The sequence below is a fragment of the Campylobacter sp. MG1 genome, from assembly GCF_026616895.1.
Taxonomy (GTDB): Bacteria; Campylobacterota; Campylobacteria; order Campylobacterales; family Campylobacteraceae; genus Campylobacter_E.
Map to the genome: position 1 here is coordinate 115,343 of NZ_JANYME010000002.1, position 57,671 is coordinate 173,013.

Below are 57,671 nucleotides of genomic sequence, written 5' to 3' on the forward strand. Positions count from 1 at the left end.
GAATAATTTAAGAGATTTTTTAAATGGTAAATAAGATTTACTTAGGGCTAATTTTAGCCCTATTCTTTAGCTCTTGTGCTAAGCAAATTCCAACTACAACTATAAATCTAACTATTAAAAGCGATATTATTAAGTTTAAAGGACAAGGTTTTTTAAAAGATAATAAAGGTGATTTAAGTCTTGATTTATATACACTTGGAAAATACATAAATACTTTTAAAATCAATGAAAAAATATGTTTTAACAACGAATGCTATACCAAAAAAAGCTTTAATGAAAAATTCTTTGGCAAATGGTATTATGATGATTTGTTAAAAGATATAATTTTATGTAAAAATATATTTTCTAAGAAAAATTACTCAAAAACTCAAAATGGTTTTACTCAAAAAATAAATAATATAAATTATGAGATAAATGATAATATATGTAATTTTTCATTAAATAATATGCAAATTAAAATTACTAAATAAGGATAAAAATGCAAATATTTGGACTAGATTATATAAACAACCTTTTTAATTCATATAAATTTACTTTTACAAATGAACCTGATAAAATTAATTGTCTTAAATTTTCAAAAGAAAATTTAATAAAAACAAATATAAAAAAAGCTATTTTTTGTGAGAATTTAAATGAAGTTTTATTATGCAATGCAGCATTGGTTGAATATATAATTCCTAATAAAAATATACTAACAAATTCTACCGAACTAGCACAAAAATATTTATTTGATAGTAAAATCTTGTGCTTTATTGAAAATACAAATAATCTTTATTTAGCAGCAGAATATAATGTAGATTGCGTTCTATTTTTAAATTTTGATGAAAATTTAAAACAATATTTTATAAAATAATGCATAAAAATTTATCATAATCACCTTTTTATGATAGTATAGATAACTTTAAATTTTTCAACAAGGTTGCCACAATGACATTTCATGATTTTATAGAACAAATTAATGGTATTTTAGTTGCATATGTTTTAGTTTTTGTTCTAGTTGGAATAGGTATAATTTTTACTATTTATTTAGGCTTACCTCAATTTAGATATTTTAAGCAAAGTATAAAAGCAAGTTTTGGTGATTTATTCGCAAAGAATAAAAATAAAAGAGCCGGAGTAACAGCACTTCAAGCTATGATGATATCAATATCAGCTCAAGTTGGAACCGGTAATATAATAGGTGTAGCTACTGCAATTTGTCTAGGTGGTGCAGGTGCTATATTTTGGATGTGGGCTAGTGCATTTTTAGGAATGGCAACTATTTTAGCTGAAGGAATTTTAGCTCAACGCTACAAAGTATGGCAAAATGGTCATTATATAGGTGGTCCGGCTTTTTATATCAAACTCGGTTTAAAGAAAAAATTAGGAAAACATACTTGTAATTTATTAGCTGGTTTTTTTGCTATAGCTATTATTGTAGCATTAGGTTGTGCTGGACAAATGACACAAAGTAATTCAATTTCAGGTGCTATGAATCAAGCATTCAATATCCCTACATATATGACCGGTATAATTGTAGCTATAATTGCTGGTTTTGTTGTTATTGGTGGAGTAAAAAGAATAGCTAAATTTGCTGAAATTGTAGTGCCTTTTATGGCTATTTTTTATGTTTTAGTCGCTATTTACATATTGATTAAATTTCACTCAAATATAGGTTCAGTATTTTCTAGTATTATAAATCAAGCATTTGGACTTGAAGCAGTAGGTGGTGGTGCTGTTGGAATTGGTATTAAAGAAGCCATTCGCTATGGTGTAGCTCGTGGTCTTTTTGCTAACGAGGCTGGTATGGGTAGTACCCCTCACGCTCACGCAAGTGCTACTACAAAACACGGGGTTACACAAGGATTTGTAGCAATGTTAGCTGTTTTTATTGATACAGCTTTTATATGCACCGCAACTGCTCTTATTATTTTATTAAGTGGTGCTGACCTAAGCCTTAACGGAATAGAGCTTACAACAGCAGCATTTCGTATAGCATTTGGAGATATCGGGGTTCAATTATTAGCTTTATGTCTTGCTTTTTTTGCATTTACTACTATAATAGGTTGGTATTATTTTGCTCAAATTAATGTAATATACTTATTTTCTCAAAAAGCATTACCTTACTTTAAATTTATATTTGTATTTTGTATAGCTTTTGGGGCTTTATTAAAAGTAGATTTGGTATGGAGCATATCTGATTTGTGTAATACATTAATGGTTTTACCGAACACTTTAGCATTATTTTTACTAGCACCTATTGTCAAAAAAGAATTAATTAAATTTCACAAACATTAAACTTTTTATAGTTTAATGTTCTAATTTTATATTAAAAGGTTGCTATATGTTAAGTGCTAGAAATATTTTAAAAGTCAATATCGTAGATATAAAATCCGATTTAATTACTTCACTAGTTTATGCAAAATTAGAAAATAGTAAAAAAATTAAAGCCTTAATAACTACTGATAGCGTAAAAGACTTAGACCTAAAATCTGGTGATAATGCAATTATGGTTTTTAAAGCTAATTCAGTAATAATTAGTAAAAATGAATGTGCAATTCGTTTAAGTAGTGCTAATGAACTACATGGTAAAATTATTAATATAACTAATGGTGCTGTTTATAGTATAATTGATATAGATTGTAATGGCATAAAAATAACTGCAAGCATTACTAATGAAAGTGTCAAAAATATGAATTTACAAATCAGTGATAGCGTAAATGTATTAATAAAAGCTAGTAATATTTTAGTTGGTATTGAAGAATAAATGTATTAAGTTATTAATACAATAAGTCTTATTAAATACAAATTATGAATGAGTTTTTAATATATCTAACATATTTTTTAGATAATTTACATGATTTAGCTAGTGGAATTATTAGTATTTTAATTCCTATAGATTATGTGCCATTTTTTATTACCTATCCTACGCTTTTTGCCCTTACATTTTTTATAGGATTAAAGCTCTATCCTAGATTTATAATAGCTTTATATATTTTATTTTTATATTTGGTTATAAGAATTGGGCTTATTGATAGAGATGCCGGTGGGTGGTTTGTAGTTTTACAACTATTGCTACCAATTATATTTTCACTATTAATTTGGTGGTTTTATAAGTTAATAATGAAACAAAATCAAAAATTTATTAAAGTTATCTTTTATTTTTTCTCATTTTTAATGATTGCTTTTCACGGAATATTATTCATAAGTCATTTTAATTTACAGCAAAGTCCAAAGCACGAAGTAACAGAACTTAAAAAACCAAATACCTTATTATTAAGCACAATTAAAAAGCAAAACTATACGATAGATGGTAAGTTTTTTAAAAGTGTAAATTTAATAGTTGATAAAGAAGTGCAATTATATGAAAATTATAAAAAATATGAAAAAATTTTTGAAGAAGAAGCTTCAGAATTACCAACTAGACTTAGCAAAGATAAACTAATAAATTATGATATTTATGGTTATTATAAACCTTGTAGTTATGCAATAACAAATTTAAATAATTTGAGTTTAGAACTTAGCCCTAATCTTAATAGAATTTATGATTCTTTTACTAGGTTATTTATTGATAACTATTATCTTAGTTTAGGTAATTATTATAGAAGAGGTAGTTGCTCTAATGATGTTTATCAAAATTATTTAAATAAATTAAAAGGAGAATTAAAAGCATTAAATTAATAACAATGAAAAATTAAAACTTTCAAATTAATTTAATTTTAATCAAACATAATAAGAGATTAAATGTGTAGTAAAGAAGAAAAATTAAAAATAGCTGAAAATATTTTAAAAACTTGTTATTGGGGAAATACTACTATGACCCCTGAATATATTGTTGAAAATATAGAAAATGATAAAGAACTAGGAAAACAATTATTTAGTGCTATTTTTCAAAGCTCTTACGAGATGTATTATAATCTAGGTATTATGAAAGAAGAATGGGTAAAAGAATTTATAATAAATCAAAACCAAAGGTTAGGGACTTATAAAAGGGAATTTTTAGAAGCTAGAATGGACGATTTAATTAAGCATTATGATATTAAGGACGCTGGTATAAGACGACCTATGCCACAATATTGAAAGTATTGAATTAACAAAATACCAAATTTAAGCTTTAAAAATAAATACTAAATATTATAATTAGCTTATCAATAAATATAAAGATTTGATAAAACCTTAATTATTGTAAGACTTTTTTATTTTCTTATTAAAAATTAGCATTTATATATTTTTATTAATTTATTTATATTAAGGATAAAATTTTATATTATTTTAAAATTAAATGTTACTGTAATATTTTTTATAAATTTATTTCATTTTATAAATACTTTATCAAATATTAATATTATCTTTATTAATAGATATAATTTGTTATTCTTTAAAAACAAATTAACTTATTTTGTCATTTTTTATATTTATAAATTTTATACTATCTCACATTTAAAAATTTATATATCATAAAATTAAAAAACATAAAAATAACGACAAGTTATAATATTTATTTTCAATTATATAATTGAAATAAATTTAGTATTAAGGAATTTAAAATGAAAATATTTTTAAACTGGCTAATAAGTGAGATTAAATCAAATGAAAAATCTTTCATAGCTTTTTCTTTTTCTATTGAAAAATTAAATATTTATTATTATTTATTTTTTGCTTTATACTTGCTTATAAAACCTGATAATATTACTAAAATGTTTCGTGTATTTATAGATGAAAAAGCAGTATATGATGATATATTTTTATTAATTCCTTTTGCAGGACTTCAAATTATTTCTTTAGTAATATTTATCCCATCTTTTATAGTGGTTTTATTTAGCTTATTAATTGATAAAAATAAAATCAATCTTGCTTGTGAATTAGAAGATTTTTTCAAGGCTTTGTTTTATGCGTTTATATTTATATTTTGCATATTTTGTGCCTTAAGTTTTATTAGCCAATCTAATGAGCTTTTCTTTATTTGTTTAATGGCATTTGTTTTTATATCTATATTATTATTTATAATTGCTAAAGATAATTTATATTATTTTTTTAGCATTATTTTATACCTTACTTGCTCGTTACTTCTTTATGAGCTCATAGATATTTTTTATATTTTAGTTTCTTTTTTGATTTTACTTATAATTTCAATTTATATAAGGCTTAGAAGTATTTATTTATTTTTATTATCAATGCCTTTGATACTTCATTATTTTATAGAATTTGCACATAGTTATTTTGCAAGCAGTGAAGGTGTGATAAATGCTTTAAGTGAGTTGTTTATTACTTTGGCTATATTTATTTTGATTTTTGTATATGATAAAAGAATTAGGCTAGAAAATCTAGCCTAAGAATTATAGACCTTCAAACGGATTTGTAACTACGTTTTTGCGGTCGCATACATAAGGAATTAAAGCAACTGCTCTTGCTCTTTTAATAGCTAGCTCAACCATTTCTTGGTGTTTTTTGCTTGTTCCTGTTAATCTTCTTGGCATTATTTTAAAACGCTCTGATAATGCGTGTTTTAATAATGCTGTATCTTTATAATCAATAAAATCAATTTTTGCCTCTGTAAATTTGCAATATTTTCTTGAATACTTTCTTTTTTCTGCCATAGTTTATCCTTTAAAATGGGACTTCTTGAGATATCTCATCAAAGTCTTGAATATAATTATTTTTATTTTCATTAAAATTTTGCTTACCAATATTTTGGTAAGAACTTTGTTGATTTTGATTGCTATATTGTGTTTTATTATAATTATTATTTTGTTGATAATTATTCCTAGACATATTGTCATCACTAGGTTTTGGATCTAACATCTCCATATTTTCAACCACTAATTGAATTTTTGAACGATTTTGATTAGTTACAGTATCAACCCAAGTTTGTTGCTGTAAAAATCCTTCAACCATAAGTTTTGAACCTTTTCTAAGATATTGATTAACAATTTCAGCTAACCTATTAAAAAACACAACATCAATAAATAAAGTTTCTTCTAATTTTTCCCCACTATTAGATGTTCTATATCTATTTACAGCCATAGCGTTATTAACAACAGCTGAGCCAGTTGAGCCTATTGACTTTATTTCAATATCCCTAGTCAAACGACCTATTAGAATAACTTTATTCATATTTTAATCCTTTATTCTGCTGGAGTTTCAACCTTAGTTTCTTTTTTATTATCTCTTTTACCTAATTTTTTACCTTGAGAAAGACTTTCCCATGCAGCGATTTCGCGTCTGTTTTCGTATTTAACGATTAAAAATCTAATTACATCTTCAGTAATCTTTAAAACACGCTCAAGTTCTTTAATCAATAAACCTGGAGCTTTAAAATATATTACATAATATACACCACGCTCATATTTATCAATTTGATAAGCTAATTTTCTAGTGCCCATTTCAACAACACTTGCAATTTCAGCACCATTTTTTACTAGAGTTTCTTTTATAAACTCAACTCTTGCCTTTAATTCTTCATCAGTTAGCGTTGGCTTTGCGATGAATAAAACCTCATAATGTCTCATGATTCTCCTTTTGGATATTAAGCCTAGATTTACTAAGCAAGGAATTTTGCATAAAGCAGTTTAGCATTCTAACAAATTAAACTTAATATTTTATGAGTTTATTAAAAAATAAATTTTAATTAAACTTGAATATAAAATTTCTTTATAATTTGCACCGTTAATTTTTATGTCATACTCAGCATCTATTAAAATTTTTAAAATTTCCTCATAATATTTATCTAAAACTCTAGCCTGATTTTCAAGTTCAAAACAAATTTGCTTAGGTGGTGTGTAACCAAATGTAACCTTATAATCAATTTTTCCTTTTTCTTTCAAATTTGCACTGATTGAAAATAATTTCAAAATTAAAAAATAAAATTTATTAATAAATGCTATTCCATCTTCATTTTCTAATATTTTATAAATATATTCATTTGGCTCTTTTGTCTTTAAAAAATTACTCAAAAAATCATCAAACCCTAAAGCATTATCGCTTTCTAAATGCTCTTTAATAGTGCTTAAATCTAGTGTTTGATTTTTATATTTTAAAAGCTCACAACCTGCTTTAAATATATCAAATTCATAATTTTTTTGAAGATATTGCAAGGCTTCTTCACTAGCATTTATTTTATAAAAATTAGTAATTTCTTTTAATAAAGCAATTTGCTCAAAGCTAGTCTTTTTCTCAAAAAATCTAACAAAATTATTATTAATACTTAATTCTAAATCTTTTAAAGCTTTTCCGTCATAAATAGCTAATATTAATTGATTTTCACTATTAATATGCTTTAGAATTTCTTTTAAATCCTTACTTGAAATTCCTTTTTCAAATTCCAAAATCAATTGCTTAGAACTAGCAAATAACGAACTCTCACTTAAAAAATCAACAGCTTTATTTAATTTATAATCGCTATCTCTTAAAATCAGCCTTTCATCGTATTTTTTCAGACTTTTTATGATTTCTAAGTTTATAAATATACTTAATCTACACGCCCCATAAAGCATAAAGGCATTAGGAATATTGTTTTTTATTTTGTTAAATTCTGCTTCATACATCCTTAACTATCCTAGCAAAAACCTTAGCGCTTATTAAATCTACTTCATAAATCTCAACTAAAACTCTAGAAAATAAAGTTACATTAGGATTTGCAATAAATATCCTTGCACCTTTAAACTCATCATCTAAAACACCTATTGTAATATCTTCGTTTTTAGTGATTTTTACATAAAATCTTTTGCCAATATTTTTATGAAAATATCTTGCATAAACCCTATCACAAAAATCCATTGCCACCTTATCAGCTTCTCTTTCAAGATTACTAACTTCAAAACATTTATTCTCAAGGTTCGTGCTAAGGTATGTAAATAGCTTATCTTGATTTTTCATAAGAGCTTTTAATAATCTATGCAAAATCAAATCCGAATATCTTCTAATAGGACTTGTAAAATGCGAATACCTTTCAAATCCTAATGCAAAATGCCCTTTATTTTCGTGTCCATATTCAGCTTTTTTAAATGAACGAATGATGATTTTATCTACTTCAGCACGGATATTTAATTCATCTGCTAAGCTCTGAATATTTTTGATATTTTCATAGATATTTTCTCCACCACTAAAATCAAGTCCTAATAATTGCAATTCTTCATACATAGCAGTGATTTTATTGTAATTTGGGCTTTGATGATTTCTAAAAATAGCTAAATCAGGGCACATTTTAGCCGCTGCTTTATTAGCAAGTAGCATACAATCCTCAATCAATTGATGAGACCTTGTTGATTGCTCGTAATAGGTCTTAGTAATTTGCCAGTCGCTATCAATCTCCATTCTTAGCTCTTCTGTTAAAAAATTAAAACCTTTATTTAATCTAGCATTTCTTATTTTTTTTGTAAGCTCGTTTAAAGAATATAAATAATTGCATTCTTTTAAATCAGTTTTTTTGTCTAAATACTCATCTACTTCATCGTAATTAAATCTTCTTTTTGAATTAATTATGCCTTCATAGATTTCTTCTTTTATTACTTTTGCACCTTCAAAATATATTTTAAAACCAAAGCAAAGCCTGTCTTCATATGGGTTTAAAGAACAAATTCCTTCACTTAAAACTCTTGGCAACATAGGAATGCTTTTATGTGGAAAATATATACTAAATCCACGCTTTAAAGCTTCGTTATCTAAAGCACTAAAAGCCCTTACATATTCGCTTACATCAGCAATTGCTACATATAAAATCTGATTTTTTTCATCAAAATAAATAGCATCATCAAAATCTTTTGCGTGAATTGGGTCTATCGTGCAAAATGGCAAATGCCTTAAATCAAGTCTATCAGGATAAAAACTAGCATCAACACTGCCACTATAAGCATTTGCTTCATCTAAACACGCTTTATCAAATTCTTCAGTTTTATTAAATAAAGCCATAGAGATTTTTTCATCTACTTTTTCATCACTAATATGCCCTAGCACTTCTACTACATTTGAACTTGCATTATCAACCTTTAAAATAGTGCCAACAGGTAAGGCTTTTAATGATTTTTGAGATACGCTAAGTTGTCTTAAAAGTCCTGTTTTAAAGCATTTTCCAAATACTACATTTTTTAGCATTTGAGTAATAACTAAAGAAAATTCTTCTTCTCTTTTTAAAACAAGTATTACAGCAGCACTCGGGCGACCTTTTTGCTTTTTAATCTTTTTTGCAATTACAATATCGCCGTATCTTGCTGAATGTAAGTCTTTTGATTTTATGAGTAAATCTCGCTCTAAAAACGACGCTTGTAAAAATCCATCGCCTTTAGAATTTATATCCATTTTGCCATAATAAAATCCATTATTAAAATAGATTTTATTATTGTATTCGCTTACTATTTTTTCTGTTAATAAGACTTTAATTATTTCTTTTTGTTTTGAATTAGCATTAAGCTTATTAAAACCTTGTCTAACCTCATCTAAAAAATCAAGCATTTTTACCTACATTATCATAATTTAAGCTATTTTAATTAAAAATTTAAATTTTTTATTAGATTGTAACTAAAATAGTTATAATTTGCTTAATTAAATCAAAAGAAAAAGGAAAAATATGGCAGTAAATGTTTATTATGATCGTGATTGCGATTTAGGTTTAATTAAAAGCAAAATAGTTGCGATTATTGGTTTTGGCTCACAAGGACACGCTCACGCTGAAAACTTAAGAGATAGTGGTGTAAAAGTTATAATTGGTCTTAGAGATGGAAGCTCGGCTAATAAAGCTCGTGCTAAAGGTTTTGAAGTTTTAAGCGTAGCTGATGCGACTAAAAAAGCTGATGTTATTATGATTTTAACTCCTGATGAGTTTCAAGCTCAAATTTTTAATAGCGAAATTAAACCAAACTTAAGCGAAGGAAAAGCTATAGCATTTGCTCACGGATTTAATGTTCATTACGGACAAATTGTAGCTCCAAAAGGAGTAGATATTATAATGATAGCACCTAAAGCACCAGGTCATACGGTAAGAAATGAATTTGTAATTGGTGGTGGTGTTCCTGATTTAATAGCAGTTGCTCAAGATGAAAGCGGTAATGCAAAAGCTCTAGCACTAAGCTATGCAAGTGCAATTGGTGGCGGACGCACAGCTATAATTGAAACTACATTTAAAGACGAAACAGAAACAGACCTTTTCGGCGAACAAGCAGTGCTTTGTGGAGGTTTAACTGCACTTATTGAAGCAGGATTTAATACACTTGTAGAAGCTGGATATGAGCCTGAAATGGCATATTTTGAGTGCTTACACGAAATGAAATTAATCGTTGATTTAATGTATCAAGGCGGAATTGCTGATATGAGATATTCTATTTCAAATACAGCTGAATACGGCGATTATATTACAGGCGAAAAAGTTATAAACGAAGACAGCAAAAAAGCTATGAAAAAAGTATTAAAAGATATTCAAGATGGCACATTTGCAAAAGATTTCATCTTAGAAAGCCGTGCAAATTATCCAAAAATGAATGCAAGACGCAATATTACTAAAAACAGCCTTTTAGAACAAACTGGCGTTAAATTACGCAAAATGATGCCTTGGATTGAAAAAAGCAAATTAGTTCAACAAGACAAAAATTAATGGCTAAAAAAAAGCAAAAAAGCAAAGCTAATTCTAGCTTTGCTAAAACTCTTAAAATAATTTTTTTATTTTTATTATTATTTGGCATAGGGCTTTTAGTATATTTAAATATATACGAAAGTAAAGAGCAAATTAGCGAAACTAAAGAGATAAAAACTCAAAAAGAAATTCAAAAACCAAAACCGCAAACAATAGTAAATGCTATAAATAATTATAAAAATGAAAAAAGCATTGATAAAGAAAAGAATTTAAATCAAAATTTTAGTGATATATTTGCTAATATGGATTTAGAAAAAAATAATGATAGTTGTAAGGTAACTAGCGTAACTTGTTTTGATACTAAAGAAACTTCAGCCTTTGGTTCTTTAGCAAGTGCTACTAATATTAAGGCAAAATTAGCAATTATTATTGATGATGTTGCGACAAAAGAACAAAGCGAAGAAATCAAAAAAATTATTAAAAATGGTAAAAAAATCACTCCGAGCTTTTTTCCTAACACAAACAATCACCCAGATACTAATAAATATTCAAAAGAATTTAAATCTTTTATGATACACCTTCCTTTAAGGGCTTTAAAGTTTAATAAAGAAGAGCCGCTAACCCTTACTCCAAGTGATAGTTATCAAGTGATTGAAAATAGGATTAAAAATATCAAAATCGCTTTTCCAAATCTAAAATATCTAAACAATCATACAGGCTCATTATTTAGCGAAGATGAAAACGCTATGAGAAATTTATTTAAAGCATTGAAAAAATATGATTTGATTTTCGTTGATTCAAGGACTAGCGCCAACACAAAAGCACCTACAATTGCAAAAGAATTTAATCAATTTTATATCCACAGAAATGTATTTTTAGATAATTCACAAGATTTAAATGATATTCGCAAAAAGCTAGATGAAGCAGTGGAATTTACCCTAAAACACAAAAGAGCAATAGCCATAGCACACCCACACAAAAATAGCCTAAAAGCAATTAGCGAATATGACTTTTCTAAAGTTGAGCTAGTTTATATAGATGATATATACAACGATTATAAATGAGTTTACTACTCTTAAAAACCCACCTGATAAGATTTATTATAAAGGCAATTTAGAACTTTTAAAAATGCCTAAAATAAGTATAGTAGGCTCTAGAAAAATGAGTGTTTATACAAAAAATCTAACCTTTAAACTAGCACAAAAACTAAGCCAAATAGGTATTTGCGTAGTAAGTGGTGGAGCAATTGGAGTAGATATTGAAAGTGCAAAAGCAAGCCTGCCTTATCATATAGGAGTTTTTGCAAATGGGCTTAATAAAATCTATCCAAAAAGCAACGAATTAATCATCAAACAAATATATGAAAACGCCCTAGCACTAAGCGAAAACGAGCCAAATCATATCCCATTAAAACACGATTTTTTAGCTAGAAATCGCCTTGTAGTAGCTCTTGGAGATATTTTAATCATCACCCAAGCAGACCTTAAAAGCGGCTCATTAAACTCAGCAAAACACGCCCTAGAATATGGAAAAGATATTTATGTATTAGCCCAAAGAATAGGAGAAAGTGATGGCACAAACGAGCTAATCGCAAACTATAAGGCAAAAATAATTTATGATATTGATATTTTCGTAGCACAAATGCAAGAATACTTCAGCGTTCAAAAATGCTACACTCAAAACCACGATGAGTTTTTAGAATTTTGTAAAAACGGAGCAAATCTTGATGAAGCCTTAGAGCGATACGGCGAATTAGTATATGATTATGAACTTGATGGAAAAATAATAATTGATGGAGTTTTAGTTAGGAGTGTTTAATGGAAAATATACTTGCACTTGATTTAGGACTTAAACGAATTGGCGTTGCAATTAGCATAATGAAAATTCCTATGCCACAACCTGCAATAATTAGAATAAATCGCAATCAAGCAGCCACGGAAGTAAAAGAACTAATCAAAAAGCACAAAATCACTAAAATTGTAATAGGAATTCCAATGGGCGGTAGTGCTGAAGATGAGATGAGAAGAAGAGTGGAGCATTTTTCAAAACTAATTGAGTTTAGTAATATAGTCTATTATGATGAGAGTTTTACAAGCAAACAAGCAGCAAAAATTATTAGTAGCAAAAAAAAAGATGGCAAACAAGATAGCATTGCAGCATTTTTATTGCTTAAGGATTATTTAGGAATTTAAATTGAAAAAGCTCGTTTGTTTGCTTATATTTAAAGTTTTGTTAGCAAATGATTATGACTTAGGATTTGAGATTTTTAAAAATATTGATTTTACAAAAGAGCCAATTGAATACGAAAATGATTTAAAACAAGTTTATAATTTATGGTCTAAAGCTTGTAAGAATAAAAATATGCAAGCTTGTTATGATTTAGGGTTTTTATATGAGAGCGGAATAGGAACTAAGCAAAATTATACGAAAGCCATAAATCTTTATACTAAAGCTTGTGAAAATAACTTATATGAAGCTTGTTATGCAGTAGGTTTTATGAATGCTTATGGGATTGGAACGCAACAAAACAAGAAAAAAGCTATTAAATTCTATACCAAATCTTGTAATCATAATTATGCTGTTGGGTGTTATTTTTTATCATTTTTATATAAGGATAAAAAAGCTAAAGAATATTTAAAAAAAGCTTGTGATTTAGGTGATGAAAGAGCTTGTAAAAGTATTGAGAATTTGAAAAATTAAATTAGAAATTTAAAGGAAGTAAGGTGAAAAAATTATTATGTTTAGCACTTTTAGGTGCAAGTGTTTTAGGTGCAGTTGATATTAGTGGATTAGAAAAAGCTTGCAATAAAAATGATTATAAAGCTTGTGATGCTCTTGGATATTTATATGCAAGTGGCGAAGATGTAGAGCAGGATTTTAAAAAAGCAAATAAATTATGGATTAAGGCTTGTAAAGGTAAAGATGCTTCTTCTTGTTTTAATATAGGATTATCTTACGAACAAGGAAATGGAGTAAAACAAGATTTAAAAAAAGCAAGTGAGTTTTATATTAAAGCTTGTGATGGTGGACATACTTTTGCTTGCACGAATTTAGGTTTTATATATTTTAAAGGAGATGGCATAAAGCAAGATTTAGGTAAAGCAAAAGAGCTTTATACTAAAAGTTGCGAAAAACAAGATTTTACTGCTTGTGGTTTTTTAGGTTTTATGTATCATTCTGGAATTGGCGTTGTAAAAGATATTGAAAAAACAAAAGAATTATGGACTAAAGCTTGTGATAATAAAGATGGCAAAAGCTGTATAGCTTTAGCAGGTTTGTATGGAAATGGTGATGGTGTTGAAAGAGATATTAAAAAATCTATTGAATTATTTAAAAAAGCTTGTGATTATGGAGAGCAGATTGGCTGTGCATATTATAAAGAATTCAAAAAGCAATGACATTAAAGGAGATAAAATGAAAAAATTATTATGTTTAGCACTTTTAGGTGCAAGTGTTTTAGGTGCGAATGAGCTTGAGAATAAGTGTAATAAGGGCGATTTGGAAGCTTGTGTGGATTTAGGAGTAGAATATGCTAAAAATCAAGATTATTTTAAAGCAAGGGAGCTTTATACTAAAGCTTGTGATGGTGGAGATGCTACGGGTTGCTATAATTTAGGGGTTTCATACGAAAATGGATACGGTGTAAAACAAAACTATATAAAAGCAAGAGAGCTTTATACTAAAGCTTGTGATGGTGGAAATGCTACGGGTTGCAATAATTTAGGGGCTTTATATTATAACGGACAAGGCGTTAAGCAAGATAAAAGAAAGGCTAAAGAATACGCTGGAAAGGCTTGTGATTTAGGTTATCAAAAAGGTTGTGATAATTATAGAATATTAAACGAGCAAGGATATTAATGATATTTAATCATGCCGAGCATTTTAACGAGATTTATGGCTTTAAAAAGCCAATTGATTTGGAGTATTTCGGAGTATTTATAAACTCTATTAAATGTGGTGAAGAAGAGTTTTTAAGTGTATTTAGTAAGTATTCGCCTACAAAGTTAGATGATAATTTTTATATTTTTAATCAAGAATTTAAAATAAGAATTTCAACTCACGATTTGGCAATAAATGGCAGTATTTATATACAAGATTATTCAAGTTATTTATGCGCTAAGGCTTTAAATGTTAGCTCAAGCGATATTATTTTGGATATGTGTGCTGCTCCAGGTGGAAAGAGTATAAATCTAGCTAATTTTAGCGACAATTGTGAAAATCTAAGCTCAAACGAGCTAAATAGCAAAAGATTTTTTAATCTTAAAAAAATCCTAGCAAACTACGGCGTAAAGGCAAAAACCTATAATCACGATGGCGTTTTGATAGGTCGCAAGACACCCGAGAGATTTAGCAAAATATTGCTTGATGCTCCTTGTAGCACATTTATGCACGATTTTTCTATCACAAAAAGTCAAAAAGAAATAAAGCAAATCGCCACTACTCAAAAAAAGCTTTTAAACTCTGCCCTAACAGCTTTACAGGTTGGTGGGGAGCTAGTTTATAGCACTTGCACGCATAATTTTTATGAAAACGAAGCAGTGATTTATAATGCACTTAATTCTAAATTTAATATAGAACTTTTAGAAATTGATTTGCCTTGCGAATATTTGCAAGGACTAAGTAATTACGATGAAAAATATAGCGATATTAGACTTGCTAAAACTTATCGCATAAAGCCAACAAATACTCATTCAGGCTTTTTCATAGCAAAATTAAGGAAAATGTAAATATAAGTATTATTTAAAGTATAATAATTTAAATTTTACTTATATAATCAAACAAAGTTATTATGGTTATAAAGAATTAAAATAAAAATTATTATAAAAATAACAATTAATTTTAAATATAATAGAATAAAGGTTTAACTAAATAATGAATTTAATATTTTCAAATAATAAAATTATATTAAGATAACTTATGGAAATAAAAATCACTAAAAAGCGGGTGAAAAATATCATTATAAAAGTTCGTGAGATTGGGCTTGTTGAAGTAGTATCGCCTTATTTTATAAGTAGAGCAAAAATTGATGAGATTTTAAGACTTAAAAAAGATTGGATAGAACAAAGATTAAACGAGCTTAAAACTACTAAAAAAGCAAAGCTTTTGAGTGGTAATTTTGTATTGTTTTTAGGACGAAAATATATTTTAGAATTTGATTTAAGAATTTCAAAAAATGTAGAAATTCACAATGATAAAATCATTTTAAAATGTCTTGAAACTGATGAAAATAAAGAAAAATTACTTAATGATTTTTATAAAATTCAATCAAAAGAAATCTTTAGCGAAATTTTAAAAAGATTTTGTGTGATTGTTGGTAAAGATATAAAAGCTTTAAAAGTGCGAAAAATGAAGACCCGTTGGGGTTCTTGCAATACGAAAAAATCTTATATAAATCTAAATACCGAATTAATTAAAAAAGATATATTGGCAATAGAAGCAGTAATTATGCACGAATTAACACACCTTTATCACGCTAATCACTCAAAGGCTTTTTATACCACGCTTTTAGGATTTATGCCAGACTACCACGAGCGAATAAGATTGCTAAAACATAATAATGGTTTTTAAAATTTATCTTGCTAAGATTAATTTTTTTAGATAATTTAAGGAGTATGTATGAGTAATAATAGCGAAAACGGAAGTATAATAGGGGCTATTTTAGGAATTGGAATTTTTGTTGGTGGTGGTGCTTTAGGGCATAGTTATTTTTTCTCTAGTGAAGATATAGCTAAGCTTGAAAGACATATTAGCAATTTACAAAATGAGAATAGAATTTTAAGTAAGCGATATTCAATAGAAAAGGAATATTATTTAATTAATAGTTGTGTGGATAAAAAAACTAGAACTAGCTATTTGTATAAAAAAGAACAACTTGAAAAAGAATGTTTTCAGTCTTTAAAAAACATTGAAAATGATATAAAAGAAAATAATTTAACCACAGAATATACAAAACGGTATTTTTAATCTTTATAAAAAAAATTATAAATATCTTCTCCTAAAATTTCTTTTCTATATGAATGCTTATCATATTTTGAAGATAAGTATTCATACCATTGTTTTAATTCTTCTAGCGTTTTATCACTTGTTTGTTTATCATTATCTTTTAATGCTTCGCTTAAAGTTTTTCTAAATCTATTTTTAAATTTAAAAACTTCATTTTCATCATTGTGTGTATCTGCGTATATGCAATCTGATATTTCACTTGCTATGTCTTCTTGTTTTTTTCCACTAGTTTTAATTAATTCTTTTATTTGATAAGCATAGTTTTTTGCTATTTTTTTATTTTTATTCATTTTTTCTCTTAATTCACAGGTATTCACAAGTCATTATTATATCATTTTGTAAGTTTTGCAAAACTAAAATAATTTTTAAGGAGAACGCGATGAGTAAAAACGCGATGGATAAAGAAGCAGCAGCAAGAATTCAATCAAGCGAAGCTAAGAGAAATGGTGGTATTGTAAGCAAAGATAGTTTTGCGGCAAGAGCTCAAAGAGCAGCTAATAAAAATAGCAATAAAAAAGGAGAATAAAATGGCAATGTCTCAAGAAGAATTAGATTTATGGTCAGATATTAATAATCCAAATAACGATGCTTGTATGGATGATTGGGCTGATGCACATAATCCAAATAATGAAGATTATTTAGGTGATGATGATTATGACGATTGAAGTTGAATTATAAGAATTACAAACCTAGCTTTTGTTAGGTTTAATAATAATTGTGGTATTGTACGAAATTTAGTATATTGTTAATTTGTTAAAATATTTTAAGGATTTGTAATGGAAGAAATTTATGGATATTTAATAAAAGAAAATTTAGGTGATAATAAATTATTAGTTAGCAAGAACTCAAGTGATTTTTTTGCTTATATTTTAGAAAAAAACGAGAATAATCCCCACATAGGAAGTCTTGCTTATGAATTATGCAATATTGAATGCGATGGACTGATTAAATGTGAATTTTATGAAGATAAGAATAATTATTATTTTATAACAGATTTGTATGAAACTATAAATAATACATTTTTAGAGGATTATGCTATTAGAAATTATGTATTAACAAGACAAAATCTAATTAAGTTTTTAAATGTGTTTATAAAACTTGAAAGTTTAGGATTAGATTATTTTATGAGCAATAAAATCTATATAAAAGAAGGCAGATTGTATTTAGATTTTTTATGTAACAAATTTTTAAATAACAATGTATATGAAAATAATCTTGAGGTTTTTAAAGTTATTTCAAAAAAATATTTTTCTATAAATACAGATATTTATAAAGATTTTTATGAAGTAAAAGAAGATTTATTAAAGCAAAATTCAACTTTTATTAAAAAATACGAAATTAATTTTTCAAAAAAAGTAATTGATAGCTATAAAGATTTTATGGATAAACAAAATAAGTGTATAATGGAATATAAGCTATTACATAATCTGCAAAGTTATATAAATAAAAATAAACCTTATTTTTTATTAAGTATTGATAAACAAAATAGAGAAGAAATCAAAATAGCTTTAGGTGAATATGTGTTTTGTTGTAGTACAAAAAATAATAATTATTTATATTGCTTTAATATTATGTTTGATAATCAAGTAAAACTTGATGAGGTTTATAAAAAAGGGCTATTTAAATCTAGCGTTGAATTTATAGCTACAATAGATACAGAACACCTTCATTCTAACTTTACTCTTTTAGATTCTTTATACAACGAACTTCAAAATCATAATTCAAATTCTGGGATAAAATCAAGTGTAAAATCTATCAAAATGGAAGAGGATTTATTAAAAGCTGAAAATGAGTTTATTCAAAGCAAAAAATTAACTCAAATAGGCACAATTGATAGCATTTCAAATAATAAAGTTTGCTTTTTGATAGATGATTTTGAGAAACATTTTAAACAAAATCAAAAGGTTATCATTAAAAAATTAAACAATTCTCAAAATGATGATGAAATAAAAGGAGTTGTAGAAAAATTCAAAAGTTCTAAAGGTTTACTCGATATAAACCTTGAAGATGAGTATCAAGGAATTAATTTAAAAAAAATTGATAAAAATCAAGTACCTATTAAATACAGCATTAACTATGATTATCAAGCAGAAGAAATTGTATTTAAGAAAAAAGAAAGAGCCTTAGACGAACTTAAAAAAAGTAATGTTTATATAAATAATTTAGCAAATAAATTATGTGATCCTGATATTAGCTTTAAACAAAGTGAAATAATTCAAATTGATAGATTTTTTAATAAAGATTTAGATGAAAATCAGCAACTTGCTGTTAAAAAAGCTTTAAGTTTACAAGATGGTAGTGAGATTTTACTAATCCAAGGACCTCCAGGCACAGGCAAAACTACTACAATTGTTGAAATCTTAAAACATTATTTAAAGCTTCATCCAAATTATAAAATGCTTATAACCTCTCAAAGCAATCAAGCTGTGGATAATGTGCTAGAAAAGATTTGCAAAGATGAACCAAAAATCTTAAGAATAGGCAATGATGAAAACAAAATGAGTGAAATTGCAAGAAGTTTTACTCCAAATAAAGTTATCAATGCCTTAGTTAATAAAAATTTAAAAGATTTAAAGGAGAATAAACTAGAAGGTTATGAAAATTATCAAGCAAATTTTGAACAAACTCTTCAAACTATTACTTCAAAAAGTGTTAAAAATACAGATACTGAAAAATTTTTTATAAAAAATATAAAATTAATTTTTGGCACACTTATTGGAATATCATCGTGGAGCAATTTTAGAGAAATTGTTTTTGATTTAGTTATTGTTGATGAGGCTGGAAGGGCAACTTTGAGTGAATTGTTAGTTCCTTGTATAAAAGCTAGAAAAATTATTTTCGTAGGAGATCATAAACAACTAGCACCGATAATTGATGATGATGTAGCAAATAATTTAGAGGAATATTCAAAAGAGGAGGTTGTTACATCTTTATTTGAGCAAATTTATGAAAGCAATACTAAATTTCCTAATTTAAAACATAGACTTACTTATAATTATAGAGCACATGAGAGCATTTGCAATCTATATAGTAATGTGTTTTATGAAGGAGAATTAAAAACTAAAAAAGAATTAAACGAATTAAAACAGCATAATATTCCATTTTATAAAACAAATGCGATTTGGCTTAATACAAGTAGGCTAAAAGATAGGGCTGATGAGCAAAAAGGCACTGGTAAAATTAATCGTTGCAATGCAAAAGTAATTTTAAAAGAATTAGAGGACTTGTTAGAGCATTGTAAACAAAATAATCTAAGCATAGGAATAATAACTCCTTATAAAGACCAAAAGCATTATCTAGATATTAGTTTAAAAAATATTGTAAAAGCATTTAAAGATGAAAAACTAGAAATTGATATAGGCACGGTTGATAGTTTTCAAGGAAGTGATAGGGATATTATTATTTATGATTGTGTTAGATCGGGTGATGGTAAAAAATCAAAAATTGATTTTATAGCAGATGAAAAAAGACTAAATGTATCGTTATCAAGGTCAAAAAAATTGCTTTTAATTGTTGGAGATATTGAATTTTTATACAAATCAAGTACAAATAAAGGCATAAATCCATTTAAAGAAATCATTGAATATATGGATAAAAACAATTATGAGATAAGAACGCTAGGAGAAAGAATATGAAAATTGATTTAGATTTAATTCAGCATAAATTTGCGTATTTTGGTGAGGATAAAAACTATGAGCTTTATGATATAAAGTATGTTTTTTATCCTGTTTATAAATGCGTAGCTAATTGTATTTTTAAAGAAAGTGAAGAATTAACTAGAATAGAGAGTGAAATTTTAAAGATTTTAAAAATTTTAAAAGAAAATCATTTAGCTAATTTAAAATCAATAACATGCCTTGATAAAGATGTGCTAAATACGATTTTAGCTGAGCTTACTTTTAAGGGATATTTAGATGAATTTTTAACCTTAAGCAATAAAGCAAAAGATTATTTAAATGATATAAAAAGTAAAAAAATAACCGAAAAAGATTTATGTTTAGTTTTTGATGGCGTTTTAGGAGATATTTTGGAAGTTAGCGAAAGCGATATTAGGCTTGAAAATAAAATTCAAAAAGATACGATTGAAATTATGCCTAAAAATAAATCAAGACCAAGAAATGAATGTTTAAACGAAATTTTTAAAGATGATAAGACTTTAAAGCAAAATATTTTTGAAAGCTTAAAAAGTTTTGGTGGTGTTTTAGATGGAGAAATTTATCAAATTAATGAGCTAAATAGTATAGGTAAATTTTATCAAAAACATTTATGTTGCTTTTACAAAAATCAAGAAAGTGAAGAAAAAATCATAGCTTTATCAATACAAAGTGATGAATTAAAAGCTGATGAAAACATTTCAAGAATGTTTGATGAACTGATTGATCAAAAAAATTTTAATGTTCGTGAAAATCAAGCAAGTAAAGAAAATAGCGAGAAATTTCAAAAATATACATCAAGCATTAATTTTGAAGAAGGCTTAATGATAGATGAATGTTCTCATGGAAAATATCTAAAATATAGTTTAAATAATGCTAAAAAAGATATTTACATTCAAAGCCCTTGGGTAAGAGCCGTTGTTTTAAAAGAGTATTTAAATGATTTTAAAAACGCATTATCAAAAGGTGTAAATATCCATATAAAATATGGTATAGAAAAACGTAATAGACATGATAAAGAATCTATTGATAATGAGGGGCTAACAATTTTTAATGAGCTTATCCAAGAATATAAAAACTTTAAAATCTATCAAGATAATTCTCATGAAAAAATTTTAATTTGTGATGATGATTATATTATCACTGGTAGTTTTAATTGGCTTAGTTATAAGCATAATGATGGCAATGAAAGAAAAGAAAGCTCAATGATTTCAAAAAATAAAGATAGCATTATTCAAAAAATAAAAGAATTTAAATAGTTTTTATTTAAATTCTTTTTAATAATCTTTGGTAAAACTATGTTTTTATCAAAGATTTTATAAAATAAAAAATCGCATTTATAAGCTTTAAGGACTAATATGAAAGATTATTCGCATACTTTATTTGATGTTTTAAGCGAGAGTGATTATGCTAAAAAATTAGCTAAATTTGATGATTTTTACGATGATTTTTTAAGCAATAACTTAGCTTATAATGAATACGAGCCTTTAGTTTTAGAAGAGCCAAGTTATGCAAAAAGCCTTGAGATTATTCACCCAACAAGGATTAAAAGACCAAAAGAACTAAGTTCTGATAATGCTTTAGCAAAGACCTTACACCAAATAGCTCATATTGAGTATTCAGCAATTGACCTTGCATTAGATGCTGCATATAGATTTTATCATACCGGTGGGCTTTTGTTTGCGAGTGATTTTTTAGAAATAGCTAAAGAAGAATGCTTACACTTTAGTCTATTAAACGACGCTTTAAATGAGCTAGGATATAAATACGGAGATTTTGGGGTGCATACTAATTTATTTGACGCTATGAGAGCTACTAATTCTAGTTTTAAGGTTAGAATGGGGGTCGTGCATAGGCATTTAGAAGCTTGTGGGCTTGATGCTAATCCTTTTGTGGTTAAAAAAATAAGCAGCACAAAACACCAAATAAAATCAAAATTATTAGAAGTTTTAAAAATCATCTTGCACGATGAAATAAGCCATGTAAATAAAGGCGATAGATGGTATAAAAACGCAGGTGGGACAAATGAGAATTTTTGTGATTTACTCTTAGAATACAAACACCTAATAAGACCTATTAAAAATATGAATGAAAACGCTAGAATTATGGCTGGATATACCCAAGATGAATTAGATGAAATAAAAAAGAATTTTAGATAATAAAATTATCTAAAATTAAAATAAATAAACTAATATAGCCAAAATAAACGATGATATTAAAGCACTAGCAGGTAGAGTTATCATCCAAGCAAGTCCTATTGGTTTCATCATTTTCCAGTTAGCATTTTTATTAAATACACCTATTCCTAAGACAGCACCTATTAAAATATGAGTTGAACTAATTGGAATTCCTAATTGAGTGGCTAATAATATAACAATAGCTGATGAAATTTCTGCACTAAAGCCAGTAGTTGGCTTAATCTCTGTTAAGTTCTTACCTACTGTTTTTATTACACTTTTACCTAAAAACCAAAGTCCAGCAACTAAAGCTATCCCGAATACTAGCATCACAATAGTAGGAACAGGTGAAGTAGGATTTACAGCATTTGTATGTAATATATCTAAAATTGCAACAAATGGTCCAACCGCATTTGAAATATCATTTGCCCCATGCGAGAATGCAAATGTACAAGCGGTAAAAATTTGAAACCATGAAAAGATACGATTTACTGCTTTTTTTGGTTCACCTTTTTTCATAATATTAATTATCCCAGCACAAACAATATAAGCACTCACACAAATTAACAAAATAATTACACTAACACTAAAAGTAGTAAGCCCTGTATTTACGTTATTTAATGCTTTAAAAAATAACATAGATGAAATTACAAAGGCTATTAAACAAGCTAAGATAGGTATTCTTGAGCTTAATAATTTTGACACATTAACATCTTTTTCTTTTTTGTTAAATTCCTTCATTTTTAACGCATAATCGCCTTTATCATTTAACAAAATACCATATAACTCACTATATTGCTTAGATTTTTCACTTTGCATAAATTCATCAATATAATCTTTTTTATAATTTTCTTTATCTTTTTTAATTTGTTTTAACTCTATAGTTTTTTGTTTAGTTGGCACTACTATAAATTTAAAGATTAAAGAATAAACAAAATAACTAAGCAATCCTCCTAAAACTGGTGATATAAACCAACTTGCAACAATAGTTCCTATTCCACTCCAACTAATCTCACTAGAATTACCATTGCTAACAAATCCAAGTGTAATAGCAGCACCTACTATCCCACCTACAATAGAATGAGTTGAACTAACTGGCAAAGATTTATAAGTAGCTATAAATATCCAAATAGAAGCAGCACCTAAAGCACTCATCATAACATATGCAAATAATATAGGATTTATATTATCTTTTACACTAACAATACCACTTCTAATAGTAGCAGTTACCTCAGCACCAGCAAAAAATGCCCCACTAAATTCAAATATAGCAGCTATTATTAAAGCTTGTCTTATACTAAGAGTTTTAGCACCAACACTGGTTCCAAATGCATTAGCAACATCATTTGCACCTATATTAAATGCTAAAAATATTCCAAAAATCGTAGCTATGGTAAAAAATAAATAACTATTGGTATTAGAATAACCCCAAAACAAAAATCCTATACATACTATAGAAAATAAAAATAATATAACAATATTTTCTCTTGACATTAATTACCTTTTTAAAATTCCCTAATTATAAAATGTTTTATGCAAATAAACATTACAATCATAAAATAATTTAATAAATACTAATTTTACTATCATTCCTAGCAACAACTTTTGCAAATGAATAAGAAGTTGTACCTAAACTATTTAAAATATCTAAAATTTTATCTACATCGCTCTCCTTAACACTTAAAATAAGACCTCCACTAGTTTCTGGTGAATAAAAAACTAAATCATCATCAATATATGATCTAACCATATTTTTTAAACTATCTTTATTATTGTAACTAACAGCACCAAAAAGTCCTAAATTTGCATATTCAAAAGTATTTTTATAAAATTTTACAGCAGAACTATCAACTTCTATAGAAATATCATCATTTAACATTTCGCTTAAATGACCTATCAAGCCAAATCCAGTAATATCTGTACAAGCATTTATTTTAATATCTTTTAAAGCATTTATTGCTTTTAAATTTAAAGTTTTCATACCATTTATTACTTCACTAAAATCATCATTAAAATTTGCTTTTATAGCCATAGCGCTAAGACTTGTGCCAAGTGGTTTTGTAGCTATTAAAACATCGTTAATCTTCGCTGTATTATTACTCAAAAAATCATTTTTTCCAACAACACCAGTAACGCTAAGCCCTAAAAATACTTCACTAGAATTTAAAGTATGTCCACCAGCACAAATAGCCCCACTTTCTATAATCTTGTCATTAAGACCTAATAACATATCCTTAAGCATATCTCTTGGCAAACACTCACTAAATCCAACAATATTCATAGCACTAATAGCTCTAGCACCCATAGCAAAAATATCGCTTAAAGAATTAGCTGCCGCTATACACGCATAATCATAAGGATTATCAACTATAGGTGCAATAAAATCAAGTGTTTGAACTATCGCAATATTATTCAAATTATCATTAACAACTCTAGGAAAATCTATTACACAAGCATCCTCATTACTAACTTGTGAACTTAAAATAAATTCATTCTTGGCTATGACGCTTAAGGCTTCGTGAAGGTCAGCCTGACCTAGCTTAGCACCTCAGCCAGCATGTTTACTAAGCTGTGTTAATTTCATAGACTTATTATCTTTGTATCAAACAATGTATCAATTATTTCAACTGCGTTTGAGCTTCTACCAATTTTAGGACTTTGTGAAAAATAATTAAGACAATTCGCACAACACATAATATCAACACCTATATTTTGCAATTCTTTTAAAGCATTATGTGCTGGATGGTTTTCATCACAAGCGATAAAAATAGCATCATTTACCAATACTACTTTTGAAATTTTTCTTTCTTTTAAAGCAGTTAAAAAACCTATAACAAGCATACCACCTAACTCGCCATCTCCTATTTTTTGACTTTTTAAAAACACCCCTTCGCTTTGTTTTTTATCAACATCACCAGCTTTAATCTCGCTTTTTGTTAGCGTAAAAACATAGCCATCGTTTTTATAATTTTGATTAAGTGAAGTTAGTAATCTTTTTATATTTTCTAATGCAGCATTATTATCAACAACAATAACAACTTCTTCACCATTTTCTAAACTTAAAAGAGTTTTTTTTGTTTCAATTACAGGTATTGGACAAGCCTTGCCACTAAAATCTAATCTCATTTATTCTCCTTTATCAAATAAATTTCTTAATAGCTCATTGTATCGTTTTTGCATAAATTCATTTAATTCTTTTTCTAATAATTCATAATTTTTCATAAATTCTAAAGCCTTAGGGCTAAGAATAGTTCCGCTATCTTTACTAGCTCCTTTTTTGCTAATAAATATATCTCCACCTAAAAATTTTTCTGTGCTAGTTTTCTTAGTCCAAGCCTTTTTATAACTCATATGAAGTTGTTTTGAGCTCTCATTAATTGAGCCAAATTTTTCTATGGCTTTTAATATCTCATAATTACCTTTTCCAAAAATTTCGCCGTCTTCTTCTAACCAGAATTTGATTTTAGGTGTTTTATTTTTCATAGCTATAACTCGGTGTTATTTTTCCATTTTTTGTAAGTTCTTTATACCAATAAGAATGCAAAATATATACTTCTTCTTCTTCTTTATATCCTGTTATCATTGCGTGAATTGAGCCTTTGATAGCAAATACAGCCATATATAAATGCACGAAAAACATAGCAGCACAAACAATGCCTAAGATATTATGAACTATTGCACTAAGTCTTAAAATATTAATATGACTAATTCCTAACATATTTTGTAAAAATTCGCTTTGAAAATCTAAAAAGAACATAAACGCACCAGTAATTATCATAATAGCTCCACCAAAAACGGCTATGTAATACCACATTTTTTGACCGAAATTATATTTTCCCGCCGGAACAGGTCTTTTAACCTTGCTTAAATATCCACCTACTATCATAAGCCATTTTATATCATAACTAGCAGGCAACATTCTCTTAATCCAGCAAAAAAACATAGGAATAATTGAGATAAAAAATAAAATAGTAGCAACTCCGTGAAGATTTTTGCAAAGTCTAACAAATACTCCACCACCAAAATAATGACCATTCATAATAATTAAGCCTGTTGGAATTAATATAATCCAAGCAAGTGCAGCAATGAAATGAAAACCACGCTCAAATAATGAAAAGGCATATATTTTTTTGCCTTCGTGACTAAATGTTTTAGGTCCTATTACCATATAATGTAATGAAAACGCACAAAGCACTGCAATTAAGACAATTAAAGCAAGTGAAGCAATATAACTTGATGCTAATATTGTCCATAAATGCCCTAACTCATATTGTGTGATATTTGTAACCCTTCCGCTCGTGGTTAAATCACTGGCATTTAAATTTAACAATAAACATATAAAATACAAAAAATATCTCATAATAAATCCTTAAAAAATTTAAATTTATCAAAATAATTTTAATTTCTCCTTGAATAGTCATTAAAATTAAATTCTTTTTGACTTTTAATGCTACCATCTTCACCAACATAAATTAAACTTGGTAATTTTACTCCGTTAAAAGTTGTATTTTTTACTATTGTGTAATGAATTTGGTCGCAAAATATTATCTTATCTCCTATATTTAGTTCTTGATTAAACTCATATTCACCCATAATATCTCCTGCAAGGCAAGAATTACCTGTTAAAAGATAGCTATTTTTAGTGCTTTTAGTCTCTGCTAATTCATCACGACTTGCTAGGATTTTTGCATTTTTTACTTCGCTAGTGTAAGGCATAATGATAGTATCAGGCATATGAGCTTCAGCACAAATATCTAAAATTGCTATTTTTTTCTCATTTTCAACAATATCTAAAACACTAGCTATTAAATCCCCCGTTTGCCAACCAATAGCTTCTCCTGGCTCAAGGTATATTTCAAGATTATATTTTGATTTAATAGCTTTTAAGAATTGAATTAATTCTTCTACTTTATAGCCTTTTTTTGTGATATGATGACCGCCACCAAAATTAATCCATTTTAATGGGTGTTTTGCTAGATATGGTTTTAAGAAATTATCTTCAAATACTTTAAAGACTTTTTCTAAACTCTCAAAACTCTCTTCGCATAAAGCGTGAAAATGTAGCCCATCAACTATTATTTCGCTATCCAATAAATCCTTTGCTTTAATGCCAAGCCTTGAGAATTTGCCGCAAGGATTATAAATTTCTTTTGGAGCTACTGAAAACTCTAAATTACAGCGAATTCCTAAAGATTGATTTTTATAATTTTTATGATTTATAACTTTTTTATATTCATTCAATGAATTAACCACTATATGATGACTAAGATTTAATATTTCTTCTAAATCGTCATTGCTAAATGCTGGTGCGTAAGTGTGGATTTCTTTATCTACAAATTCTTTAGCAAATTTTGCTTCCCACAACCCACTGCAAGTGCAACCTTTTAAGTAATTTTTAATTAAAGGCATAGCAGCACTAAATGCAAATCCTTTTAAAGCTAATAAGACTTTAACTCCACTTTCTTCTTGAATTTTTTTAAAGATTTCAAGGTTATTTTTTAGTTTGCTTTCGTAGCAAATGTAAGCTGGTGTTTTAATATTCTTAATGCTGTGATTCATATCAACCCTCTTTAATATAATAAGCCTGTTAATAAATTCGCTATATTATATACAAAAATTTACATAATGAATAGGTAATTAATGAAAGAAAGAACGTCTATATTAGAAGAGTCAGTAAAAAACATATTAATTTATGCGATGATATTTTTCATCATTATGGCTATTATAGGAGTTTTTGTAGTAAAAAATAATTATAATGATGAGATTGCACAACTAGAAGAAAAATATAAAGAACAAATAAATTTATCATCTAATAAATATATTCAAGAAGAAATTGATAATATAAAAAAATACCTAGATGATGGATTTTCATATCTTGAAAATAGTGCTAAGGAATTTATAGATAGCAACTACAATTTTGCATATAACTATTATCACAGTAGCAATAATAAAGATGAAGCATTAGATTTTTTAATAAAAAACACTAAATATCCAATAAAATATAAAATTTATAATGGGATTGACCCAGAATATCAATATTATACTAAATATATGGAATTAGATAATGGTAAAATGCTAAAAATCAATATAGATGAACAAAAGTATAAAGAAACTCAAAGAAAAGTTGCATTAGAAAATATTAAAAATTTACACAACATACATTTATCAAATTTTGATGCTAAAGAAATTGATGATGATTTTACATTTTTAGATAACGAATCTTGGTACTGCGTATATGAAAATAATATTTATACTTGTTATGACAAAAACTGGTGGATAAAAATAGAATTTAGTGCTAAAACATCAGCATTAGAAGATTCTTTAATAAAAGCTAAAAGCGACAGATTTTTATTTTTTATAAAGCAAAGTATATACATAAGTATCGCTATGTTATTTGGTTATTTATTACTTTACTTATACACTCTAAAGAAAAGAAAAGAAGTAAAAGAGCAAATTGAAATAGCAACAAATCATTTTGACGATGCACTTAATACTCAAATAGCTAATTTTAATAAACTAAAATCAATTAACACTGATTTTACATATAAAGAATTTAGAACTTTAAGCTACGCTTTACTTAGATTTATTAGAAAAATTAAGGCAAAAGATAGCCACTTGAAAAAACAAGCTTACATAGATAATATTACAGGTCTTATGAATATGGTAAGTGTATATGAAAGCCTAAAATTATATAACAAAAAACAAGGTAAAGTTTTATTATTTTGTTTTTTAAATATTGCATCATTTAGAGCTTACAACTCTATGTATGGTAGAAATTTTGGTGATGAAATTCTCAAATTAGTTGGATTTAGGCTATATTCAATTATGAAAAATATACCTGTAAACGATGATGAGCATACAGAAAGTAATAGATATAAAAATAATGATAAATATTTATTTATTCAAAATAATGAAACTTTTGAATGCTTAGCTAGAATTAGTGCTGATGAATTCTTATTAGTAACAGAAGTTAATGAAAATGAAGACTTTTACAAAATTGCTAAAAGCTACCAACAAAAACTTATAAGCAAAAATATAAAAATAAATTCAAATGATGAAAATATAAGCTATGAGCCATTTAAAATAAATGCTAGAATAGGATATTGCGTATATCCTAATGATAGTGATAATATATTAGAGTGTATAGGAAATGCCGATTTAGCAATAGAAAATGATAAAGCGACTGGAGATAATGTAGTATTTGGTTATACTAAAGAAATAGGAGAACAAAACGAAGCTGATTTAAAATTACAGCAAGATATTAGAAATGGTATTGTAAATAAAGAATTCTTATTATATTATCAGCCAAAAGTTGATTGTCAAAGTGGCAAAATAATAGGGGCTGAAGCTCTAGTTAGATGGCAAAAAGGAGATAAATTAATATTTCCTGACCAATTTATAGGACTTTGTGAAAAAAGTAATTTAATTATTACTTTAGGTAATGAAATTATAAAAATGGCTTGTGATGCTCAAAGAAGATGGATACAACAGGGTTTAAAACTAAAACTAAGTATAAATTTAAGCACAAAACAACTATTAAATGAAAATATAATTAATACAATAGAAAAAAATATGCAAGGGATAGATCCTAGTTTATTAGAATTTGAAATTACTGAAAGCTTTTCAATAGAAAACGCTGCTAGTAAAGGTATCATTGATAAAATCAAAAAACTTAATGTAGGCTTATCAATGGATGATTTTGGTAAAGGATATAGCTCATTATCATATTTAAATAATAAAGATTTAGATTTTGATGTTGTAAAAATTGATAAATGTTTCATACAAAATATTGACAAAAATGAAAGAAATAAAAAATTAGTTGCATTTATTGTAAAAATGATTAAATCATTAAACAAACGCTCAGTGGCTGAAGGTGTTGAAAATGAAGAAATACTAACATTTTTACAATCTTTAGGATGTGATGAATATCAAGGATATTATTTTAGTAAGCCAGTACCTGAAAAAATACTATTAGAAAGGGTTTATAACAATGCCAAAAATTAATTTTTTAGGTCCTATTAATAAGGATAGCATAACAATAAAAGCACAAAATTTAGAAGAAATAAAAAGTATATTAAATAAAGATAGTGACTTAAAAGAATGGTTAAAAATAAGTGCTATTGCTGTTAATGATACAATAATAAGTGATATAAATATGCAATTAAAAGATGATGATATTGTAAGTATATTGCCACCAGTTTGTGGGGGTTAATATGCAAAACTTTAAAATATTTAATAATGCTCTTGATGAAAAAGCTTTATATAGTGAATTTTGTGGAATTTGCAAAGAGTTAAATTATGGAGCATTTTTAAGTTTTAGCGGGATAATTAGAGCAGAAGGCAATATTAGCGGTCTTAGTTTTGATATATATGAGCCAATTTTAAAAAAATGGTTTGATGATTGGTGTGAGAAAACTAGGAATTTAAATATTAGACTATTTTTTGCACACGCAAAAGGAGATGTATTAGTAGGTGAATGCTCTTATTTTGCTGGGATTGCAAGTTCGCATAGAAAAAACGGCTTAGATATATTTGCTAAGTTTATTGAAGATTTTAAGCAAAATGCACCTATTTGGAAATATGATTTGATTGATAATCAAAGAATTTATGCTAAAGATAGAAGTTTTAAATTACCGAATGCAGGGATAATGAGTATTAAATGAAAAAAATACTTTCATTTATAGAATTAATTATAGCGTGTTTGATTTTAGCAATATTATTCATTTTGATATATACAAAATTAGATGAAAGCAAAAGCAATGTAGAAATTTCAAAAGCGGCACAAAATATGGCGACTTTGATTAAAGAAATTAATGAATATTATATAAATTATGGAAAAATCATAGAAATTCAATTAATGACAAAAACAAGCCTTGACAAATATGGCTGGTTTTTCGTAAAGTCTAATCAATGCTTACATATTAGTACTGAAGATGAATTTTTAATAATAGAAAAAACACAAAATCCAGAAGGTTTATGTGCTAAATTTTTAAATTACGATGCTGTTAAATCATTATTGATAGGAAAAGATAGCACTAAAAAAGATGCTAATATGACGAATATAAACGAAAATAACAAAATATATATTAAAATAGGCGAACACAAATAAACGCCTATTTTTAATAAATTAATTTTTTAAAAATTTAAAACATTTTTTACATAAATATACCCTAAATAATAACTTTTTTATTACTTTATTTTAATTTGTCATTAAATATATATTATTCAAATTATTAAATTTATTATCTCATTTATTGTTAAGTATATTAACCTTTATACTATACACATTTTTAATCATAACATTTTTAATATTATGATTAACCCTGTTAAATACAATAGTATTTTTTAGGCATGTAACTAAATTACTTATAAAAATACCTTGTTACATATTAGCTACTAAAAATTATTATAACTGGATTTATTTTAGTAATAAGCTAATAAAAAAACATTCTCATTAATATTGTAAATTTAATATCCCTTTTTGTTTTTTAAATAATATATTTATTATTCAAATTTTCTTAAAATAATCATCATTAAAATATGCAAAATCAAGTGCAAAATTACTAAGCAAAATTTTAATTATGTGATTTTTTTCATATAACTTATTTTAAAAAATATTCAAATAAATAAAGTTTTTAATAAAAACTAGCACAAATATATAATTATTGTCTTTTAAAAATTGCTTTAAAATTTTTATCACTTAATTGATAAGAATCAAGCAACTCAAGAGATTTTACCATATGCAATGTGCCTTTTTTATATTTTTGAAAATGCTCGGAATTAATATGCTTATTATAAGATTCTTGATCTTTATAAATTTCTAAAATATTAATTATATTATTATTTTTTACAAGCATCATTGGATAAATAGATATTACACCCTTTTCTTTTTCAATTGAAGCTTCAGCAACTTCTTTTGCAATAACAAGGTATTCATCAAGATACTCTGGATAAACTTCAACAACAGAAATTCTAACCAACATTTTATTATTAATATTATCATCAACCATAGATATTAAAAGAAAATAATGAAAAAATTAAAGCTAATATTTTTTTCATTTTTTAACCTTTCAATTTTTTTGACTTCAAATGACAAAGTATATAATTTAAAAATAATTTTAGAATTAATGAATAAAATACCTAAGCTAAAGACTGAGAAAAGGATACTTCATTTTACATTTTACAAAATTTCTCAGCCTTTAGCTAGAGTGCTAGGCATAAAGCCTAGCATAAGGATTAGAATGTATATTTTGCTTCAAGTCTGATTTGTTTTTCAGTATCTTTTGTGTTACCTTCTTTGCCTTCAACAGTTGTTTTTCTTTTACCATAAGCATAGAATGATGAGAACTCTAATTTATCACTATATTTATATGATAGTCTTGGGGTAACTTCAAATAATTTATCTTTACCATTTACTTTATCAGATACTGCGAATTTGTTTTTACCATAAACTAAATCTACACCAAATCTTACATCAGCATAAGTATAGCCTAGTGTTAAGAATACGAAATCTTTTTTACCATAACCTAATTGATAATCACTCATTACGATTTCACCAACATTGATTAATTGTCCTTCATCTTCAATTGTATTTACAGTAAATTTATCTTTTTTACCATAAGCTACATAACCTAGGTTAAAGTCAGCACCAAATGCATCAAATCCAGCTTCAATACCATAGAAATTACCATTAGCAACTGGGCTTTCATCTACGCCTATTAATTCTTTAAATTCACCTTTTTTCAAGCTATTACCAGCATATTGAGCGTGAATTCTATAAGCAAAATCATCTTTATCACCTAAGTTAGCTGCAAAATCAACTGCATAGAATGTTCCAATTTTATTCATATAAGCAACCCATACTTGAAAATCAACTGGAGCAAAGCTACCGATTGCAGCAACACCGTATAGGTTTCTACCTAATAAATCAACTTTTGCTTTTGGATTCTTTTGAATCATTCCTAATAAACTATCTTCTTGTTTTTTACCATCTTTATCATAATATCTAACTTCATTTGCAGCATATAAATCACCATCAGCATTGTAGTTATCAAATACATAAGCAGCTAAAGTTAGACCTTCAATGCTGTTATTTACTACTTTAATACCGTTTGCAAATAAATCATCTGTCCAAATTGAACCGATTGTTTGTCTACCGATATTAAATGTTGTATCAAAGTTTGTATAGCTTAGGTAAGCATTTGTTACTTTAAATGTATTATTTACATTTGCATTAGCTGTTTCGCCATAGCCATCTTCTTGAGTATTTGAATATTCAAAAGTAGTATGAGCTTTAAAATTATCAGCGATATCAGCTTGGAAATTTAAAACAGCTTTATATCTGTGAGCTTGTTTAGCATTACCATCATTATCGTAAGTTGTTACTGAACCAGCTTTAGTTGTTTCAACGCTTTTATCTCTTAGCGTATCATATCTATATCTTAAGTAACCTGATAAATCAACATTTTGAATAGCTTCGTCTAATGCAACAGCGTTAGCAAAAGAAAAAGAACCTGCAGCTACAACAGCAGCTAAACTTAATTTAACTAATTTCATTTTTTCTCCTTTTTTCTTAAAAATGTCAAAGTATTTTACCCCCCCCCTACCTTAAAATAAACTTAAAGTTGCTGAATATTTAACAAGATTATTTTAAGCTAATAATTATTTCAAATTTATATACAAAAGTAATAATTTATATAAGTATTATTTTATGGGGTTTTAAGATGATAAATTATTATAAAAATTCAAGCTATAAATATAAAATTTTTTAAAACATATTATCAAAATTAATATAATTTTAATTACTTTTAATAAATAAATTTATAAAATATTTAATAAATATTAAAATATTTTTAATCAAATATAGCTAACATAATTTAATTTTTTTGTTAGCTAATGTAAATGATATTAATAATCTATGATAGTAGCCTTATCGTAGCAATCTTTAAATTTAATTAAATCATCATTAAATTTTTCAATATCAACCTTGCAAGTATGCCCTATATTACTATGTGATAAATTTGAACTAGGTTTTGAACTCGTTAAAACATTGACATTACCATTAATGCATAGTGATTTTTTCGTATAATCTAATGGTTGCCACCACGCTCCTTCGCACACAATAATGGTATTTTCTTTTACATCATCGCTAATTCTAGCCCCACATAAAATCTCACCCCTATCATTAAAAATCCTTACTATATCATTATTTTTTATACCCTTAGCCTTGGCTAAATTTGAATGTATTAGCACTGGTTCAAGTTCGCTTACACTATCTCTTATAATAGAATTATCTAATTGAGAATGAAGTCTATAAGCACTATGCGGAGTGCTAAGGTGTAGTGAAAATTTATTTTTCATCTCATCGCTTGGGTCGTATTTTGCTGTTTCGTTATTAATGCAAATATTCATTTTGTTAAGTTTGCTAAATCTAGTAAATGGCGGTAATTCTTTTAAACCTTTAATTTTTATAAATGATTTTTCAAAAAACTCATCAAAACTAGGTAAATTTATATTCTCTTTAGCGTAATTATCGCTTAAATCATTATATATTATTTTCATAAGGTCTAATTCATCTAAATCTTTACAAAATTCATAAGATTTGTTAAATTTCTTAGCAATTTCTTTGCAAATTTGAAAATCACTTTTATAATTTGTATTTTGAAAAGGCTTTAATGCAAAAATTATTTCTTTATTAGAACTTTGCTCTATATCATAACGCTCACCTTCAATCGCCACTGGTAACACTATATCGCTAAGCTTTGCTTGAGAAGTCCAAAAAGGCTCTAAAGTAATAATACACTCGGCTTTATTCCATGCTTTTATACTCTCATTTACATTAGGCTGTCTTGTAAAATATGACCCACTTGCATTGATTAAAAGCTTAATTTCTGGGTATTTTAATAATTTATTATCATAATAAATTTCTTTGTTTGGATTAAGCAAGGCATCATTTAGCCTTGAACTAGGGATATAATAGTTTTGTCCTTTGACTTCGCCTAAAATTGTATTTAAATTCTTTAGACTTTTTGTATTTTTTGCACTCTCGCCCTTACAACCACTACATAGATTAAATTCAATCCCTAAACCGTTTTTACCGATATATCCTAACATAGCTGCAAGACTTGAAAGGGCTAGATAATTATACTCGCCGTTGTGTTGCCTTTGTATAGCTCTACCTGATATGATTTTGCTAGGATTTTTTGCAAGTTTATTTGTAAAATCAAGCAAATCATCATAAGAAACGCCACAAATTTCACTAGCCCACACTAAATCTTTAATAATGCCATCTTTTTTACCTAAAAAATAATCTTTAAATTCGCTAAAGCCATTTACCTTATTATTTATAAAATCTTTATCATATAAATCATTTATGTAAAGATAATGACAAATGCCTATAATCATTGCTGCGTCGGTGTTAGAATTAATCAAAATTGTCTTAGCATTTAATTTTTTAGCACTTTCATTTATATGAGTATCAATAAAAATAATCTCAATATCACTTCGTTTTGATAATTCATAAAAGTATTTTTCATGCTCGTGCATAGGGATATCATGCGAAATTTTGCTAGTAACCAGTGGATTTGCACCCCAAAATACAACTAATTTTGCATATTTGATAATCTCTTTTAAATCAGTTGGACGAGAATATACATTTTCGCCAAAAATGTGTGGGATAATAACAATTCCAGCACCAGTAGAATAATCTCCTAATTCAAAAACTCCACCACCTAAGACATTGATTAAGCGTTGCACACAGGCTCTACCCCAACTAATCTTACCAACACCACCCCACTCGTAGCTTTCAGCATAAATACTACTAGAGCCGTATTTTTCATAATATTTTTTAAGATTATTTGATACTAAATTTATGGCTTCATCCCAAGTAATTTCTATGAATTCATCACTACCCCTAACACCAGTCCCATCTAAAAAACCTTTTCTAACACAAGGATTTTTAATTCTTGTAGCATGGTCTATCCTACTTAAATAATTATGTATTAAATTTGTGGGTGCTTCATCGTATTCAAATGGAACTATATTTTCATTTTCTAACCAAAATGCCCCTACTCTACTTGGTATTAAGTGCCTTATCATAAATAATCCTTAAAATATTTTATGTAAATATATCCCAAAATTATGAAAAAACAAAAATTTAAATAATGAATTTTTATAAATATAAATTAATAAAAATATAAAAATAAACAATGAAAAATTAATATTTGCATACAAAATAAAAAATATACTAAAAATTTAATTTTTTTTAAAAAAAATCTTGACAAATAAAATTTTCTTGGCTATTATTACGCTTTTAATTTACAACTTACTTGATTCCGGATTAGCTCAGCGGTAGAGTAGGCGGCTGTTAACCGCTTGGTCGTAGGTTCGAATCCTACATCCGGAGCCACTTTTTTATCTATCACAACATAAAAATAACTAAATAAATAATACTATTTTGTATACTAAATATAAAAAATCAAACCTCTATAAAGGCACAAATAGTAATGCAAATCATAAATAAAGATTACATTGAAATAGGTATAGGGCTTAGTTTAGTAGATAATCTAAAACCTTCAGATTACTTTTATGAAACACTAAAAATAGCAAAAACATACAAAGAATTAGAAGATAGCATTAAAATGTATTATAAAGACAAAAAACTTGATATTAAACAAACAGGTGAAAAAGAATGCGATTTAGTAGCTATAAATGTAGCTAAATATTTAGAAGAAGACACTTTTGAATTAAATTTAACTACTTTAAAAACTATACATAAAAACATATTTAAAAATGCTTTTTCGCAAGGACTTGAAAAATATGTTGGGGTTTTTAGAAATGTAAATATCACTAAAAATGAAAAGGTTTTAGGTGGTGATAAAAGCGTAGAATATGTTGATTTTAATGAGATAAATAATACTCTTAACTATGATTTTAATATAGAAAAAAAATATAAAGAAAAACAAATATTACACATAGCTAAATTTATAAGTAATATTTGGCAAATTCACCCATTTCGTGAAGGCAACACTAGAACAATAGCCGTTTTTACAATAAAATACTTAAAAAATAAAGGTATTAATGCTAATAATGATATTTTTAAAAATCATTCAAAATATTTTAGAGATGCTTTAGTTTTAGCTAATTATGAAAACATAAAAGAAAATATAAAAGCTGATTTTTCATATTTAGAAAGTTTTTTTAATAAATTTATAATTGATAAAAATATAGAACTGAAACGATTTGATTTTATAAAAAAATAATATTAAATTATAAGGCATAAAAATATGCCTTATAGTGTGATTAAAATATATAAAATAGATGCTATAACTGTAGGAATTGCATTTCTTTTTGCAAGTTCAATCGGATTTACTTTTGCATATCCTGCGCAAATAATTGCTGCACCAGCAATAGGACTCATACTTCGTCCAAGCCCTGCAACAGCAGTAATAGCTGAACCTAAATGCATAGGGTCAATTCCAAAATCATTAGAGTGTATAGTAACTGCTTGATTAAAACTTAGAGCAGCAGCATCACCACTTCCTGTAATTAATGCTAAAATAAATGTTCCTACCGAACCAGCAAATGTCGCTATTTGCGGATTTTGTTTCATAATTTCAACCAAATTTGATACAAAACCAATAGCATTAAGACCTGCTACAAATATCAATGCACAAGTAATAATCCCATAAACATGTGAAAATCCCTCACCCATACCAGCAAAAAATTTCTTAACTATATCACCAGCTTTTATATCTTTATAACATGTCAAAAATGCTATAAAAGAACCTATAATCATTGCGTGAGATATTGCTATTTTTGGTAATTTTGCGTTGAAAGTTTCGTTATAAAATGATTGAAAATTTGAATTATTTACTATTAAAAGTATAGCTACTGGAATAATAGGGACGATAGCTTTTATTAAATTTACTTTAAAGTCTGCACCCCCCCCCAATAAGAGTTTCGTCATTGTATCCTTTATATTCTTTTAAATAAAATGCCACTGCCATTAATAATAATGCACATACAAGACCTGACATACCAAAATATATTGCTTCGTAATGTATCACATCCATTACACTCTTACCACTTACTTCACTTACGATTATTGTTTGAGCATAACCTGGATTTAAATTTGCACTTCCATAAGTTCCTAAAAATACTGTACTAGCAGCCATTGCAGGATGAACTCCCATTCTCATTAAAAGTGGTATTATAATAGCACCAACAGCTGCTGAACACCCACTAGAACTTGTGATTGAAATATTAATAAATGCAGTAATCAAAACAGCACCTGGCACTAAAAATATACCTGCGTGTTTTAAAAATTTTGATAAAGAATGCACCAAATGTTTATCACATTCAGTTAATTTTAAAACATAAGCAAAACCCATTGATGCTACTATTGGTTCAATTACTTTTGCATTTTTAATAGCTTTAGTAAAAGCTTCAAATGCGTCCATAGGACTACCAGCGATTATGCATAAAATCGCACCACAACTAAACAAAACCATTCTTGATTCATATTTTTTGATAAGTAAAATTATCATAAAAATTACTACAAGAATACCTAAGATATTTTGTAAAATATCCATAAAACCTCCGTAAATAGTGAATTTGTAAATAAATTTACGATATGAATTATAAATAAAAATAATAAAATTTTATTAAAAATAAAATAATTTTTATAAATATAAATTTATAAAAATTATTTTTTTAGAAGCATTTTTAAATGTATTTTTGCACTTTCAACGCCAGGTTGATTGTAAGTATTTATACCCATCATAAGTCCACATGCACTAACTAATAATTCATAATAGTATATTAAATATCCGATATTGTAAGCATTTACCTCATCTAATGTAATTTCGCTAGCATCTATTTTTTCAGCAACTATTGCATTTAAGCAAGACTTAGCTTGATTAAATAAAAGCTCATCTAAAGTATATCCTATACTAATATTTTCAAGCGTTTCAAAACCTTGCAAATGCGGTATTTTATAAGAATTATTATTAGGTTTTATTCTAATAAATTGAACAAATTTATCCTTTGGTCCTTCCATAATTAATTGCAAAAACGAATGCTGGTCTTTTGAACCTATTAGGCTTATTGGAGTTAAACCAACGCGTTTATATTCTTTAAATTTACCCAAACTTTCAGCCACAAGTTGAACAAACCATTCATTAAAATAGCGTAATTCTTCACAATAAGTAAATAAAACATAATTTTTATTTATCATTTTAGTAGTAAGAGTATATGCTAAATTTAAAATATGCTCACTTATATTCTCATCTTCTAAACAGGCTCTAGCCCCATTCATAATCTCTAAAACATCTATACCAGCAAAATATAAAGGGACAATTCCAATAGCACTCAACACAGAAAATCTACCACTAACATTAGAATTTATAAGGAAATTTTTTATATTATTTTCAATGCTAAATTTATATAATTCAGTATCTTTCATACAAATAGTTACAAAATACTTATGTAAATCATTTAAATTTATATTAAAGCATTCAACTAAAATACGAAAATAACTTATACTTTCTACAGTATTACCAGACTTTGATGCAAGAATAAAAAGTGTTTTTTCTAAATTTATTTTTTTAATAATTTTATTTAAATTAATAGTTGAAATATTATCCAAAAAATCAATATTTTCACATTGTAAAAAATTACTAATCGCCTTAGTGCCTAAACTAGAGCCACCTACTCCGATTACTATAAAATAATTTTTATTTTCAAAATGTTTTTTACAAGTTTTTAATTCTTTTAATAAATTATCAAATTCAAGTGGTAAATGATAAAACCCGACTTCACCGCTTTGTTTTTCTTCATTCATTCTTTTTGCGTATGAATTTATAGTATCTAATGAATTTGGTTCAAAATATTCATTAAATTCTAGCATTTGTAATCTCTTTCATAAAAGTATTTAGTCGCCTCAAAAAAACCTTCTACACTACCACAATCAAATCTAAGACCACTAAATACTAATCCTATACATCTACCTTCTTTTGCTTGAGTATTAAGAGCATCAGTAATTTGAATTTCTCCACCACGACCAGGTTTGGTATTGTCTAAAATATCAAAAATATCAGGGGTTAGAATATATCTTCCAATAATTGCTAGATTTGTTTTTGCGTCTTTTGGGTCTGGTTTTTCAACCATATCTGTGATTTTGTAAATATTATCTTCTAATTTTACGCCTTCAATAATCCCATATTTTTTAGTATCTTTATTTGGAACTTCCATAAGTGCAACAATACTGCAACGATATTTTTCATATGCTTTTACCATTTGGCTCATTACACCACAAGCATCATTTACACACAAGTCATCTGCTAAAATTACCCCAAAAGGTTCATTACTAACCATATTTTTAGCACAATTTATCGCATCACCTAATCCATTCATTTTTCTTTGCCTAGTAAATGTGAAGTTACATACTTCCATTTGTCTACGAACATCATCAAGTAATTTTTCTTTTTCACTGCCTTTTATTGCGTCTTCAATCTCATAAGATATATCAAAATAATCTTCTAAAGCTCTTTTTGTTCTGCCTGTAATAATACCTATATTTACTAGCCCTGCTTCAATAGCTTCTTCCATAGCATAGTGGATTAATGGCTTATCTAAAATAGGTAGCATTTCTTTAGGTAAAGTTTTTGTTGCAGGTAAAAATCTAGTTCCATAACCTGCTGCTGGAAATATGCAAGTTTTTATCATCTTTCTTCCTTTTTGCTAATAAATATTAAAAAAGTTTAGCAATAATGCGTTAATTTATATTTACATAAGGATTTTTATGCCATTAATATCAATAATCCTACCAACTTATAATGTTGAAAAATATATTACAAGAGCACTTGAAAGCTGCATAAATCAAACTTTAAAAGATATAGAAATAATAGTAGTAGATGATAAAGGTCAAGATAAAAGCATTGATATTGCATACGAATATGCAAATAAAGATAGTAGGATAAAAATTATTCATAATAAAGAAAATTTAAAATTACTCCATGCAAGAGCTGAAGGGGTAAAGGTAGCTACAAGCGATTTAATTATGTTTTTAGACCCAGATGATGAATTAGAGCTTGATGCTTGTGAGATTGCTTATCGCGCAATGGTTGACGGGGGGGGGCAAAACACAATAGATATGGTAATTTTTAATAGCAAAGTTATACGTAAAGATGGAATTTATAATTTGTTTAATATAAGCACTAATAAAAAATATATAAATATTGATGAATATAGAGAATGTTTTATTGATTTGAAATGGAATGTATGGAATAAACTATATAAAAAAAAGTACTACCTAAATGCAATCGATAAAATTAATAAAACTAATTATAAAGGAAATATGGCTGAGGATGCCTTGCTAACATATTTTATAACTTATGAATATCAAAATAAAATATTATTATTAAATGAAAAGTTATACAAATATTATACGAATGATATTTCAATAACTAACACAACTGATTTTTATAAAATAACGGAAAATATACAATCATTTGAAAAAATTTTAAAAATTATAAAACAAAATAATAAAGATGATTTTACAAAAAAATATTTTTATTACATTAATAAAGAATATATTATATATTCATTGTCGTTTTATAGAAAATACCATTTTAAAAATTTGTTTTTCTTTTACAAGTATTTAAGTTTTAAAATTAATAAAAAGCTATTAAAACTAAAATTAATTATTGAGTTAATTAAAAAATAATATAAATTTATAACACAAATTATTATAGAAAAAATTAAAAAATAATGTTAATACAATTTAAATTTTTTAATTATTTTCTTTAATTTTGATGTATATTTTTTTACTAAATTACTTTTATCAATTATTATATCATTTATATAATTATATTTATTTTCACATAATATTTGTTCGTCATTTAAAATATCTAGCTTTTTAAACATGTTATTTTCAATAAATTTTAAATCTATATCTGGACTATGATTATTTGAGAAAACTACATTGTTATATATTATATTATTAATATTACTATTTTTGTCATATCCTATATGCTGTTTACTTGTTTTATAAGCAAAATCCATACCAATAAAATATATATTTTTATACCCTAAAGATTTTCCAAGCAACATTAATAAAATACCAGAAGTTGGACGCAATTTATCATATTCATCTAATAAGCAAATTTCTTTCAATATTTTATGTTCTAATAATTCTCTTAATATTAAAACAAATGGCATTTTATTTTTAAAATAATTTAAATCAAAATTACAATCCCAATTTTGATTAATATAATTAAGACAAATATGCTCTATATTATATTCATTTTTTTTAGTAATCTCATGGATAGTTTTTAATTGAGAGTAAATAACCATTGGATTAAACATAACAAGTTTTATATTTTTTCCTAAATAATACTTATCTTCACAATAAAACTGATTACATCTAAAAACGTCATAGTCCTGTGGCAATGAGCTTAAATCTATATTTTTTAAACTTGGCCCATTTCCAACTACTATTAAATTCTCGCTATCTCTTTTAAAATTACTTATCACCTTAATTTACCTCCATTATTACAGTATTTTTTACTCAATGTTTTTTTTAACTTATTTCTTATTTTTTTAAATATATTTATTTTTTTATTAGTAAAATCGTATTTTGAAACAATAATATCATTTATATAATTATTTTGTTTTTGTATTGCAAGTTTATTGTGTGCAGAGTTGAGATTCGGTGCTTTTTGTAAAGTTATTTGATGGTTATAATATTTTGTAAAAAAATTCATTGTTTCCATATCTATATTTTTTGAATGGCATTTTTCAACAACCATATTTTTATTGTAAATTAGTTTATGCATACCTCCATCCATTGGTATATTATAGCAATATGCATTATTTATTTGATTTGTTTCATAAAAATCAATACCTGTATAATATATATTTTTGTATCCAAATATTATACCTAATGCAATTAGGTATATTCCGGACGTAACGTTCATTTTTTCCCATTCTTCTATGTTACTTAAGTATCTAAAAAGTATTTTGTCTTTTTGTAAAATTTCATCTAATATTATTAGATATGGATGTCTCTTAAATAATGTATTCAAATCAAAATTTATTTTTAGTTTGTTTGGTATACCCAAACATACATATTCAACTCTATATTCATTATTTTTTTCAAGTTGATATAGTGTTTCCAATTGAGAATATATAACAGAAGGGTTAAACATTACTAATTTTATATTTTTTCCTAAATAATACTTATCTTCACAATAAAACTGATTACACCTAAATACATCATATTCTTTTGGCATTGAATTTAAGTCTATGTTTTTGAGACTAGGTCCATTTCCCGCTACAATTAAATTATCGCTGTCTCTTTTAAAATCAATCATAAATTAAATCCTTTTATAATTTATGATATATTATAATATTTAAAATAAAAATAAAAGGTTTAAAATGCAAATTTTAAATAGAATTATAGATAAAAATAATCCAGCACTAATTATTGCGGAAATTGGTATTAATCATGGTGGTAGCCTTGAAGTTGCTAAACAGATGGTAGATGCAGCTCATCGTGCAGGAATTGAAGTTGTAAAACATCAAACCCATATAGTAGAAGATGAGATGAGTAAAGAAGCTAAGAAGGTAATTCCAGGAAACTCAAACGATAGCATATATGATATTATGGCTAGATGTGCCTTAAATGAGGTTGATGAATTAGAGCTTAAAAAATATGTAGAAAGCAAAGGTATGATTTTTATATCAACCCCATTTAGTCGTGCAGCAGCTCTTAGATTAGAGAGTTTTGGAGTAGGTGCATATAAAATAGGTTCTGGCGAGATGAATAATTACCCACTTTTAAAATTAATTGCTAGTTTTCATAAGCCTACAATTATTTCAACAGGTATGAATGATATAAATTCCATTAAAAAAGCTGTGAAGATTTTTAAAGATGAGAATACCCCTATTGCATTACTTCATACTACAAATCTTTATCCAACACCACCACACTTAGTAAGGCTTGGGGCTATGCAAGAGATGATGAACGAATTCCCTGATTTAGAAATTGGACTTAGCGATCATACTTTAAACAATAACTCATCAATTGCAGCTATTGCTTTAGGAGCAACGATAATTGAAAGACATTTTACCGATCATAAAAATAGAATTGGTGAAGATATAGTTTGTTCTATGGATGAAAATGAAGCAAGAGAGCTTGTAAATGCTGCAAAAGAACTTCATCAAATGAAAGGTGGCAAAAAAGAGGCAGCTAAAGAAGAAAAAGTAACCATTGATTTCGCATTTGCAACTTGTGTAAGCATAAAACCTATTAAAAAAGGAGAGATGTTTAGCGTGGATAATCTTTGGGTAAAACGCCCTGGAACAGGTGAAATACTAGCTGAACATTATGAAAGTTTATTGGGTAAAAAAGCAAGATATGATATAGAAAATGATACTCATATAACTTGGGATATGGTAAATGAGTAAAAAAATACTTTTTGTAAGTGGAACAAGAGCAGATTGGGGGAAAATAAAACCACTTATAAATGAGATTGATAAGTGCGAAAACTTTTCTTATATGATTTATACTTGCGGTATGCATTTACTAGAGCAATTTGGAAGTACTTATAAAGAGATTATTAAAGACGGATTTTCAAATTTATATTTAGCAAAAAAATATGAAACAAATAAAACTGATATAAATTTATCTCATTTTATAAGTGATTTTAGCGAGTTTGTAAGTTCATATAAACCTGATATGATAGTAATTCACGGGGATAGACCGGAGGCTTTAGGTGGTGCTATTGTTGGAGCATTTAATAATATTTTAGTAGCCCATATTGAAGGTGGAGAAAAAAGTGGCACTATAGATGATAGTATAAGACACTCGGTTACTAAACTATCTCATATACATTTTGTAGCAAACGATGAGGCTAAGGCTAGACTTATTCAACTAGGAGAAGATGAAAAAACTATTTTTGTGATAGGTTCTGCAGATATTGATGTAATGTTAAGTGATAATTTGCCAAATTTAGATGATGTTAAGTCATATTACAATATAGAGTTTAAAGATTATGCAATATTTTCATTTCATCCTGTTACAACTGAAGTTCATTCTATGCAATATCAAATTGAGAATTTAATTCAACTATTAATTAATAGTAATAAAAACTATATTTGCATATATCCGAATAATGATTTGGGTAGCGATATTATTTTAAATGAATTAAAGAAGTTAAAAACTAATTCAAAATTTAAATTATTTCCATCAATTAAATTTGAAAAATTTTTAACACTTTTAAAAAATGCTGAATTTATTATAGGAAATAGTTCAGCTGGTATTAGAGAAGCTAGAGTATATGGGACTTATTGTATAAATATAGGTTCAAGGCAAAATTCAAGAGTAAAAGAAAATATAAAATATATAAAAACATTTAAATCAGATGATATGCAATTACTGGATTTTATTAAAACGCATAATTTTAATATAAAAAATAAAGATAATTCTTTTAGTAGTGGAAATTGTGCAAGTGAATTTCTTAAAATTTTAAATAATAAAAAGACTTGGAAAATTAATTTGCAAAAAAGGTTTAATGATTTATGAAAGTTTTGGCAATCATCCCAGCAAGAAGTGGTAGTAAAGGTGTAAAAGATAAAAATATTAGACTCGTAAATGATATTCCTTTAATGGCATACACTATAAAAGCCGCTAAAACAAGTGACATTTGCGATGAAGTAATGGTATCAACCGATAGTGTAGAATATGCAAATATTGCTAAAAGTTATGGTGCTAATGTGCCGTTTTTGCGTAGCGAGAAGACAAGTAGTGATACGGCTAAAACTTTAGATTGTGTTTTAGAGGTTTTAGATGAGTATAAAAAAATAGGTAAAACATTTGATGTTTTAATAATTTTACAACCAACTTCACCACTTAGAGATGCTGAAGATATTAAAGAAGCTTTTAAGACTTTTTTAAAGCATAACAAAAGTGTAGCTAGTGTATGCGAAGGTGATAATGTTGTTTTATTAAGAACTATCAGTGATGGTAAATTAGAAAAAATAATAGAACAAAATAGCACAATAAGACGTCAAGATTTTAAGAAAAACTATAAAATCAACGGAGCTATTTATATAAATTATATTAAAGACTTAGATGAAAATACGAGTTTTAATGATAACGAAATAGCTTTTATTATGGAAAAATCCCATTCACTTGATATAGATACTGAGTGGGACTTGAAATTTGCTGAATATTTAAAAGGAACAATATGAAATTCTTTGAAAAATTATTAAAAAGTATAAAAAAACGCACTGATTTATATTATTTTTACTATAAATACTATGATTTTTTTAATAAAAATCAAGAAATTAAATTATACGCATTTTTAAGGGCTTATAATGAAAAACAAACTATAAAAATGAGTTTAGAAACTATGTTGCAGGGGGGGGTAATAAATGGAATATTAGGCTATCATCTAAACGAACAAAAAAGTGACGATGGAACTAGTAAAATTTTAAAAAAATTTGCAGAAAATAATAATGGCTTTAAAGATATCTTATACCCTTATCATGTAATTCCAGCTCACGATAATAGATATGAAAATAATACAAATGCAAATTTGCGTTTAGATACATATTATAATTACATTCTTAATCATATCCCAAAAAATGAATGGTTCATAAAAATTGATGGAGATCACTTATATAATCCAATAGCACTAAATATGGCAATAAAACAGATAACTAATAGTTATGATGTAATTTATTTACCATACATAAATATACACTATAAAAATAATAAACTATTTTTTATAAAAGATGGCTTTAGAATCGGAGATGATAATTGGATTGTTAAATATATAAATGGTGTTAAATTTATTTTTGATTCAAAAATAAATGTGAAAAAATAAAATTTAACGCAAGACAAAAACTAATCAAAGCGGATAATATAATTAGTCTACATTTTCCATTTTTAAAAACACATAGATCACATATTATTAAAGATGATATGTTGATTTCATTTGAAGATTTTAATTTAAATTCAATTAACTTAACTAAAATTGATAAAGAATTTTTAAATAAAGAAAATATTATAAATATATTAGAAAGATATATTAAGGAAAAATAAAATGCCACTAATATCAATAATCCTACCAACTTATAATGTTGAAAAATATATTGCAAGAGCACTTGAAAGCTGCATAAATCAAACTTTAAAAGATATAGAAATAATAGTAGTAGATGATAAAGGACAAGATAAAAGCATTGATATTGCAAAAGAATTTGCAAATCGTGATGATAGGATAATAATTGTTCATAATAAAGAAAATTTAAAGCTTTTGCACGCTAGAGCCGAAGGGGTAAAGGTAGCTACAAGCGATTTAATTATGTTTTTAGACCCAGATGATGAATTAGAGCTTAATGCTTGTGAGATTGCTTATCGCGCAATGGTTGATGGGGGGGGGTATATTATAGTTGATATGCTTTGTTTTAATTTTTGCAAAATAACAAATAAGGACAAAGTATTTGAAAATATATTTATTGATAATATATATAAAACGAAAGATTTTATACAATATATAATTAATATAAATAAATGTTATTGGAATTTATGTAATAAAGTTTTTAAGAAAAGTTTATATTTAAACATTTTAAAATTTAATTTAAAAAATATAATTATGGCAGAGGATGCTTTATGTTTTTTTATACTATTAAACTATACTAATACTATAAAGACATTAAAAAATAATCTTTATTTATATTATCAAAATAATTTAGAATCTTCAACAATAACAAATAATTTACTAAAAATAGAACATGCATTAAATGATGAAAAATACGTAATTAATATAATAAATGATTTTAATACTATAGATATCAATATGGTCAAATTAAAAAATAATATATTAAAAAAATTAAAGAATTATCATAATGAAAGAAAAATGATATATTATAATCTGAAATTTCCATATATTAAAAGTATAATAAAGATATTTTATAAAATAATAAAAAAATGAAGGTATAAATATGCAAAAAGTAGCAAGTTTTTGGTATACAAAACCTAATATAGTGGGGGGGGGTATTTCAAAACTTGAAATTTTATGTATTAAATCCTGACTAGATAATGGATTTGAATTTAATCTATATACATATAATTTAGATGATAAGATTTTTAATTATTTCAAAAATAACTTTTCAAACTTTAAACTTCAAGACGCTAATGAAATTATTAAATTTGAAGATATGTTCAGTGATGATAGGGGTGTTGGAGTTGCTGGATTTAGTGATTATTTTAGATTTAAAATGATTTATATAACAGGAATTCCTTGGGTAGACTTGGATATGATATGTTTAAATAATTTTTCTATGGATAATGATTTTATAATTATTAAGGAAAAACTTAAAAACAAAGATAAATTTTACCAATCAATTACAACATCATTGCTTAAATTTCCAAAAAATTCAGAATTTGGAAAATACTTAATTAAGGAAAGTGAAAAATTAATAGATAATAGAAAAGTTATTCCTTGGGGAATTATAGGTCCTGTTTTTTTAAATGATGCATGTATTAAATTTGGTTTAGACAAAATAGCGTTGGATTATAAAGAAACTTGTCAAGTATCATGTTATGAAGTAGAAAAATTTATTTTTAGCAAAAATATTGATTTTAATGCAAAATGTATTCATTTTTACAACGAAATGTTAAAATGGGCCAAAATTGATAAAAACAATAGATATTTTGACTATTCAATTTATGAACAATTAAAAAATAAATATAATATTTATCCCATATTAGAAGACTTAAATATTAAATGTAATATAAAACATATTGATATTATTAAAATAAAATGGAGATTTTCAAAACTTAGAAAGTATATAAGACATCCTAAATTATTAATTTATAAAAATAAGTAATTATAATTAAGTAAAATTTTAAAAATAAAGGTAGAAATAATGCTCTTTAACTCCAATCTATTCATATTTATATTTTTACCAATAATATTTATTTTATATCACACGCTAAATTACTATAGGCAAATAAATCTAGCAAAGGTTTTTATGATATTTGCTAGTTTTGTTTTTTATGCTTATTTTAAATATTCACTTGTATTTATATTAATAGCTTATATTCTAATAAACTATATTTTTTATCATTTACTAATGCGGTATAAAAGTAAGCTTTTGCTAAGTCTTGGGATAGGGCTAAACTTAGCAATATTAGGATATTTTAAATATAAATATTTTGTTATAGATAATATAAATAATATATTTAACCTTGATATTATTAATCCAACCATACTGCTTCCACTTGGAATTTCGTTTATTACCTTTCAGCAAATCGCATTTTTAAGTGATTGTTATAAGTATCAGCGTGATATAAAAACTCTCGTTGGGGGGGGGGATTTTAGGATTTATAAACTTTAGTTTATTTGTAAGCTTTTTCCCACAATTAATTGCTGGACCTATTGTGCATTATAAAGATATGATGCCGCAATTTAAAAATCCAAATAACTTCATATTAAGATATAAAAACATAGCTTTAGGATTATTGTTTTTTACAATTGGCTTATTTAAAAAAGTAGCCTTAGCTGATTATCTAGCACCTAGTATTGATGCAACATATAGTTATGTAGAAAGCGGAGGAGTATTAAACCTAATTGAAAGCTGGGTATTAACCCATGCTTATACATTTGAGCTTTATTTTGATTTTAGTGGATACTCTGATATGGCGATAGGCTTAGCATTGTTTTTTAATATAAAACTTCCATATAACTTTAATTCTCCTTATAAGTCTTTAAGTATTTCAGAGTTTTGGCAAAGATGGCATATGACATTAGGAAAATTTTTAAAAGATTATATTTATATTCCACTTGGTGGTAGTAGGGTTGGCAAATCTAGACAATACATAAATTTATTTATAGTCTTTTTAATAAGTGGAATTTGGCACGGAGCTGGATGGGGATTTATAATATGGGGAAGCTTACATGGAATTGCAATATGTATTCATAAAGCATATATGAGTGTGTTTGCTAATGTTACTTGGTTTAAGAATAGATTAAATAGTAAGTTTTATAAAGTAATAATGTGGATTATTACATTTGAGTTTATTAATATTACTTGGGTGTTTTTTAGAGCTACTAGTATAAATGATGCTTTAAGTGTTGTTAAGAGTATGTTTTTGGTGCATGGGCAAATCGTATTAAGCCCTAATATGCAAAGGCTGTTTAAAGATAATCCTTTGTTTGCATTTGGCAAATGGGGAGAGCATTTTACTATAGGGCAAAGTTCTATGCTAAACGCTGTGCTTTTAATGATAGCTTTTGTTTTGTTATTTAGGTCTTCACATTTAAATATATATAAAAAGTTTATTTTTAAAGATAGATATTTTGTATTAATAGGGATTATGCTGATTTGGTGTATTTTAAAGCTTAATATTACTGCTTATACAAAATTTATATATTTTAACTTTTAGGAATATTTATGAATAGATATTTAAAAAGAATAATTATAGGAGCTTTTGTAGTTCCATTTGTATGTTTTTCATGTGCAATAGGGTTTATATACTTTTATGATCCTTTGCAATTATTTCGTGAAAAATATTCAAATAGATATATTGAAGATATCAATATATCTTTTAAAAGAGTATTAGGCAATTATGATTTTAATGGTGTTGTTTTAGGAACCTCAATGTCAATAGAAAACAACCCAAAAGAGTTGAATTTTGCTAAATTTATTAATGCTAGTCAATGGGCAATTAGATTTAATTATAGGACAAACCTGTTGAATTATATTTTGAAATATAAAAATATAAATTATGTGATTTTTGATTTAGCACATATTAAAGATGATTTTAATAGCGAGTATTATAATATAGTTTCTATGTATGGTAGTGATAACATTTATTCAAAATTTATGATTTATGAAAACAATAAAACATTTCTAAAATGCATTATGTCTTTTTTTGAAATTGATACTTGTTTTGGCAAAGAGCATGATTTTTATTCACATGTTAAAATGATTAATGAATACATTAAAAATGATTATGAAGTCAATGAGAAAGATTTTATTTCTAATCAAAATAACTATTATGACGATTCGCAAATTTTTATCAATTATTTTAGTGCGATATTGAATACCTACAAAGATGTTTATTTTATTTTTATAATACCACCAAAGTCTATTTTAGCATTAAAATCAAAAGATATCAACAAAGAGGTAGAGGTGTATAAGGATATTATTTTATTTTTAAGTAAATATGATAATACTCAGATTCATTTTTTTGGCAATGAACAATTTGTTGATAATATAAATAACTATTATGACCTTTATCATTACAAACCTTGGATTAACTCACGCATTAATAAGTCTATAAATGAAGGTATAAATATTATTACAACCAAAAATATGGATGAATATTTTGATAAATTTATTAAAAAAATAAAAAATTATGATATCAAAGCTTATGAAGAAGCTTTAAAATTAAATATTAAAGAATAAATATCCTTGCTCATTTGAGCAAGGATATCATATTTACTCACCTTTACGAATTTGTAATTTTGCTCTTGAATAAAGTCCCGTTCCAACAGGTATCATTCTACCTAAAACAACGTTTTCTTTTAAGTCTTCTAAATAATCTACTTTACCAGTTACACTAGCTTCAGTTAATACCTTAGTAGTTTCTTGGAACGAAGCAGCCGAGATAATACTATCACTGCTAACTGACGCACGAGTAACGCCCGTTAAGCGTGGTTCTGCAATAGCTGGGCTTCCACCAAATTTCATAACAGCTTCGTTTTCTTCAGCAAATCTACGCTTACTTACTACATCGCCTACTATAAACTTAGTATCTCCACTATCTATAATGGTTACTTGTCTTAACATTTGTGAAATAATAATTTCTATATGTTTATCACTAATTGCAACGCCTTGTCCGCTATAAACTTGCTGAATTTCACTAATTAAATAATGGTGCAATGCTTTCTCGCCTAATATTCTTAAAATATCATTACTTGTAATTGTTCCATCAGTTAAACGCTCACCTGCATGAACCATCTCACCATCTCTTACTTGGATTTGGCTATGGCGATCAATTGTATGCTCAACTAAATTGCCATCAGCACCTTCTATAGTAATAACTTGACGCATACGGCTAGCTTGACCTAGTCTTACAATTCCATCAATCTCAGCTAATGTAGCAGGGTTTTTAACCTTTCTTACTTCAAATAATTCAGTAACTCTTGGAAGACCACCCGTAATATCCTTAGACTTAGTTGCTGCCTTTGGAGTTTTAGCTAGAATTTGAGCCTCACCAACATTGTCATTATCATTAACATAAATAATAGTTTTAGAATCTAATTGATATTTGATACTTGTTCCATCATCTTTAGTAACAACAATAGCAGGTTTCATACTTACAGGTAAATATTCATTAACAACTAAATTTGTATTTCCAGTAAGTTCGTCAGTTTGCTCTTCAACACTCAAACCAGGTTCAATATCAACAAAACTTACAACACCATCACTCTCAGCTATGATAGGATTATTATATGGGTCCCACTGAGCTATTATATGACTTTCATTACTTGCATCTGTAACTATTAAATCATTAGGATTTTTAATAATTTCATTACTTCCAAATTCTATTTTAGATTTTCTTGGAACATAATAACGTTTAGCTTCTCTATCATTTCCATCTGAAATAATTACAAATAAACCTTTTTCATTAACTATATGACCTTTTTTAAGCTCAATTTTTTCTAAACCATCACTTTTTTGAATGTAATAATTTAATCTTCCAACTGCATTTGCCCTGATATCTTGTGCTATAGGCGCACCATCTTCTACAATAAGTTCTGATGCATAAGGAATACGTCTTGGAATGTTATAGTCTTCTTTAATAACTTCAACTATACTTTCATTTTCAACAACTTTATCACCTTCTTTATAAGGTAAATAAAGCTTTCCTAATAAGTTTCCACTAACACCAGCTAATTCATTAACTTTAGCAACATCATGGCGTCTTAATATATACTTTTGCTCTTTCTTACCAGATTTTACTATAACACTTATATCATCATGAGAGTAAATATAAGATATAGTTCCATTAAATGGAGCTTTAATCTTAGGCTCAACTAAAAGAATATTTGCATTTCTACGATTTGCGATAATTTGTTTGCCTTCATTATTTTTATAAGTTTGAACATTATAAAATCTTATGAAACCTTCTTTTTTAACTTCTACTTGTCTATCTTGCATATCAGTTGTAGCAGTTCCCCCACTGTGGAAAGTTCTAAGTGTTAGCTGAGTTCCTGGCTCACCGATTGATTGAGCTGAAATAATACCAACAGCTTCACCAGTTTTAACTAACTTACTTTCAGCAAGGCTAATTCCGTAGCACTTAGCACAAATTCCTTTTTTAGCTTTACAAGTAATTGGAGTTCTAATTGTAACTGATTTGATATTGCTTTGAACAATACTTTTTGCTTTTACTTCATCAATTAATGTGCCTTCATTAAATAATACTTCATTGCTAATTGGATCAATAACATCATCAGCTAAAACCCTACCTATAATTCTATCGTGTAAGTTTTCAACTACAACACCATCAGCAGTAATTTCACTAACTTCTATACCTTCATGAGTTCCACAATCATTCATAGTAATTTTCACATTTTGAGCAACATCAATTAGCTTTCTTGTTAAGTGTCCTGCACTTGCGGTCTTAAGCGCTGTATCCGCAAGACCTTTTCTAGCTCCGTGAGTTGAGATAAAGTATTCAAGAACATTTAACCCTTCTCTAAAGTTTGAAGTAATTGGTGTTTCAATAATAGAACCATCAGGTTTAGCCATAAGACCACGCATAGCTGCTAGCTGTGAAATTTGAGCCGTTGAACCTCTAGCACCTGAATCAGCCATCATATAAATTGAGTTAAATCCTGCTTTATCGTTTTTCATTAGATTAATCATATTTTTTGATAATTCATTATTAGTATTTTTCCAAATATCAATAATTTTATTGTAACGCTCACTAGCAGTGATTAGACCTTGGTTAAATGAATTTTGAATTTCTCTTACTTTTGTTTTTGCATTTTCAATACTATCACCTTTTTCATCAGGAACAATAATATCAGCAATAGAAATTGAAATACCAGCCTTTGTAGCATATTCAAAACCTAAATTTTTAAGATTATCAAGGAAACTTGCACTAATTTCTAAGCCACCATTTTTATAAACATAATCAACTAATGCTCCGATATCTTTTTTCTTTAAAACCTTATTCCATAATTCTTCAGGAACAAAATCAGGTAAAATTGATTTGATAATCAAACGACCTGCAGTAGTTTTAATGCTTTTACCATTTACAACTGATTTTATACTTGCATGAATATCAAGTGAGCCTGTTTGCATAGCCATTAATACTTCATCAACACCCGTGCAAATCTTATTAGCACCTTTTGCATCTGTTTTTTCAAGCGATAGATAATAAATACCTAAAACCATATCTTGTGATGGAACTGTTATAGCCTTACCACTTGCAGGTAATAAAATATTCATTGAGCTTAGCATTAATATCTTACATTCTGCTATTGCTTCTTGGCTAAGTGGAACATGCACAGCCATTTGGTCGCCGTCAAAGTCAGCGTTAAATGCAGCACAAACTAAAGGGTGTAACTGAATAGCTTTACCTTCAACTAGCACCGGATGGAAAGCTTGAATTGAAAGCTTGTGTAGAGTTGGTGCACGGTTTAGCATTACAGGATGATCTTTTACTACTTCTTCTAAACATTCCCATACTTCGTTAGTCTTTTCGCCTATCATTTTATGAGCTTGTTTAACCGTAGTTGCATAACCTTTTTCTTCAAGTTTAGCTAATAAATGTGGTTTAAATAATTCTAAAGCCATTTGTTTAGGTAAACCACATTGATCCATTCTAAGTTTTGGGCCAACAACAATTACGCTACGACCTGAAAAGTCAACACGCTTTCCAAGTAGGTTTTGTCTAAAGCGTCCTTGCTTACCTTTGATGATTTCAGTAAGTGATTTTAGAGTTCTTTTGTTTGCACCTTTAGCTGCTCCTGTTTGTTTTCTAGCGTTATCAAACAATGAATCCACAGCTTCTTGAAGCATTCTTTTTTCGTTTCTAATAATAATTTCAGGTGCGTCAAGTTCAATTAATTTTTTCAAACGAGAATTTCTATTAATCACACGGCGATATAAATCATTCACATCAGAAACAGCAAATTTTCCACCATCAAGTGCCACTAATGGTCTTAAATCAGGTGGTAAAACAGGTAAACATGTAATCATCATCCATTCAGGACGATTACCTTCTCCATTTTGAGAGCTTGCTAAAAAGCTTTCTACAACTTTTAATTTTTTAATAATTGCCTGTTTTTTAGACTTAGGTGCTATTTCACATTCTTCTTTTAATTCTCTTACCATATCTACTAAATCAAGTTCAGCTAATAAATCATGAATTACTTCTCCACCCATTCTAGCTTTAAAGCCAGTATCTTCATATCTTTCATTTAAAGCCTGGAATTGTTCTTCGCTGATTACACTATATTTTGTAACTTTTTTATTATCATCATAAGTTGCTGTATGCGCATCTCCAACAGCTTCTACAATATATGCTTCATAGTATAAAACACGGCTTAAATCTTTTGTAGAAATATCTAAAAGCGTTGAAATTCTTGCAGGTATTGCATTTGAATACCAAGTATGAGCCACTGGAGTAACTAATTCAATATGACCCATTCTAGTACGGCGAACTTTACTTGTAGTTACTTCAACCCCACATTTTTCACATTTAACGCCTTTAAAACGCATTTTTTTATATTTTCCGCAAAGGCACTCATAATCTCTAATTGGTCCAAAAATCTTAGCACAAAATAAGCCGTCTCTTTCGGGCTTAAGTGTGCGATAGTTTATAGTTTCTGGTTTTTTTACTTCACCAAATGACCATGAACGAATAGCCTCAGGGCTAGCTATTTTAAACCCTATGGCATCAAATTGACTTGGTCTTTCTTCCTCATTAAGTTGGATTTTTACATATTTTTTATTCATCGTCTCTATCCTCTTTATAAACCTCTACATCTAAAGCTAACGATTTTAACTCGTTTGTAAGAACAAAAAATGTCTCAGGAATTCCTGCTGAAGTTACATTTTCTCCTTTTGCAAGTGCTTTATACGCTGCAAATCTTCCATCAATATCATCAGATTTAATAGTTAGCATTTCTCTTAAGGTATGTGCTGCACCATAAGCTTCTAATGCCCAAACTTCCATCTCTCCAAATCTTTGACCTCCGAATAATGCTTTACCACCAACAGGTTGTTGTGTAACAAGGCTATATGGACCTGTGCTTCTTGCGTGAACTTTCTCATCTACTAAGTGGTGAAGTTTAAGCATATACATAACACCCACATTTACACGTTCTTTCATCTTTTCGCCTGTACGACCATCGTATAGCTCACTTTTGCCATCCATATCTATTCTAGCCATTTCAAATAGCTTTTTAAATTCTTCTGCAGTTACACCTTCAAATACAGGAGCTCCAAATTTAACACCTTTGCTCCAATCTCTTGCATGAATTATAAATTCATCATCACTCATATCTTTTAAATATGTTTTAGCATCCATTAATCTTGAAATATCGCAAATATCAATCATTTTTTGACGTAATTCTTTGATAAAATCAGTTCTTTTTGCATCAAAAATCTCTTGAATTTGCTCTCCTAATCTAAGTCCTACTAAACCTAAATGGCTTTCTAAAATTTGACCTATATTCATACGACTTGGAACCCCAAGTGGATTCAAAACAATATCAACATGACGACCATTTGGTAAATAAGGCATATCAACTTCAGGAACTATGCATGAAACTATACCTTTATTTCCGTGACGACCTGCCATTTTATCCCCAACTTTTAGCTTACGTTTAGTTGCTATATAAACTTTTACAAGTTTTACTATACCATTTTGTAAAATATCATCTTTTTCTAATATTTCTAATTTTTCATCATGCTCTTGTTTTAATGATTTTTTTTCATTTTGGAAATGATTTTTTAAATCATCATAATACTTTTGAACATCCTTAGAATAAGCTTTTATAATGCTTCCTATAGCAAAACGATTTAAATTTAATAAATCATCTTCTTTTACAATTTCACCTTTTTTATAAGATGTTCCACCTATGATTTCAGCTTTTTCTAAAGGAGTTTCTTTTAACAATTTAGCAATCTTTAAATTTTCTTCTCTATCCATCATTAATAATCTATCATGATAGTCTTTTTCTAACACTAAACGTTCAGCAT

General features: G+C 27.0%; 59 protein-coding genes, 1 tRNA gene and 2 pseudogenes (2 of these 62 running past the window's edge). 39 read left to right on the plus strand and 23 right to left on the minus strand.

Going from position 1 to position 57,671, the window contains the following annotated elements; all coding sequences use genetic code 11:
• From NY022_RS02040 to NY022_RS02075, 8 genes are all read left to right on the plus strand, one after another.
• A protein-coding gene (locus tag NY022_RS02040) for a D-2-hydroxyacid dehydrogenase (protein ID WP_267523334.1) crosses the window boundary here: on the plus strand, window positions 1-34 show its 3' portion. The gene continues 899 nt to the left of window position 1, outside the view; only the last 34 of its 933 coding nucleotides appear in the window; its start codon lies beyond the left edge, outside the window; it ends in the stop codon at window positions 32-34.
• Entirely contained in the window at window positions 24-470 is a 447-nt protein-coding gene (locus NY022_RS02045; RefSeq protein ID WP_267523335.1) for a hypothetical protein, read from the plus strand. Before NY022_RS02040 ends, NY022_RS02045 begins: the two co-directional genes overlap by 11 nt.
• Before the next feature lie 8 nt (window positions 471-478).
• Window positions 479-853, plus strand: coding sequence for a hypothetical protein (locus tag NY022_RS02050; RefSeq protein WP_267523336.1), 375 nt, complete (start codon window positions 479-481; stop codon window positions 851-853).
• A 74-nt stretch (window positions 854-927) separates the two neighbouring features.
• Window positions 928-2,277, plus strand: coding sequence for an alanine/glycine:cation symporter family protein (locus tag NY022_RS02055; protein ID WP_267523337.1), 1,350 nt, complete (start codon window positions 928-930; stop codon window positions 2,275-2,277).
• A 46-nt stretch (window positions 2,278-2,323) separates the two neighbouring features.
• Window positions 2,324-2,746: a TOBE domain-containing protein gene (locus NY022_RS02060; protein WP_267523338.1), complete on the plus strand. Its 423-nt coding sequence runs from the start codon at window positions 2,324-2,326 to the stop codon at window positions 2,744-2,746.
• Between the two features lie 44 nt (window positions 2,747-2,790).
• Entirely contained in the window at window positions 2,791-3,660 is an 870-nt protein-coding gene (locus tag NY022_RS02065) for a hypothetical protein (protein ID WP_267523339.1), read from the plus strand.
• 63 nt (window positions 3,661-3,723) lie between these two features.
• Window positions 3,724-4,059 (plus strand): hypothetical protein, encoded by a 336-nt coding sequence (locus NY022_RS02070; protein ID WP_267523340.1) that lies wholly within the window; start codon window positions 3,724-3,726, stop codon window positions 4,057-4,059.
• Window positions 4,060-4,526: 467 nt separating this feature from the next.
• Window positions 4,527-5,312, plus strand: coding sequence for a hypothetical protein (locus NY022_RS02075; protein WP_267523341.1), 786 nt, complete (start codon window positions 4,527-4,529; stop codon window positions 5,310-5,312).
• Window positions 5,313-5,315: 3 nt separating this feature from the next.
• Here NY022_RS02075 and rpsR read toward each other — a convergent pair whose 3' ends face one another.
• From rpsR to NY022_RS02100, 5 genes are all read right to left on the minus strand, one after another.
• Window positions 5,316-5,576 carry a 30S ribosomal protein S18 gene (rpsR, locus tag NY022_RS02080; protein ID WP_267523342.1) on the minus strand — a complete coding sequence of 87 codons (261 nt, stop codon included), beginning with the start codon at window positions 5,574-5,576 and terminating at the stop codon, window positions 5,316-5,318.
• A gap of 10 nt (window positions 5,577-5,586) precedes the next feature.
• Window positions 5,587-6,093 (minus strand): single-stranded DNA-binding protein, encoded by a 507-nt coding sequence (gene ssb / locus NY022_RS02085; protein WP_267523343.1) that lies wholly within the window; start codon window positions 6,091-6,093, stop codon window positions 5,587-5,589.
• A gap of 11 nt (window positions 6,094-6,104) precedes the next feature.
• Window positions 6,105-6,488 (minus strand): 30S ribosomal protein S6, encoded by a 384-nt coding sequence (rpsF, locus tag NY022_RS02090; RefSeq protein WP_267523344.1) that lies wholly within the window; start codon window positions 6,486-6,488, stop codon window positions 6,105-6,107.
• A gap of 90 nt (window positions 6,489-6,578) precedes the next feature.
• Window positions 6,579-7,523 (minus strand): hypothetical protein, encoded by a 945-nt coding sequence (locus NY022_RS02095; RefSeq protein WP_267523345.1) that lies wholly within the window; start codon window positions 7,521-7,523, stop codon window positions 6,579-6,581.
• On the minus strand, window positions 7,516-9,426 hold the full coding sequence (locus NY022_RS02100; RefSeq protein WP_267523346.1) for an RNB domain-containing ribonuclease: 1,911 nt from the start codon (window positions 9,424-9,426) through the stop codon (window positions 7,516-7,518). Before NY022_RS02100 ends, NY022_RS02095 begins: the two co-directional genes overlap by 8 nt.
• Window positions 9,427-9,541: 115 nt before the next feature.
• Here NY022_RS02100 and ilvC point away from each other — a divergent pair, with 115 nt between their 5' ends.
• From ilvC to NY022_RS02150, 10 genes are all read left to right on the plus strand, one after another.
• A complete protein-coding gene (gene ilvC / locus NY022_RS02105; RefSeq protein WP_267523347.1) occupies window positions 9,542-10,561 on the plus strand; it encodes a ketol-acid reductoisomerase in 1,020 nt (339 codons plus the stop codon).
• Complete coding sequence (locus NY022_RS02110) at window positions 10,561-11,604, plus strand: divergent polysaccharide deacetylase family protein (RefSeq protein WP_267523348.1); 1,044 nt, start codon at window positions 10,561-10,563, stop codon at window positions 11,602-11,604. Before ilvC ends, NY022_RS02110 begins: the two co-directional genes overlap by 1 nt.
• Complete coding sequence (locus NY022_RS02115; RefSeq protein ID WP_267523349.1) at window positions 11,579-12,358, plus strand: DNA-processing protein DprA; 780 nt, start codon at window positions 11,579-11,581, stop codon at window positions 12,356-12,358. Before NY022_RS02110 ends, NY022_RS02115 begins: the two co-directional genes overlap by 26 nt.
• Entirely contained in the window at window positions 12,358-12,732 is a 375-nt protein-coding gene (ruvX, locus tag NY022_RS02120; RefSeq protein ID WP_214116349.1) for a Holliday junction resolvase RuvX, read from the plus strand. The genes NY022_RS02115 and ruvX overlap by 1 nt, the downstream gene beginning before the upstream one ends.
• Before the next feature lies 1 nt (window position 12,733).
• Window positions 12,734-13,240 carry a tetratricopeptide repeat protein gene (locus NY022_RS02125; RefSeq protein WP_214116347.1) on the plus strand — a complete coding sequence of 169 codons (507 nt, stop codon included), beginning with the start codon at window positions 12,734-12,736 and terminating at the stop codon, window positions 13,238-13,240.
• Between the two features lie 23 nt (window positions 13,241-13,263).
• On the plus strand, window positions 13,264-13,938 hold the full coding sequence (locus NY022_RS02130) for a tetratricopeptide repeat protein (protein ID WP_267523350.1): 675 nt from the start codon (window positions 13,264-13,266) through the stop codon (window positions 13,936-13,938).
• A 16-nt stretch (window positions 13,939-13,954) separates the two neighbouring features.
• Window positions 13,955-14,398 carry a tetratricopeptide repeat protein gene (locus NY022_RS02135; RefSeq protein ID WP_267523351.1) on the plus strand — a complete coding sequence of 148 codons (444 nt, stop codon included), beginning with the start codon at window positions 13,955-13,957 and terminating at the stop codon, window positions 14,396-14,398.
• Window positions 14,398-15,267 (plus strand): RsmB/NOP family class I SAM-dependent RNA methyltransferase, encoded by an 870-nt coding sequence (locus NY022_RS02140; protein ID WP_267523352.1) that lies wholly within the window; start codon window positions 14,398-14,400, stop codon window positions 15,265-15,267. Before NY022_RS02135 ends, NY022_RS02140 begins: the two co-directional genes overlap by 1 nt.
• 217 nt (window positions 15,268-15,484) lie before the next feature.
• The gene (locus tag NY022_RS02145; protein ID WP_267523353.1) at window positions 15,485-16,108 is read left to right on the plus strand and encodes a M48 family metallopeptidase; all 624 of its coding nucleotides are present in this window, start codon (window positions 15,485-15,487) and stop codon (window positions 16,106-16,108) included.
• Between the two features lie 48 nt (window positions 16,109-16,156).
• Window positions 16,157-16,504, plus strand: coding sequence for a hypothetical protein (locus NY022_RS02150; RefSeq protein WP_267523354.1), 348 nt, complete (start codon window positions 16,157-16,159; stop codon window positions 16,502-16,504).
• On the opposite strand, the gene NY022_RS02155 is transcribed toward NY022_RS02150, so the two are convergent.
• Entirely contained in the window at window positions 16,501-16,833 is a 333-nt protein-coding gene (locus NY022_RS02155; RefSeq protein ID WP_267523355.1) for a hypothetical protein, read from the minus strand. The two genes, NY022_RS02150 and NY022_RS02155, sit on opposite strands and share 4 nt — an antisense overlap.
• Before the next feature lie 89 nt (window positions 16,834-16,922).
• Between NY022_RS02155 and NY022_RS02160 the strand changes: the two genes are divergently transcribed.
• The 5 genes from NY022_RS02160 to NY022_RS02180 all read left to right on the plus strand — a co-directional run bounded on the left by NY022_RS02160 (window position 16,923) and on the right by NY022_RS02180 (window position 22,355).
• A complete protein-coding gene (locus tag NY022_RS02160; RefSeq protein ID WP_267523356.1) occupies window positions 16,923-17,069 on the plus strand; it encodes a hypothetical protein in 147 nt (48 codons plus the stop codon).
• A gap of 1 nt (window position 17,070) precedes the next feature.
• On the plus strand, window positions 17,071-17,208 hold the full coding sequence (locus NY022_RS02165) for a hypothetical protein (RefSeq protein ID WP_267523357.1): 138 nt from the start codon (window positions 17,071-17,073) through the stop codon (window positions 17,206-17,208).
• A 111-nt stretch (window positions 17,209-17,319) separates the two neighbouring features.
• Window positions 17,320-20,178 (plus strand): AAA domain-containing protein, encoded by a 2,859-nt coding sequence (locus tag NY022_RS02170; RefSeq protein ID WP_267523358.1) that lies wholly within the window; start codon window positions 17,320-17,322, stop codon window positions 20,176-20,178.
• Window positions 20,175-21,455, plus strand: coding sequence for a phospholipase D-like domain-containing protein (locus NY022_RS02175; RefSeq protein ID WP_267523359.1), 1,281 nt, complete (start codon window positions 20,175-20,177; stop codon window positions 21,453-21,455). The genes NY022_RS02170 and NY022_RS02175 overlap by 4 nt, the downstream gene beginning before the upstream one ends.
• A 99-nt stretch (window positions 21,456-21,554) precedes the next feature.
• Window positions 21,555-22,355, plus strand: a complete 801-nt coding sequence (locus NY022_RS02180) for a ferritin-like domain-containing protein (protein ID WP_267523360.1) — start codon at window positions 21,555-21,557, stop codon at window positions 22,353-22,355.
• A gap of 15 nt (window positions 22,356-22,370) precedes the next feature.
• Here NY022_RS02180 and NY022_RS02185 read toward each other — a convergent pair whose 3' ends face one another.
• The 6 genes and pseudogenes from NY022_RS02185 to nspC all read right to left on the minus strand — a co-directional run bounded on the left by NY022_RS02185 (window position 22,371) and on the right by nspC (window position 27,932).
• A complete protein-coding gene (locus NY022_RS02185) occupies window positions 22,371-23,867 on the minus strand; it encodes an inorganic phosphate transporter (protein ID WP_267523361.1) in 1,497 nt (498 codons plus the stop codon).
• 70 nt (window positions 23,868-23,937) lie between these two features.
• Window positions 23,938-24,909 (minus strand): annotated as a pseudogene (gene selD, locus NY022_RS02190) (selenide, water dikinase SelD); the annotation flags it as partial.
• A 44-nt stretch (window positions 24,910-24,953) separates the two neighbouring features.
• On the minus strand, window positions 24,954-25,499 hold the full coding sequence (gene yedF / locus NY022_RS02195) for a sulfurtransferase-like selenium metabolism protein YedF (protein ID WP_267523362.1): 546 nt from the start codon (window positions 25,497-25,499) through the stop codon (window positions 24,954-24,956).
• Complete coding sequence (locus NY022_RS02200) at window positions 25,500-25,856, minus strand: winged helix-turn-helix domain-containing protein (protein ID WP_267523363.1); 357 nt, start codon at window positions 25,854-25,856, stop codon at window positions 25,500-25,502. It abuts the gene before it with no gap.
• Window positions 25,846-26,664 (minus strand): annotated as a pseudogene (locus NY022_RS02205) (formate dehydrogenase subunit gamma); the annotation flags it as partial. The pseudogene NY022_RS02205 and the gene NY022_RS02200, both read right to left, overlap by 11 nt.
• 107 nt (window positions 26,665-26,771) lie before the next feature.
• A complete protein-coding gene (gene nspC / locus NY022_RS02210) occupies window positions 26,772-27,932 on the minus strand; it encodes a carboxynorspermidine decarboxylase (protein ID WP_267523365.1) in 1,161 nt (386 codons plus the stop codon).
• Between the two features lie 81 nt (window positions 27,933-28,013).
• Between nspC and NY022_RS02215 the strand changes: the two genes are divergently transcribed.
• The 4 genes from NY022_RS02215 to NY022_RS02230 are packed head-to-tail and all read left to right on the plus strand — an operon-like array spanning window position 28,014 to window position 31,482.
• On the plus strand, window positions 28,014-30,377 hold the full coding sequence (locus tag NY022_RS02215; protein ID WP_267523366.1) for a putative bifunctional diguanylate cyclase/phosphodiesterase: 2,364 nt from the start codon (window positions 28,014-28,016) through the stop codon (window positions 30,375-30,377).
• Window positions 30,364-30,585: a MoaD/ThiS family protein gene (locus NY022_RS02220; RefSeq protein WP_267523367.1), complete on the plus strand. Its 222-nt coding sequence runs from the start codon at window positions 30,364-30,366 to the stop codon at window positions 30,583-30,585. The genes NY022_RS02215 and NY022_RS02220 overlap by 14 nt, the downstream gene beginning before the upstream one ends.
• 1 nt (window position 30,586) lies before the next feature.
• On the plus strand, window positions 30,587-31,036 hold the full coding sequence (locus NY022_RS02225; protein WP_267523368.1) for a molybdopterin synthase catalytic subunit: 450 nt from the start codon (window positions 30,587-30,589) through the stop codon (window positions 31,034-31,036).
• Entirely contained in the window at window positions 31,033-31,482 is a 450-nt protein-coding gene (locus NY022_RS02230) for a hypothetical protein (RefSeq protein ID WP_267523369.1), read from the plus strand. The genes NY022_RS02225 and NY022_RS02230 overlap by 4 nt, the downstream gene beginning before the upstream one ends.
• A gap of 553 nt (window positions 31,483-32,035) precedes the next feature.
• Here NY022_RS02230 and NY022_RS02235 read toward each other — a convergent pair.
• The 3 genes from NY022_RS02235 to NY022_RS02245 form a co-directional block, all read right to left on the minus strand.
• Window positions 32,036-32,383, minus strand: coding sequence for a putative quinol monooxygenase (locus NY022_RS02235; protein ID WP_267523370.1), 348 nt, complete (start codon window positions 32,381-32,383; stop codon window positions 32,036-32,038).
• 226 nt (window positions 32,384-32,609) lie between these two features.
• Window positions 32,610-33,929 (minus strand): major outer membrane protein, encoded by a 1,320-nt coding sequence (locus NY022_RS02240; protein ID WP_267523371.1) that lies wholly within the window; start codon window positions 33,927-33,929, stop codon window positions 32,610-32,612.
• Window positions 33,930-34,280: 351 nt separating this feature from the next.
• Window positions 34,281-36,470, minus strand: a complete 2,190-nt coding sequence (locus NY022_RS02245; protein ID WP_267523372.1) for a molybdopterin-dependent oxidoreductase — start codon at window positions 36,468-36,470, stop codon at window positions 34,281-34,283.
• Between the two features lie 235 nt (window positions 36,471-36,705).
• Between NY022_RS02245 and NY022_RS02250 the strand changes: the two genes are divergently transcribed.
• Window positions 36,706-36,780 (plus strand) — tRNA-Asn (locus tag NY022_RS02250).
• Between the two features lie 97 nt (window positions 36,781-36,877).
• Window positions 36,878-37,633: a Fic family protein gene (locus NY022_RS02255; RefSeq protein WP_267523373.1), complete on the plus strand. Its 756-nt coding sequence runs from the start codon at window positions 36,878-36,880 to the stop codon at window positions 37,631-37,633.
• A 29-nt stretch (window positions 37,634-37,662) separates the two neighbouring features.
• On the opposite strand, the gene dcuC (NY022_RS02260) is transcribed toward NY022_RS02255, so the two are convergent.
• From dcuC (NY022_RS02260) to galU, 4 genes are all read right to left on the minus strand, one after another.
• Window positions 37,663-38,340, minus strand: coding sequence for a C4-dicarboxylate transporter DcuC (gene dcuC / locus NY022_RS02260; protein ID WP_267523374.1), 678 nt, complete (start codon window positions 38,338-38,340; stop codon window positions 37,663-37,665).
• Window positions 38,303-38,965, minus strand: coding sequence for a C4-dicarboxylate transporter DcuC (dcuC, locus tag NY022_RS02265; protein ID WP_267523375.1), 663 nt, complete (start codon window positions 38,963-38,965; stop codon window positions 38,303-38,305). Before dcuC (NY022_RS02265) ends, dcuC (NY022_RS02260) begins: the two co-directional genes overlap by 38 nt.
• A gap of 113 nt (window positions 38,966-39,078) precedes the next feature.
• Complete coding sequence (locus NY022_RS02270) at window positions 39,079-40,281, minus strand: glucose-6-phosphate isomerase (RefSeq protein ID WP_267523376.1); 1,203 nt, start codon at window positions 40,279-40,281, stop codon at window positions 39,079-39,081.
• Entirely contained in the window at window positions 40,275-41,099 is an 825-nt protein-coding gene (gene galU, locus NY022_RS02275; protein WP_267523377.1) for a UTP--glucose-1-phosphate uridylyltransferase GalU, read from the minus strand. The genes NY022_RS02270 and galU overlap by 7 nt, the downstream gene beginning before the upstream one ends.
• Window positions 41,100-41,175: 76 nt before the next feature.
• Between galU and NY022_RS02280 the strand changes: the two genes are divergently transcribed.
• Window positions 41,176-42,099: a glycosyltransferase family 2 protein gene (locus NY022_RS02280; RefSeq protein ID WP_267523378.1), complete on the plus strand. Its 924-nt coding sequence runs from the start codon at window positions 41,176-41,178 to the stop codon at window positions 42,097-42,099.
• Between the two features lie 47 nt (window positions 42,100-42,146).
• Here NY022_RS02280 and NY022_RS02285 read toward each other — a convergent pair whose 3' ends face one another.
• Together NY022_RS02285 and NY022_RS02290 are read right to left on the minus strand one after the other, a co-directional pair.
• Window positions 42,147-42,908 carry an alpha-2,3-sialyltransferase gene (locus NY022_RS02285; protein WP_267523379.1) on the minus strand — a complete coding sequence of 254 codons (762 nt, stop codon included), beginning with the start codon at window positions 42,906-42,908 and terminating at the stop codon, window positions 42,147-42,149.
• Window positions 42,905-43,747 (minus strand): alpha-2,3-sialyltransferase, encoded by an 843-nt coding sequence (locus NY022_RS02290; protein ID WP_267523380.1) that lies wholly within the window; start codon window positions 43,745-43,747, stop codon window positions 42,905-42,907. Before NY022_RS02290 ends, NY022_RS02285 begins: the two co-directional genes overlap by 4 nt.
• A 64-nt stretch (window positions 43,748-43,811) precedes the next feature.
• On the opposite strand from NY022_RS02290, the gene NY022_RS02295 reads away from it, so the two are divergent.
• From NY022_RS02295 to NY022_RS02335, 9 genes are all read left to right on the plus strand, one after another.
• The gene (locus tag NY022_RS02295) at window positions 43,812-44,843 is read left to right on the plus strand and encodes an N-acetylneuraminate synthase family protein (protein ID WP_267523381.1); all 1,032 of its coding nucleotides are present in this window, start codon (window positions 43,812-43,814) and stop codon (window positions 44,841-44,843) included.
• Window positions 44,836-45,960, plus strand: a complete 1,125-nt coding sequence (gene neuC, locus NY022_RS02300; RefSeq protein ID WP_267523382.1) for a UDP-N-acetylglucosamine 2-epimerase — start codon at window positions 44,836-44,838, stop codon at window positions 45,958-45,960. The genes NY022_RS02295 and neuC overlap by 8 nt, the downstream gene beginning before the upstream one ends.
• Window positions 45,957-46,628: a cytidylyltransferase domain-containing protein gene (locus tag NY022_RS02305; protein WP_267523383.1), complete on the plus strand. Its 672-nt coding sequence runs from the start codon at window positions 45,957-45,959 to the stop codon at window positions 46,626-46,628. Before neuC ends, NY022_RS02305 begins: the two co-directional genes overlap by 4 nt.
• On the plus strand, window positions 46,625-47,266 hold the full coding sequence (locus NY022_RS02310) for a hypothetical protein (RefSeq protein WP_267523384.1): 642 nt from the start codon (window positions 46,625-46,627) through the stop codon (window positions 47,264-47,266). The genes NY022_RS02305 and NY022_RS02310 overlap by 4 nt, the downstream gene beginning before the upstream one ends.
• A gap of 219 nt (window positions 47,267-47,485) precedes the next feature.
• Window positions 47,486-48,373: a glycosyltransferase family 2 protein gene (locus tag NY022_RS02315; RefSeq protein WP_267523385.1), complete on the plus strand. Its 888-nt coding sequence runs from the start codon at window positions 47,486-47,488 to the stop codon at window positions 48,371-48,373.
• A 226-nt stretch (window positions 48,374-48,599) separates the two neighbouring features.
• Window positions 48,600-49,271 carry a hypothetical protein gene (locus tag NY022_RS02320; protein ID WP_267523386.1) on the plus strand — a complete coding sequence of 224 codons (672 nt, stop codon included), beginning with the start codon at window positions 48,600-48,602 and terminating at the stop codon, window positions 49,269-49,271.
• A gap of 246 nt (window positions 49,272-49,517) precedes the next feature.
• A complete protein-coding gene (locus NY022_RS02325) occupies window positions 49,518-49,781 on the plus strand; it encodes a hypothetical protein (protein ID WP_267523387.1) in 264 nt (87 codons plus the stop codon).
• Window positions 49,747-50,829, plus strand: a complete 1,083-nt coding sequence (locus tag NY022_RS02330) for an MBOAT family O-acyltransferase (protein ID WP_267523388.1) — start codon at window positions 49,747-49,749, stop codon at window positions 50,827-50,829. Before NY022_RS02325 ends, NY022_RS02330 begins: the two co-directional genes overlap by 35 nt.
• Before the next feature lie 8 nt (window positions 50,830-50,837).
• Entirely contained in the window at window positions 50,838-51,854 is a 1,017-nt protein-coding gene (locus NY022_RS02335; RefSeq protein ID WP_267523389.1) for a hypothetical protein, read from the plus strand.
• A 33-nt stretch (window positions 51,855-51,887) separates the two neighbouring features.
• Here NY022_RS02335 and rpoC read toward each other — a convergent pair whose 3' ends face one another.
• Both rpoC and rpoB read right to left on the minus strand, forming a co-directional pair.
• Window positions 51,888-56,423 carry a DNA-directed RNA polymerase subunit beta' gene (gene rpoC, locus NY022_RS02340; protein WP_267523390.1) on the minus strand — a complete coding sequence of 1,512 codons (4,536 nt, stop codon included), beginning with the start codon at window positions 56,421-56,423 and terminating at the stop codon, window positions 51,888-51,890.
• On the minus strand, window positions 56,416-57,671 hold the end of the coding sequence (rpoB, locus tag NY022_RS02345; protein WP_267523391.1) for a DNA-directed RNA polymerase subunit beta. It continues 2,875 nt past the right edge of the window; 1,256 of the gene's 4,131 nt are visible here — the last part of the coding sequence; its start codon lies beyond the right edge, outside the window; it ends in the stop codon at window positions 56,416-56,418. Before rpoB ends, rpoC begins: the two co-directional genes overlap by 8 nt.

What these genes read in the sequence shown, in the direction of transcription:
- NY022_RS02045 (WP_267523335.1), top strand. Translation starts at nt 24, where the DNA reads ATGGTAAATAAGATTTACTTAGGGCTAATTTTAGCCCTATTCTTTAGC.
- NY022_RS02050 (WP_267523336.1), top strand. Translation starts at nt 479, where the DNA reads ATGCAAATATTTGGACTAGATTATATAAACAACCTTTTTAATTCATAT.
- NY022_RS02055 (WP_267523337.1), top strand. Translation starts at nt 928, where the DNA reads ATGACATTTCATGATTTTATAGAACAAATTAATGGTATTTTAGTTGCA.
- NY022_RS02060 (WP_267523338.1), top strand. Translation starts at nt 2,324, where the DNA reads ATGTTAAGTGCTAGAAATATTTTAAAAGTCAATATCGTAGATATAAAA.
- NY022_RS02065 (WP_267523339.1), top strand. Translation starts at nt 2,791, where the DNA reads ATGAATGAGTTTTTAATATATCTAACATATTTTTTAGATAATTTACAT.
- NY022_RS02070 (WP_267523340.1), top strand. Translation starts at nt 3,724, where the DNA reads ATGTGTAGTAAAGAAGAAAAATTAAAAATAGCTGAAAATATTTTAAAA.
- NY022_RS02075 (WP_267523341.1), top strand. Translation starts at nt 4,527, where the DNA reads ATGAAAATATTTTTAAACTGGCTAATAAGTGAGATTAAATCAAATGAA.
- rpsR (WP_267523342.1), bottom strand. Translation starts at nt 5,576, where the DNA reads ATGGCAGAAAAAAGAAAGTATTCAAGAAAATATTGCAAATTTACAGAG.
- ssb (WP_267523343.1), bottom strand. Translation starts at nt 6,093, where the DNA reads ATGAATAAAGTTATTCTAATAGGTCGTTTGACTAGGGATATTGAAATA.
- rpsF (WP_267523344.1), bottom strand. Translation starts at nt 6,488, where the DNA reads ATGAGACATTATGAGGTTTTATTCATCGCAAAGCCAACGCTAACTGAT.
- NY022_RS02095 (WP_267523345.1), bottom strand. Translation starts at nt 7,523, where the DNA reads ATGTATGAAGCAGAATTTAACAAAATAAAAAACAATATTCCTAATGCC.
- NY022_RS02100 (WP_267523346.1), bottom strand. Translation starts at nt 9,426, where the DNA reads ATGCTTGATTTTTTAGATGAGGTTAGACAAGGTTTTAATAAGCTTAAT.
- ilvC (WP_267523347.1), top strand. Translation starts at nt 9,542, where the DNA reads ATGGCAGTAAATGTTTATTATGATCGTGATTGCGATTTAGGTTTAATT.
- NY022_RS02110 (WP_267523348.1), top strand. Translation starts at nt 10,561, where the DNA reads ATGGCTAAAAAAAAGCAAAAAAGCAAAGCTAATTCTAGCTTTGCTAAA.
- NY022_RS02115 (WP_267523349.1), top strand. Translation starts at nt 11,579, where the DNA reads ATGATATATACAACGATTATAAATGAGTTTACTACTCTTAAAAACCCA.
- ruvX (WP_214116349.1), top strand. Translation starts at nt 12,358, where the DNA reads ATGGAAAATATACTTGCACTTGATTTAGGACTTAAACGAATTGGCGTT.
- NY022_RS02135 (WP_267523351.1), top strand. Translation starts at nt 13,955, where the DNA reads ATGAAAAAATTATTATGTTTAGCACTTTTAGGTGCAAGTGTTTTAGGT.
- NY022_RS02140 (WP_267523352.1), top strand. Translation starts at nt 14,398, where the DNA reads ATGATATTTAATCATGCCGAGCATTTTAACGAGATTTATGGCTTTAAA.
- NY022_RS02150 (WP_267523354.1), top strand. Translation starts at nt 16,157, where the DNA reads ATGAGTAATAATAGCGAAAACGGAAGTATAATAGGGGCTATTTTAGGA.
- NY022_RS02155 (WP_267523355.1), bottom strand. Translation starts at nt 16,833, where the DNA reads ATGAATAAAAATAAAAAAATAGCAAAAAACTATGCTTATCAAATAAAA.
- NY022_RS02160 (WP_267523356.1), top strand. Translation starts at nt 16,923, where the DNA reads ATGAGTAAAAACGCGATGGATAAAGAAGCAGCAGCAAGAATTCAATCA.
- NY022_RS02165 (WP_267523357.1), top strand. Translation starts at nt 17,071, where the DNA reads ATGGCAATGTCTCAAGAAGAATTAGATTTATGGTCAGATATTAATAAT.
- NY022_RS02170 (WP_267523358.1), top strand. Translation starts at nt 17,320, where the DNA reads ATGGAAGAAATTTATGGATATTTAATAAAAGAAAATTTAGGTGATAAT.
- NY022_RS02175 (WP_267523359.1), top strand. Translation starts at nt 20,175, where the DNA reads ATGAAAATTGATTTAGATTTAATTCAGCATAAATTTGCGTATTTTGGT.
- NY022_RS02180 (WP_267523360.1), top strand. Translation starts at nt 21,555, where the DNA reads ATGAAAGATTATTCGCATACTTTATTTGATGTTTTAAGCGAGAGTGAT.
- NY022_RS02185 (WP_267523361.1), bottom strand. Translation starts at nt 23,867, where the DNA reads ATGTCAAGAGAAAATATTGTTATATTATTTTTATTTTCTATAGTATGT.
- yedF (WP_267523362.1), bottom strand. Translation starts at nt 25,499, where the DNA reads ATGAGATTAGATTTTAGTGGCAAGGCTTGTCCAATACCTGTAATTGAA.
- NY022_RS02200 (WP_267523363.1), bottom strand. Translation starts at nt 25,856, where the DNA reads ATGAAAAATAAAACACCTAAAATCAAATTCTGGTTAGAAGAAGACGGC.
- nspC (WP_267523365.1), bottom strand. Translation starts at nt 27,932, where the DNA reads ATGAATCACAGCATTAAGAATATTAAAACACCAGCTTACATTTGCTAC.
- NY022_RS02215 (WP_267523366.1), top strand. Translation starts at nt 28,014, where the DNA reads ATGAAAGAAAGAACGTCTATATTAGAAGAGTCAGTAAAAAACATATTA.
- NY022_RS02220 (WP_267523367.1), top strand. Translation starts at nt 30,364, where the DNA reads ATGCCAAAAATTAATTTTTTAGGTCCTATTAATAAGGATAGCATAACA.
- NY022_RS02225 (WP_267523368.1), top strand. Translation starts at nt 30,587, where the DNA reads ATGCAAAACTTTAAAATATTTAATAATGCTCTTGATGAAAAAGCTTTA.
- NY022_RS02230 (WP_267523369.1), top strand. Translation starts at nt 31,033, where the DNA reads ATGAAAAAAATACTTTCATTTATAGAATTAATTATAGCGTGTTTGATT.
- NY022_RS02235 (WP_267523370.1), bottom strand. Translation starts at nt 32,383, where the DNA reads ATGGTTGATGATAATATTAATAATAAAATGTTGGTTAGAATTTCTGTT.
- NY022_RS02240 (WP_267523371.1), bottom strand. Translation starts at nt 33,929, where the DNA reads ATGAAATTAGTTAAATTAAGTTTAGCTGCTGTTGTAGCTGCAGGTTCT.
- NY022_RS02245 (WP_267523372.1), bottom strand. Translation starts at nt 36,470, where the DNA reads ATGATAAGGCACTTAATACCAAGTAGAGTAGGGGCATTTTGGTTAGAA.
- NY022_RS02255 (WP_267523373.1), top strand. Translation starts at nt 36,878, where the DNA reads ATGCAAATCATAAATAAAGATTACATTGAAATAGGTATAGGGCTTAGT.
- dcuC (WP_267523374.1), bottom strand. Translation starts at nt 38,340, where the DNA reads ATGACGAAACTCTTATTGGGGGGGGGTGCAGACTTTAAAGTAAATTTA.
- dcuC (WP_267523375.1), bottom strand. Translation starts at nt 38,965, where the DNA reads ATGGATATTTTACAAAATATCTTAGGTATTCTTGTAGTAATTTTTATG.
- NY022_RS02270 (WP_267523376.1), bottom strand. Translation starts at nt 40,281, where the DNA reads ATGCTAGAATTTAATGAATATTTTGAACCAAATTCATTAGATACTATA.
- galU (WP_267523377.1), bottom strand. Translation starts at nt 41,099, where the DNA reads ATGATAAAAACTTGCATATTTCCAGCAGCAGGTTATGGAACTAGATTT.
- NY022_RS02280 (WP_267523378.1), top strand. Translation starts at nt 41,176, where the DNA reads ATGCCATTAATATCAATAATCCTACCAACTTATAATGTTGAAAAATAT.
- NY022_RS02290 (WP_267523380.1), bottom strand. Translation starts at nt 43,747, where the DNA reads ATGATTGATTTTAAAAGAGACAGCGATAATTTAATTGTAGCGGGAAAT.
- NY022_RS02295 (WP_267523381.1), top strand. Translation starts at nt 43,812, where the DNA reads ATGCAAATTTTAAATAGAATTATAGATAAAAATAATCCAGCACTAATT.
- neuC (WP_267523382.1), top strand. Translation starts at nt 44,836, where the DNA reads ATGAGTAAAAAAATACTTTTTGTAAGTGGAACAAGAGCAGATTGGGGG.
- NY022_RS02305 (WP_267523383.1), top strand. Translation starts at nt 45,957, where the DNA reads ATGAAAGTTTTGGCAATCATCCCAGCAAGAAGTGGTAGTAAAGGTGTA.
- NY022_RS02310 (WP_267523384.1), top strand. Translation starts at nt 46,625, where the DNA reads ATGAAATTCTTTGAAAAATTATTAAAAAGTATAAAAAAACGCACTGAT.
- NY022_RS02315 (WP_267523385.1), top strand. Translation starts at nt 47,486, where the DNA reads ATGCCACTAATATCAATAATCCTACCAACTTATAATGTTGAAAAATAT.
- NY022_RS02320 (WP_267523386.1), top strand. Translation starts at nt 48,600, where the DNA reads ATGTTCAGTGATGATAGGGGTGTTGGAGTTGCTGGATTTAGTGATTAT.
- NY022_RS02325 (WP_267523387.1), top strand. Translation starts at nt 49,518, where the DNA reads ATGCGGTATAAAAGTAAGCTTTTGCTAAGTCTTGGGATAGGGCTAAAC.
- NY022_RS02335 (WP_267523389.1), top strand. Translation starts at nt 50,838, where the DNA reads ATGAATAGATATTTAAAAAGAATAATTATAGGAGCTTTTGTAGTTCCA.
- rpoC (WP_267523390.1), bottom strand. Translation starts at nt 56,423, where the DNA reads ATGAATAAAAAATATGTAAAAATCCAACTTAATGAGGAAGAAAGACCA.